This is a genomic window from Egbenema bharatensis FJBBOT/2019, assembly GCF_048077055.1.
Taxonomy (GTDB): domain Bacteria; phylum Cyanobacteriota; class Cyanobacteriia; order Elainellales; family Elainellaceae; genus Egbenema; species Egbenema bharatensis.
Window position 1 is genome coordinate 5955228 of sequence record NZ_CP182236.1, and the last position, 57671, is coordinate 6012898.

Sequence of the window (57671 nt, forward strand, 5' to 3'; positions counted from 1 at the left end):
AGTTCCACCGCTTGTATGCCAGACCTTTGCAGGCAACCTGTGTCATGAACTGCTTCATCAATGGTTCTGAAACTTGGTGTAATTGAGTACAGGACAGCTCAGGTAAATCGGGTAGCTCAATAGAATAGTTGGAGAAATAAGGCTAGAAAAGCCTGTCGTGGGTCATATAGACACAAAAGAGGATTGTCAGCGTGCTGTATCTAGCGGAAGTCATACGGAAAGCCAGGGTTATTGGTGGTGGGAAGGCAGAGTTTCGATTGCTGGCCTGTGAGCGATCGGAACTGAATTGGACAGCAGTGCCAAGTGAAGAAATCGTTCCCGCTCCTGATGATGTAGGGTATGGGGCTGGAGTCATTGTCCTCGTAGAGCTTTCTGCGGCTAAACAGGTACAGCGTCATGCTGAGGCGGGTCGTCAACTGGTGAGCATTCTCCAGAAATTTACTCGATCGCAGGAAAAAGCCAAAACTCAGGAAGAAGAAATTGAGCAGTGGAAGCAATCTCTGACCTATCAGAGCCAGGAGTTGAACCGACGGGAGATGGAAATTGAAGCCCGTCAGGAAGAACTTCAGGAGATGGAGTCCGAGTTTGAGCGGTTAGAAAAAGAACGCCAGGAAATTGAAGCGGCGCATGGCGAGATCAAGCAACTCCGGGAAGAATACGAGCGCAAAAGTCAGGAGCTAGAAGGCGCATGGGCCCAGTTACGAGGTGCCGAAAATCAGTTGGAGGAACGCCAGTCTGAACTTCAGGGTTCTTCTAGCCTGAATGAAGGACAAGCCCAGCAGCTTCAAGAACTCCTGAGCCGCATTTCTGGAGCCGTGACACCCACCGGCTCAATCCAAGAGCAACTTCACCTTTCGTTTGATCTGATCGCCCAACAGCAGGGGACATTAAACCATCACTGGCAAACCCTGGAACAGCATCGGGGGGCTGCGACCCAACTGCAATCTGAGGTCGATGCTCAGCTTCAAGATCTGCACGATCGCTGGCAGTCCTGGCATCAATCTACAGATGAACTCAGCCAACTCCGGGCCGATTTACAGTCCAAGCAAGATATCCTCACCTTCAAACATAGTCACGCCAAAACATTACTGCTACAGCTCCACAACCAGGATGCACTGTATCAACAAATGGCAGAGCTTTCCGGTCTGTCTGACAAAGTGGATCTCAGTGCTTTAGAAAACTTGCCCCTTGAAGCACTGCAAACCACCGTCAGTGAACTGGAAAGAGAGCTGGAAAAGCTCTCCCGTTTCGTCAGCATTCAAGAGGAGGAGTTAACCCTTCAGCAAGAGGCGATCGAGGAGCTACGTCAGCAAATTCAGCAAGCCAGTGAGTACGATCGCCTGCGCCTGGAAACTGAATTAGCCGATGAACAAGACCGTTACCAGATGTTGAACGAAACCTTAGTCGGGCAACGGCGGAACTTGCTAGAGCGGCAAACTGGTCTCCAACAACACCAGCGGGTTCTGGCACGGAGACAGGGCTATCCTACTTGTGACAACGAGAGCAGCGTTGATTTATCCCCGGTGTTGACGCAAATGGAGCAACTTCGTCAGCAGCAGGCTCAGGAATTGCAGGCACTAGAGCAGCAGATTCAGGATTTAGAGGAATCGATTCAACCCCTTCAGGTTAAAGTCGAGCAGGAAACCCTGCGATTAGATGCCCAGCGCGATGAACTCCGTCAGCTAGATCAGCAAGTGCGATCGCAATCCGCTGCGGCCGCTGAACTCTGGGGCCGGGTTAATACCTATCAAGATTTGCTTCAACCGGTGCAGGATGGTCTGAACACCCTGAAGGAAAAAGCAGAGACGATCGCCAGTGTCATGACTCAGTTCCAGGAAGCCAGCGACTACCAAATGCAGGCAGTCAACGAACTGCGCGATACCGTACAGCAACTGGTTCCGTCTCAGGTGCATGAGTTGGCGGCTTCGTAGGAAAAGGTTCGAGTGGCAAAAACGAAGGAATGCAAATTGAATAACTTGAAATTCTGGTGAGGTGGGCAGCGTTTCGACTGAGTGCTCAAGCTGAGATCTTGCCTGCCCAGCTAAAGAAGCAGAACGGTGCACCGATTATTGAATCCCCGCTCCTGAGGGCTGAATGCTGTTTGCGGGCGTGAGAGAATTCCGTAGGGCTGAGGGCTGTTTCCGGCTCATGGGCGAGGTCTGTGGTGCTCAATTCTCAGTGCCAAAAAAAGAGGGAGCCAAGGCACCCCTCATGAATCGATCCAAGTCTATTCAAAAACGCGAAATATATAGAGCGTTTTGAGTATTTAGTAGGCCAGACCCATGCTGCGGGTCGTTTCCGCACCGAGGTACACCCGAATGCTAAGGAAGTCTGTTGGGCAAGCCGTCTCGCACCGCTTACACCCAACACAGTCTTCCGTGCGGGGAGAAGAGGCGATCTGACCTGCTTTACAGCCATCCCAGGGAACCATCTCCAGAACATCTAGAGGACAAGCTCGAACACACTGGGTGCATCCGATGCAGGTGTCGTAGATTTTGACTGCATGAGACATTGATATAACGGCTCCAAACGATATGATGTTAACGATCAAACCTTCAGGAATTGTTAAATCACAACCCCTACAGCCGACCGAGTTTTGACGTTACTCCAGTCGAAATCCAGTGTACAGCAGTGGTTTAACCCAGCCTTGAAAAACTTCAAAGAATGTAATATCCCCAAGGGGCAACCCAGCAGATTTTGGGTGAAAGCAAAAGTATCGAAGGGAACTCATCTTTTGCGAAAATATGGGTTAATCTTGATTCTGCTTGATCTTTGCTTAGATAAGGCAATCCATCAAGGGTTGCCATGACATCAGCACACTCCTTCAGGTGAATGTAAATTTCTTTTGTTTAGTGTGGAGAAATATTAACAATGGGTTGGTTAAGTAGACTTTTCCCCGGAAGCAAAAAGCCTGACAAGAAACCTGCTGTAGCTCAGGCAAAGACTCCAAAAGGAGAAACCATTCCCCCGTTTAGAGTGGGCTTGAATGGTGAATATGACGATAGCGGTCTGGCAAAGCGGGTTGCGCTGGCGTTTGATGAGGATTCGCAACTGGACGATATCAATACCTTGTGGGTGGCTCAGTTGAGCAGCAAGGTCGTTCTGAAAGGAAAGGTTCCGACGAAAGCCTCTCTCGATCGCGCAGTCAGCATTGCGCGAGGTGTGGAGGGCGCGACGGAAGTTGATTCCAGTCAGGTTGAAGTTGGTTAACGTCTTCAATTGGTAAGGTGGGCAGTGCCCACCCTACTTTCTCTTCCCTATGCCTTGGATGGGCGAATTGCAGTTCGCCCCTACCCTCCTCACTTCTCACTCCTCACTCCCGCAATGAGACGAGTGCTGTCCCAGTGCTACAAAGAATTAGCTCAGTTTCGGCGCGATCGACTGACGGTGGCTCTGGCTTTTATCCTGCCGTTTTTGACGTTGCTGATTTTTGGTTATGCGATTCGTTTAGAAGCTCAAAATATTCCGATTACCATTCAGGATTTTGACAATACGCCCTTAAGTCGGAGCTACATTGAGCGGCTTTATGCGACAAACCAGTTTGCAGCGACTCCCCGAGTTAATGATGTGGCAGAGGCGATCGATCGGGGTGTTGCAACGGCTGGCGTGATTATTCCCCCCAATTTTTCGCAGCAGGTGCAGTCGGGTCGAGGCAGTACGGTTCAGGTGTTGATTGATGGAACGGATGTCAACAATGCGCGGGTGATTCGGAATAGCATTCAGGCAACCACTCGCTTTTTTGTGCAGGACTCCGGGCTTCAGACCACTCCACCCAGCATTAGACCTGTGACGCGAATCTGGTTCAACCCAGGACGGCAGGAATCGCTCTACATTGTGCCGGGAACCTGTGCTGTGATTTTGTGGATTTATCCTTCGCTGCTGGCGGCTCTGGCAATGGTGCGAGAGAAGGAGCAGGGGACGATCGTGCAGGTTTATGCCTCTAGCCTGAGTGCTTCAGAGTTGCTGTTTGGGAAAGTTTTAGCCTATCTCCTGGTGGGACTGTGCGAGGCGATCGCCGTGATTGGAGCCAGCATGATTTTGTTTGGACTGTGGTTCGCTGGAGATCCGACCCCGTTTCTGTTGGCAACACCTCTGTTTATTACAGTGGCCACCTTGTTTGGGCTAACCATTGGCACACGAGCGACGAGCCAGAATGCAGCAGTTCAGGCCGTAGCCACGATCGGATTTCTGACGGCTTTTTTGCTGTCTGGATTTATCTACCCCTTGAGCAACATTCCCTTTCCCCTATCGATCGTCTCTAACGTGGTTCCGGCTCGTTATTACATTCCCATTATTCGGGATGCCTTTGTGCGAGGAACGGGATGGGTTGGGGTTTGGAGCCACGTGCTAATTCTGATGTTGCTTGGATTTGTGCTGTTTCAGGCGGCCCGGCGAAATCTCAGCAAAATGCAGCTTGGAGACTGATCTAGATATACTCAGGAGTAGTTTGCCTGAGGGCCAGGGCGATGGATGTCTTAGCGGTCTTGAGTTTGGCGATCGCCCCAGGGGTGTTTTGGCTATGGTTTTTCTATCGACGGGACAAACTAGAACCGGAACCAGCCCATCTCATCGCCAGAACTTTTTTTCTGGGGATTCTCGTTGCCTTGCCGATCGTAATTGCTCAAAGCTTTTTCCTGTTTCTGCCCGCTTTTATCCTCTATGCCATTATTGCTCCCATTACCGAAGAGTACGGTAAGTTTGCCGTTGTACGCTACGGCATTTACAACAACGCTGAATTTAATGAGCCGATGGATGGCATTGTCTATGGAGCCGCTTCAGCCCTGGGATTTGCCACGATCGAGAATATTGGCTATTTGTTGGGCAGTTACTTTGCGCCAGAGGAAGCATTGGGGGAAGGGGCTTCAGCCGGGGATGCCGTGTTGTTTCTTTTTATTATGCGATCGCTGCTTTCAGTGCCGGGCCATGCCATCTGGGCCAGCTTTTGGGGCTATGCCCTGGGACGGGCAAAGTTTACCTTTCCTCCATTTCGCGGCAACCGCATGATTCGTGACGGACTGACCCTGGCAATGGTATCCCACGGGTTATTTAACGGCTTGCTGTTGCTTCATCCGGTTCTGGCGTTAGGGGCATTGATCGTGATTGGCGTGGGATGGCGAATGACCTTTCGGCGGATCTCTGCGGCCAGGGCAGCTTCATCCCAGGATCCTGAGTCGTAGGCACTCTTAGGGAATGCAATAACAACCTGGAATTCTTGTGGGGTGGGCATCTTGCCCGCCCAGTCAAAGCAGCAGAACGGTGAACAGGTTATTTATCCAGAGAACGGTGAACAGGTTATTTATCCAGGATTCTGAGTCATAAGTATCAACATCAAGCAATCCTCAAGCAATCTCATCCAATACATCCTTACCCATCCGCGCGTATTTGACCCGCAGGCTGATCCCTAAGGTGAGCTGTTTGAACAGCCAGTACAGGACGGTAAGTCCAATAAACGTGACCATAATCACGGCAATCGGACGGGTGCTGGTCAGATCATTGAGTGTACGAATAACAATCATGTCAGGCTCAGTCACCAGATCCCAGCTATTGAAGCGATGAAACCGTCCTAAATAAATGCCGATCGCGCAGAGTCCGTGGGTTAGCAATTCTGTCCAGAGGGTTAGGTGTTTGTAGCCAATCCGCTTCAGGTAAAAGGCTTGATTGATTAAGCTGACGACATAGGCTTCAAACCCCAGCAAAATGGCGAACATATGCAAGGGAAAGAAAAATAGCGCAATCACCCAGGTGGCAACGAAGCGAGTCCCCCGGATTAAATGAATAATATCGGTTAAAAGGTAGGGGGCATTAGGCAGAAAGGCAAAAAAGACTGCAAATCCAGCCCACCAGAGGAGCGATCGAGATTTGGTTTCGCGGCGATATAGCCAAAAGCTGAGTGCTAAGGGAATAAAAGCGAGAAATAAATTCCAGAGAATCCAGCCGCTATAGACATTTGTAAACGCTGCACGAATGCTCCAATAAATGCCTTCCATACGCACCTGATTAATCTAATTTTGATTCAGTATTCTTCCCAGGGTAGCCTTTTGTCTTGCCAGGACTGGAGAAATTCAGGCGATCTGCCCTATGGCTCACGAAAAATTTGAATAACGTTAAAGTTTGGTTAAAGCCTACGTTAGATTTCCGATACCCGTCCTGCCGATTTGCCCATTGCGGCCAATGCTATCCTCAAGGTATGCAGTTTGTTTCGGCTGCTCCTATCAGCCTTCAGCGATCGACCTATCATGACTTCTTCTCTCAAATCCTCGCAATGGCTTACAACGGGTATGTTGCGGCGAGTGCACCATATTGCACTGCACGTTCAGAATATGGATGCATCCCGCCAGTTCTATGGGCAGCTTTTGGGGCTGCGGGAATTACGTGGTGAGGAAGTGCCTGAAACCTTACGCCAGCAGTTTGAGGTAGGTGAAGTAGCGAATTTTGTCACGCCCGATGGCACCATTATTGATCTGTTCTGGAAGCCGAACCTACTGCCCCCGGATGCCGATCCCGATCGAGAATTTACTCGGGCTGGGCATTTAGCGTTTGACATTGCGCCAGATTTATTCGATCAGGCAGTGGAGATTCTGCAACAAAACCAGATTTCGATCGCCCACGGGCCAGTGCGTCGGCCCACGGGCAGGGGTGTATATTTCTATGACCCAGACGGATTTTTGGTAGAAATTCGCTGCGATCCTGAGTAATTCATCTGGAATCCCCCTACTCCGTATTCCATCAAGAACAGGCGATCGGCTAAGATGACAGGGCAAATGTGAACAGTAGTCAGGCTGGGAAAGCTCGGTGAAAGTCCGACGCTGTGCCGCAACTGTGAAAAAGAAGGGGAGTTTACCTTTTCTTGAGCCAGAACGCCAGCTTGCTGCTTCTTCACTCTATTTCCTGCGACGCACGGGAAAGGAGTTCGTGAACTGCATGACGATTTCTCAAGACCGCCCTTCCCAAAATCAGGTTGCCCATTCCCTGGATGCTCATTCCCTGATTGAAGTTTCCACTACCCAGCTCGATCGCGCCACTGCACCGACTTCCCTGCCTCCGCTTCCCCTCCAGCGTCCCCTATTGCTGATTGGTCATGGCAGTCGGGATGCTGATGGACGGCAAGGATTACTCGATTTTGCGGCAGCTTACCAGGCGTTGGATACTTCCCGTCCTGTGATTCCCTGCTTTTTGGAACTCACAGAACCCACAATTCAGCAAGGCGTGGATCAATGCGTGGAGCAGGGCTATACCGATTTGTCAGCTCTGCCGATTCTGCTGTTTGCTGCTCGTCACAATAAATTTGATGTAACGAATGAACTCGATCGCGCCAAAAAACGTCATCCACACATTACGTTTCACTACGGACGGCATTTTGGCATTACCCCTGGAATTTTAGACCTGTGGCACACTCGTTTAGCAGAGCTGGATCAGCCCCAGTGGAATCCCCACGGCATTTCCCGCGAAGAGACGGTTTTGCTATTCGTCGGTCGTGGCTCCAGCGATCCCGATGCCAATGGTGATGTATTTAAGCTGGCGCGGATGGTTTGGGAAGGCAGCGGCTATCAAACGGTGGAGACTTGCTTTATCGGCATTACCCATCCTCGACTGGAAGAAGGCTTCCGCCGGGCCCGTCTGTACCAGCCCAAGCGAATCATTGTCTTGCCCTATTTTCTATTTACCGGGGCATTGGTGAAAAAAATCTTCAACATCACAGCCCAGCAGCAAGAGCAACACCCTGATATTTCAATGATTTGCTTGCCTGAAATGGGACTGCATCCCCACCTTTTCCAGATTATGCGCGATCGAGAGATTGAAACCCATCTGGGGCAGGTGCAGATGAACTGTGAAATGTGTAAGTTCCGTCTGGCAGCGATCGGGACTGGCGATTCCCATCATGGTCATTCCCACAGCCATGATCACAATCATGATCACAATCACGATCATTCTCATAATCACGCGCACGCTCATGATCACAGCCCTGATCACAATCACAGCGCGATCGATCCCTATGCTGAACCAGAAAAGTACCACCAGCGGATCTGGCAGGTTCCCTAAGGTTCCAATCCCTCAAATCCAGACAAAACTCTTGTGGGGTAGGTATCTTGCCTGCCCATGTAACTGAATCCAGGCAAAACTCTTGTGGGGTGGGCATTTTGCCTGCCCATTCAGCCAGCTTGAGTTGGGGGTATCAAACTTACAGTCACATGACCGATCGCTCACTGGCAGGTAAGATACCTGCGCTACAACAATCAGTCCACCCCTAGAGGCCGATCGTCTCTACATTAGATAAACCCGACTCATCTACCCAGGCAATTTGCTTGATGCGGCGAGACTGGGCAGACTGACGAACGGCTTCTGGATCATTGAGATGACTTAGCTCCACCTCAACCCGAACCAAATGGGCCGAATCCCGAATTTTCTGGGCATGGGCAAAGGCAGCAGCATAGGCTTCCGGCTGGGTGGGAACCACTAACCAATCCGTTTCCGGCGTTTCCAGGGGAAGTTGTCCGGTGGTTAGCAAAACCTGATGCAGTTCTTCAATGTTGAAGGTAAAGCCCACGCCCGGACAGTCCTGCCCCTGAGGATGATAGAGGCTCAACAGTTGGTTGTATCGTCCTCCCTGCCCCAAAATTCGCTGTCCTGACGGCCCAATCACATCAAACACAATGCCAGTGTAATAATCGATCGTCTGAATCAGGCTGAGATCCAGGGTAATGGTCGGTAGTCCATAGGGAGTCGTAGCGTCCTGCTGAAAACTATCTTGCAAAAGCTCCATTAGCCCCTTGAGCCGATTTACGATCGCCCGTTGCTCTGAGTCTAAGTCCAGGCTGGAAACTCGTTGTAACGCATCGGCAGGTTGTCCCCGCAGGTCAAGCAAGAACAAAGCCCGATCGCGCAGGTCGGGAGAGAGGGAGAGGGTTTCTAGCTTCAGACGATCGAGGTGGGCAATGGCTTCTCGAACCTGCTTACGAAGATGATCTGGAAAAGGTTGCAGGAGCGATCGAGTTAACCCAGCTTCCCCCAGGATTAGGGAACATTGATCCAGCCCCAGGTTGCGGAGACAGGCAGAAACAATCAAAAGAATTTCCGCATCGGCAGCCACCCCATCGGCTCCCAATAACTCTATCCCTGCCTGATAGAACTCCTGCTGACGATTATGAGTCCCCTTAGCAGCCCGACGAAACACATTGGCATTGTAGTAAAACCGTTGGGGATAGCTGGCTCCAGCCATGCGGGTGACTGAAGCTCTGGCGATCGAGGCTGTGAGTTCTGGACGCAACCCTAAGGTATCCCCTTCTGAGTCCTGGATTTGAATGACGGTTGCTTGTTCGATCGCGCCACCCGCCATCAGCGTATCCAACCGCTCCAAAGTTGAGGTAATAATGCGGTGATACCCCCAGCTATGAAAAACTTGCTGGATCCGATCTTCAATCCAGCGTTTCTGAACCACATCCAGCGGAAACAGGTCACGTGCGCCAACAGGCGGTTGGTATATCATTACAGTTTTTACTTTTTCTTCCCACCAAACAGCCCAAACAGTCCACCCCCTCCGTTGGTATCAGGCTTGCCGCCCTTCGAGTTGGTTTGCCGCTTCGGGTCAGCTTTTGCCTTGGGATCAGCTTTTCTCGGATCAGGTTTTGCGCCCTTTCCGGCTGGTTGGCTGGCTGCGTTGCGTCTGTTGGGTGCTTCTAATCGTTGTTTACCTTCCAAGGCTACCGCATCTTGAGGGTTTAACTCTAATGCCTTGTTAAAGTGAATTTTTGCCATTGTTGCCTGGTTGGTTTTCAGGTAGATCATACCCAGCCGACTGTGGCATTCACTATTGGTAGGCTCCATTCTCAGGGCATCCCGCAATTCTTGAATGGCTCTGGGAAAATTCTTTTTCGTTTCAAATTCTTGCGATCGACGAAGATAGGCGGCGATCAGGGCATCACGAGTGGGGGGGGCAGGCGGAGTTTTAGGAGGGGGGGCAGGAGCCGCTGTTGAGGTAGAAGGCGCAGAATTGGCAGCAGAGTTCGATGCTCCGATCGATTCACCTCGACTTTCCTTCCGCATCAAATACACCAGATTAAGCTCGCTGATTTGTCCAATAAAATCCAGTGTTTCGTTGAGATGTTGATACTGATTTTCAGCCAGCGATCGTACCGCAGCCCGATAGGAAGTATCCAGATCGCTAGCCGCTGCCAGTCGTCGAGATAAATCGCCATTCAATACCACTGTATCTTGCTGTTTCAGGGCTTGCTGTCCTTTCAAACGTAGTACGACGCAATATTCAGTATAATTTTTTTCCTGGGAAAGCTTTTCGTAGGCAGGGTTAACTAGCTTGGAGAGATATTCAGAGGCCCGCCGCCGATCGGCTGCGTCTTCAGTGACACAACTGTCTGGATGCAACCGTCGAGCGATCGTCAAATACCGCTTACGAATTTCCTTTGGCTCTGCATCCACTGGAATTCCCAAAATGGCATGATAGTCCGTGAAATCCAGGCTAAATAATCCCTGCTCAATCTTTAACATTCTGCTTATTCCACGACTCAACTATACATAAGAGTGCCCCTGAACTGATTTCACCTAACCCAAGATCAACGTTTTCCAGGACAGGTTTCAGGCTGGGTTTACAGTGATTACCCTAAGTCTAAACAATCCTCTGGCGATCGTTTGTCAAGCATGAGTGATTTTGTGTAAGAGGAGGATGAAAGGGGTACTCCTCACTCCTCACTCCTCACTCCAAACTGCGGCAAGGGTTGAACACTCAACAGCTCTTGGCTTAAAGCTTCGTGCAGGTGGCCATTGGTGGCCAGGATGCGTCCAGAGTGGATCTGAAACGGGCTGGTGTCATAGGCGGTAACACGGCCACCCGCTTCTTCAATCAAGACAACTCCTGCGGCCAGATCCCACGGTGACAGGCCTCGCTCCCAAAATCCATCCAGCCGACCACAGGCAACGTAGGCCAGATCGATCGCCGCCGCACCGCCTCGCCGCACACCTTGCGTTTTGTGGGTTAAATGGCAGAACTCTGCATAGTTATTGTCAATGGTTTCGTGGCGATCGTAGGCAAATCCTGTCACCAAGAGGCTTTGGGATAGATTAGCGGTCTGGGAGACTTGAATCGGCTGGCGATTACGGGTGGCTCCTAGCCCTTTTGCGGCTCTGAACAAGTCCTGATGAAATGGGTCAAAGACCACTCCCACTGCGGGAATACCATTGATCAGAAGTCCGACGGAAACGGCGAAAAACGGATATTGATGGGCATAGTTTGTGGTGCCATCCAGGGGATCGATCGCCCACAAAAATTCAGCAGACTGTTCACCAAATTGTCCTGATTCTTCGGCTAAAATCGCATGATCAGGAAAATGGCGACGAATCACTGCCAAGACTTCTGCTTCCGAGGCTTGATCAGCGGCAGTGACCAAATCACCTGGGCGACCCTTTTCGCCAATTTCCGTCAGTTTTCCCCAGTAGGCTTGCAAAACCGCGCCCCCAGCCAGGGCAGCCTCAGATGCGATCTCCAGAAAGCGTTGCAGTTGATCAGATGTTGCGCTCATGAATTGAGTGGATTGAGTTTGGGCGTTTTTCCTCTGATAGCCTAACAGCACGGTGCGCTTCGCTCAATTGTCTGGTTCCCTTCCCCTGAATGGGGCCCGATCGCCAAAAAAGTCTGGTTTCTGCTCGGCAAACCGCCTATTCTTGAAGAGATTTATTGCCCGTTTTGCGAATTGCGATCGGTTCCTGTAATGCCATCTCCTCTCCAGGGCTTCATTGCTCAAAGCCAGCGCATTGTTTCAAACTTCAAGCCTTACCTCCGGTGGGTGATTTTCGGTGGAACCATTTTTTTCCTGGTCAGTACCCTGCGGCAACACTGGTCAGAGGTGACTCAGCTTCGCATTGATGGAACAGGCTGGAGCATTTTAGCGGCAGCAACGGGGATTACCTTAATCGCGCACATCTGGTCAGGCTGGGTCTGGAGTTGGATTTTGCAAGAACTGAATCAACCCGCTGCATCCGTCTGGGGGATTTTAGTCTATTTGAAAACCAATATTGCCAAATACCTGCCCGGCAATGTCTGGCACTTGTACGGCCGCATTACCGCCTCAACTCAGGCTGGCATTCCGGTAGAAGCGGCTGCCCTGAGCGTTGTTCTGGAACCGCTGTTGATGGCAACGGCTGCCCTGTTCATAACGATCGTCAGCCTGGAATCGGACTATCGGCTGGTGCAACTTCTGGGACTGGGACTGATCCTGGCTGCAATTCATCCCAGATTGCTCAATCCACTCCTGCAAAAGCTGGGTCGGCTCAAGGCGAAGTCTATTTTTTCTAAAAATCCTAAAAATCCTAAAAATCCTAAAAATTCTGCAAATCCTGCAAATTCCGCATCCCCTGAGGCTGCTCCCGCTTCCCCTGAGCCAGTCGATCCGATCGATCGCCCCCTGCCGCCTGCCACCTGCCTGAAGCGCTATCCGGTTCGTCCCCTGCTGGGTGAAATGATCTTCGTCTTACTGCGAGGCGTGGGATTTTTGTTCTCAGTTTCCGTTCTGACCTCGGTTAGTTTGGAGCAAATTCCTCTGTTGATCAGCGCATTTAGCTTTGCCTGGTTGCTGGGATTAGTGGTTCCGGGTGCGCCAGGTGGGATTGGTGTGTTTGAGGCTACCGCCATTGCGCTGCTCGATTCTCAATTTCCCCCGGCGATCGTCTTTGGCAGTGTTGCGATTTATCGACTCATCAGCACGATCGCTGAAGCGGTAGGAGCGGGATTGGCTGTAATGGTTGAACGCAGTCAGCAATGCAGTAAGCATAGATAGAAGAAACTTGGAATGGGGAAAATAGGGAAACAATCGATAAAATCTTTACATAAGTCGGAGAAAGATGGAGGAAATCTAAGGAAGTCTCAGTGGGGCAAGGAGATGGGTTCGGAGTTGGTTAAAATGTTTGAGTCCAGCGATAAAAGTGTGACTGGCTTAACAGTTTTGCTTATTGCTCGATCGCGCTCTGTTCGTCCAGGCTCGCTCAAGTTCACCACTGACTGAATGATTGAATCCAACTTGTTGCAAGATTATCTTTCTTCTCCAGACACCATGCAAAAAACCTACGATCTCCACGTTGTAGAGACTCGTCCCCTCAGCAGTCCAGCAACGATTCACCACGAACTGCCCATTACCGAAACAGCAGCCACCCTGGTTTCTGATACCCGCGATCGGATTCGCAATATTCTGCAAAATGAAGACCGACGACGATTAGTGATTGTCGGGCCCTGCTCCGTTCACGATGTCGATGCAGCCCTGGAGTACGGCGAAAAGCTGGTTCCCCTGCGGCAGGAGTTGGAAGAAGATCTGGAAATCGTGATGCGGGTGTACTTTGAAAAGCCCCGGACGACGATCGGCTGGAAGGGACTGATCAACGATCCTCACCTGGACGGCAGTTATGACATTAATTATGGATTGCGATTAGCGCGGAAACTCCTGCTGGATTTAGCACATTTAGGATTGCCCGCAGCTACCGAATTGCTCGACCCAATCATTCCCCAGTACACGGCGGATATCATTGCCTGGACAGCGATCGGGGCCCGCACTACGGAAAGTCAAACTCACCGGGAAATGGCTTCTGGGCTATCCATGCCGATCGGCTTTAAGAACAATACCGACGGTAGCCTTCAGGCGGCCGCTAATGCCATGCTATCCGCTAGCCAACCTCACCGCTTCCTGGGCATCAACCACGAAGGACTGGCCAGTATTGTCACCACCACGGGCAATCCCGATGGGCATATCGTTCTACGGGGCGGCAAGCGTGGCCCGAACTATGATGCGGATCACGTAGAACAAGCAGCCCGTGAACTCACAACGCTAGGGTTAAATCCTCGCGTTATGGTGGATTGCAGCCACGATAATTCCAACAAAGACTATACTCGTCAGGCGATCGTCCTGGAAAATGTGGCAGAACAGTTGGCCGCCGGATCAAAACACATTCTGGGGGTGATGCTCGAAAGCCATCTGGTGGGCGGCAAACAGCCAATTCCCAAGGATTTGAGCCAGCTTACCTACGGACAAAGCATTACCGATGGCTGTGTAGATTTTGAAACGACGAAGACCCTATTGCGGGATCTGGCAAAGTCTGTGACTCGGAAACAGCCGATCGGCAAGTCCTGAACCGGGTTCCACCCCTTAACCTAAAACTTCCTGGAATAACTGCTTCACCTTTTCCCAGGCATCGGCAGCAGCTTCAGCATTATAGCTACTCCGCTGATCGCAGAAAAAACCATGCTCGGCCCCCTCATAGCGGAAAATCTGGTGAGGGACATGATGCTGGGTGAGTGCTGCTTCGATCTGCTCAATGTGATCGGGGGGAATGCTGGCATCCTCCATGCCGAAGAAGGCGTAAAGCGTGCCCTGGATTTCCGAGGTGTAGGTTAGGGTGGGTGCGTTGCCGCCCGGACTCCAGGTGGGAATGCCTGCGCCATAGAAAGAGGCAGTGGCTTTAATATCAGGCAGAGTCGCCGCTAAATAAACCACATGCCCCCCAAAGCAAAAGCCGATCGCCCCCACGCCATTGGACTTGACATTCGATCGGGTCTTGAGAAACGTCAGGGTGGCACGAATATCCGATCGCAACTCATCCACCTTGGTTTGCTCTTTGTATTCTCGCCCCAACTTAACGTCCTTTGGAGTATATCCGGCTTCAAACCCAGGAGCGATGCGCTGGTAAATGGCTGGAGCGATCACTACATAACCCTCTTTAGCCAGGCGTTCCGTCACATCGCGGATGTGGGCATTCACCCCAAAAATTTCTTGAACCACGATAATGGCAGAATAGGTTCCCTCAGCCGCAGGTTCAGCGAGATAAGCATCGATTTCTAGATCGCTACTGGGAACTTTGACATGGGCAGTGCGGATCTCTGTCATGGCATCAGTCACCGATGTGTCAACCTACGCCAGTAGTCTACTGCAATTTGGCGATCGAGGATGCATTCACCGAATCTCTTGGCGGAGGCATTAACCTTTACGGCAGAATAAAGGTATCGCCCTGATGATCACAATCCCCTATAATTCTGGCCGCTATGATTCTGCGCTCTCCGATTCTGGAAAACCTGTCTCGCAGGGTGTAGAGCTAGTAGCCATTGATGGGGAGTGTCAGTAAGGCTCTGGTTCGTGGCTAGATCGATCTAGATCGAGATAGATCGAGATCGATTCAATTCAAAGATTCAGTTAAACGCTCGACCAGGGCAATTTGGAGATTTCCTATGGTTCGGTTTCACATTCAGCCCGACAGCGATATTCCTGCCTCTGAGCAGCTTTATAATCAGATTCGCTTTGCCATTGCATCTCGCCAATATCCGCCCGGTCATCGGCTTCCCAGTACCCGCCAACTGGCCATGGAAACCGGACTCCATCGCAACACCATCAGCAAGGTTTATCGCAAGCTGGAAGAGGACGGGATTGTGGATGCCCATGCGGGGTCTGGGATCTACGTGCGGGCCCAGGGGGATGAAGGGGGAAATTCCAAGGTTCGATCGCCCCTGATCGAAAAGTATCCCCAGGCCCATCGGTTAGTCCAAAAAGGACTGGATGATTTGCTCAGTCAGGGCTGTTCGTTGACCCAGGCCAGAGAACTATTTCTAGCTGAAATTGATTGGCGGTTGCGGTGCAGTGCGCGGGTATTGGTGACGGCTCCCCGGCAGGACATTGGCGCAGGGGAACTGATGGCCCAGGAACTGGAAAAAGCCCTCAAGATCCCGGTGCAGCTTGTGCCACTGGAAGAATTAGCCCAAGTCCTGGAGCAAACTCGCTCTGGAACCGTTGTCACCAGCCGCTACTTTATTGGAGATGCGGAAGCGATCGCCTCGCCTAAATCCGTGCGGGTAATTCCGGTGGATATCTATGACTACGCCCAGGAAATTCAGAAACTGCTCAAACTTCAGAAAGATAGTCGCTTGGGGTTAGTGAGCCTCAGTGCCGGAATTTTGCGGGCGGCTGAGGTGATTGTCCATAGCCTGCGGGGGGAAGATCTGCTGATTATGACCACCCAACCTCAAGATACATTCAAGCTGAATGCAATGGTTCGCAGTGCCCAAACGATCTTCAGCTTCGATCGGGCGAGTTGTGCCGATGTCAAGGCAGCCGTCCTGGAAGCCAGGGATGATTTGATTCGTCCCCCCCAGTTGATTTGCTGTGAAAACTACATTGGTGAAAAGTCGATCGCCTTGCTGAAACGGGAATTAGGCTTAGAGTAGGAGCCACAGGGGTTTGAGCGATCGAGGGCACTCTGGTGTCACAGAAAGTTGATAAACCTCCCAAGGAACGGAGAGGAAGGTTTTAGAATAGCTAATATTGTTACAGTTTCAGAAATCAATGGCACGAGTCTGAAGGCAGAAAGGCTGGAGGGCTTTGAATGCCGCTTAGATGGAGCTGCAACGAACTACCAATCGTTTTTGTAAATTGCAATAAGCTGCATCCACTATGAACAACCCAACGCCCAGCGTCGATCGAATTATCATCTTTGACACTACCCTTCGAGATGGGGAACAGTCCCCTGGTGCAACGCTGAATGTTGAAGAAAAGCTGACGATCGCTCGACAACTGGCCCGACTGGGGGTGGATGTGATTGAAGCTGGATTTCCCTTCGCCAGCCCTGGAGATTTTGAAGCCGTTCAAAAAATTGCCCAGCAGGTGGGTACGCCAGATGGGCCAACGATTTGTGGGTTAGCCAGAGCCACTCGTCAGGACATTGAAGCCGCTGCAAAAGCCCTGAAGCCCGCTGCGAAACCCCGGATTCATACCTTCATTGCCACTTCTGATATCCACTTAGCCTACAAGCTGAAGAAAACCCGTCCAGAGGTGCTGGCGATCGCTGAAGAGATGGTGGCCTATGCCAAATCATTTGTAGACGATGTGGAATTTTCCCCGGAGGATGCCGGACGATCTGAGCCAGAATTTCTCTACCAGGTGCTGGAGCGGGCGATCGCAGCGGGAGCCACAACGATTAATATCCCCGATACCGTCGGCTATCTGACTCCCAGCGAGTTTGGTGCCTTGATCAAGGGCATTAAGGAGAATGTGCCGAATATTGATCAGGCAGTCATCTCCGTTCATGGGCATAACGATCTGGGACTGGCAGTGGCCAACTTCCTGGAGGCGGTCAAAAATGGGGCGCGGCAGTTGGAATGTACGATCAACGGCATCGGCGAACGGGCCGGCAATGCGGCTCTAGAAGAATTGGTGATGGCCCTGCACGTCCGTCGTCAGTTCTATAATCCCTTCCTGGGTCGTCCGCCGGAATCGGAAGCTCCCCTGACCAATATTGATACCCACCAGATTTACAAGACTTCCCGGTTAGTCTCAAACTTGACGGGAATGCTGGTGCAGCCCAACAAGGCGATCGTGGGAGCCAATGCTTTCGCCCATGAGTCTGGAATTCACCAGGATGGAGTCCTGAAGCACAAGCTGACCTACGAGATTATGGATGCTCAGTCGATCGGCTTGACGGATAATCAGATTGTGTTGGGTAAGCACTCTGGACGCAATGCCTTTCGATCGCGCCTGCGGGAATTGGGTTATGAGTTGGGCGATCAGGAATTGAACCGGGCCTTCCTCCGCTTTAAGGAACTGGCCGACAAGAAGAAAGAAGTGACGGACTGGGATCTGGAGGCGATCGTCAACGATGAAGCGCAACAGGTTCCCGAACTGTTTAAGCTGGAGCACGTCCAGGTTTCCTGCGGCGATCATTCCCGACCCACAGCCACCGTTACCCTGCGGACTCCGGGTGGGGAAGAACTGACGGATGCTGCGATCGGCACTGGGCCCGTGGATGCGGTTTATAAAGCGATTAACCGCGTGGTTGATATTCCGAACCAACTGATTGAATTTTCGGTGCAGTCCGTGACGGCAGGGATTGATGCGATCGGGGAAGTGACGATTCGATTGAAGTATGAAGATCGGATTTTCTCCGGTCATGGGGCGAATACCGATATCATTGTGGCTTCTGCCCAGGCTTACGTGAATGCCTTGAATCGCTTGTTTGCCGCCATTCAGCGAGGAAAAGCCATTCATCCTCAGCACGCTGAAGTGCAGTCCGTTTAGGGATCAGTGAATTTGCATTGGCGGCAACACGGGCGTTTGTTCGCGCAGCATGTGCATCGCCCAACCCCCCTAAATTCCCCTTAGAAAGGGGGACTTCCGATCCGGCTCCTTTTTGAGCTACCGTGTGCACAGATCTTGGCTGAGAGGCTCAAACCCTGATAGATCCCCCTAAATCCCCCTTGAAAAGGGGGACTTCTAATCCGGTTCCCTCCTTTTTAAGGAGGGTTAGGGAGGATCAAACCCAGCCCTAGCTAGAGCAGATGACTTGTGTGTACACCGTAGCCTTTTTAAGGCGGGCTGGGGGGATCAAAACAGGGGCGATCGACTAGAATCTGCATAACGTTTGACTGGGCTGACTGGGCAGTCAAGATGCCCACCCCCCAAAGATTTCAGATGATTCAATTTGCATTTCTCAGGACATAGCGGTTTAGGACAAGAGCCAATGGCAAAATCAATCTCGCCCTCATCTTCACCTCCGCCCGCCGCTCCTGCACGGTCTGCGCCTACCACTTTCCCCCTCCGTAAAACCCTATTAACCTATGGGCTGCTGATTGCGATCGCCTTTGTGATGCTGCTCCCCCTGGTGTGGCTCACCAGTACGGCATTTAAAGCTCCTACCGAGAATATTTTTCAGTTTCCGCCCCAATTTTTACCAGAGTCGCCCACGATTGAGAACTTTGTGCGGGTCTGGCAGACGGAACCCTTCGGGCAATATTTGTTCAACAGTTTATTGGTGGCGGGGCTAACCGTCGGGTTGAATTTACTGTTTTGTGCTTTGGCAGCTTATCCTCTGGCGCGACTAAAGTTTCGGGGACGAGAAGTAATTTTTAGCCTGATTGTTTCGACGATTCTGATTCCGTTTCAGATTGTGATGATTCCGCTCTACATCCTGACGGTGCAGTTGGGACTACGGAATACCTACCTGGGATTAATTTTTCCAGCGATCGCCTCAGCGTTTGGCATTTTCCTTTTGCGGCAGGCATTTCAGGGAGTCCCAAAGGAATTAGAAGAAGCGGCCCGGATGGATGGTTGCTCTGAGTTGGGTATCTGGTGGTTTGTGATGCTGCCTGCCATTCGTCCAGCATTGACGACCCTGGCCATTTTTGTCTTTATTGGCTCCTGGAGTGATTTTCTCTGGCCGTTAATCGTTTTGGATCAGCCAGAATACTATACGCTGCCCCTGGGAGTAGCTCGACTTTTAGGAACAACTTTTGGACAGGATTGGCGATTAATTGCAGCCGGATCAGTGATTTCAATTGCCCCAGTTTTGCTCTTTTTCGTGTTAATGCAACGCTATGTTGTTCCGACCGAAACGGGCAGTGGTGTTAAGGGATAAAACCCGATCGTTAGTATTCTTCATCACTTATTACAAGCTTTTCACAACGCAGATTAACAAACCTCTATATAATGCTCTGGTATGAAGGGATGCACGCTCCTGTTCCCCCTCTCCCAGAGCATTCGTCTGGATTCTCAAAGCAACTTTCAAGGTCAGGTCGTGTCGTTTTTATTGCAAGGGCGCAGTATTTCTACCACTTTTTTTGAGCTTCTCGCATTACACGATGAAGTCAGTCAGGAATTTGGGCAATCTAATAGAAATAGGGCAAATAATTATTTTTCAGAATTGACAAAATTAAGCTGAAAGCTCGAAACACTTTCACAACTTAAATTCGATCGCATTTGCAAATTGGATCAAAGCATGGCAATGCTGGCAGTTGATCCAGGATTCGTTGATCTCTTCAACCTCACCCTCACGAATTACTTAAATTACTCCCATATACTTTTGATGCACAACAAGGACTCGTGTAAATTATCTCCATCGGTAGGCAATGGCGTTGTCCAAAATCTTGAAACCTCTATTCCCGCTATGAACGCTCAATCTGCCAATCAACCCGATCGCTACTTGATGATTCTCAGAGATATTGAGCATCGCTTGTTCGGCTGTACAAAAGTGTCAGACTGCTGCAATGCCGTATTGGAGCGGTTGGGACAGGCAACCCAAATCATTTATAGCTGCGTTTTTGCGGTGCCCAGTCCCCTGGTGCAGTCCGACCAAGTGGAAAATGTTCCAGCTTCCAAGGATGACTCCAATGATTCAACCCCAGGTGACATCTGTTGGCTTGCTGAATGGTATGGAGAGCCATCTCAAGATACGACGAATTTTCAGGGGATGAGCACCTCAGTTGAGCTAGCAACATGGCGGGATGAAATGACTACAAGCTGGCATCATTTCACTCAGCCTGAAAGTGAAGATGACCTGGCATTTCAGATGGTTGAAGCATCGCTGCGCTCAATGTCATCGGGTATTCTTCTGTTTCCACTCTGGGTCAACCATCAAGTCTATGGAGTCCTGGGAATTAAGCAATCCGAAGGCAAGGAGGCAATCCCCGCTCCTGAATTAGCCCTGTTTCAGGGAACCGCAGCGGCCCTGTCCCTCAAGCTAGACGCACTCCAGGCTCATGCCGCCACAAACGCGCTCACCCAGCAAATTCAGCAGCTTCACCATCAGCTAGAAACAGCAACCCAGCAGCATACCCTCCAATCCCGCCAAACTTTAAACTTTGAAGCATTACTGCGCCGAATTACCGATCGGGTGCGGGACAGTTTGGATGAAAATCAAATTCTGCAAACGGCGGTACAGGAGTTGGCGATCGTGCTGGAAACCCACAGTTGTGATACCGGACTCTATAACCTGGAGCAGGGAACCTCCACGATCGTTTATGAATACATTTGCACGACTGAAATTTCTTCTGCCAAGGGAACCGTCTTACAGTTTTCTGACTATATAGAGGTGTATTCCCACCTGCTGAATGGACAGAATGTGCAATTTTGCTGGGCTTCTTCACCCTCTAGCTGGGATAGTCCTCCTGAAACCACATCTCGCAATATCCAGGAGCGCGTTGCGATTCTCTGCTGTCCACTCATTGATGATCAGGGGGTGATTGGCGATATTTGGCTATATAAGATTGCCGATCATGGGTTTGATGCAGAATCGGTGCGTCTGGTGGAACAGGTGGCGAACCAATGTGCGATCGCCATTCGTCAGGCGCGGTTATATGAAGCGGCCCAGGCTCAGGTTCGTGAATTGGAACATCTAAACTACCTGAAAGATGACTTCCTCAATACGGTATCCCATGAACTGCGATCGCCCATGGCCAACATTGAGATGTCTATTCAAATGTTGCAACTGCTGTTGTTTAACGGCCCTATCACTGAATCCATTGATGAATTCAAGCCAAGTTTGCCGGATGATAGTGCCCCATTCCCCGCTCGTTCCCATGTGAACATACCGCGATCCCGCCAGCGCAATTGTTCTGACTGCGATTCCTTTTCCCTCTCGCTCCGTTCAGATTCGGTGCAGCAGGTCGTGCGCTATTTTCGGATGTTGCAAGATGAATGCAGCAAGGAAATTAATTTAATTAATGATTTATTAGATCTATCTCGTCTGGAAGCGGGGACAGAGCCGTTGATGCTGACCACGATCGACCTGAGCACCTGGATTCCTCACGTTGTCGAACCTTTCCTGGAGCGGGCCCGCACCCAGGTTCAACACCTGAATGTTGAAGTTGCCCCTGATCTTCCGCCCATCACCACCGATCTCTCTAGCCTGGAACGAGTGCTTTCTGAACTGTTGCACAACGCCTGCAAATATACTCCCCCCAACGCCACCATTACGGTTTCAGCTCACTGTATCTCCCCTGCCTCCGCCGACCCAACCCACTGCGATCGTCCCTCCCTGCTGATCCTTCAAGTCAGTAACTCTGGCACCGAACTGTTGCCCAGCGAGCTACCCCGAATTTTTGATAAGTTTTACCGAATTCCCAGTAACGATCCCTGGAAGCATGGAGGGACAGGATTAGGATTAGCCCTGGTTAAACGCCTGGTGGGACATCTGGGGGCAACGATTCGAGTAGATAGCAGCAATAATCAGGTTACATTCACCATCGAGTTTCCGCTTTGAAGGTAAAATTCTCCTGGGAAGTCCCCTGAGTTCACCCTGCCACTTCTCGGTAGAATAGGAGCTATGAAAACGCTGCTGATTGGGCTAATTCGGTTTTATCGTCTCCTGATTTCACCCCTATTTCCTCCCGTCTGTCGGTTTCAGCCGACCTGTTCCCAGTATGCTGTTGAAGCGATCGATCGGTTTGGTGCCTGGCGGGGTAGTGGGTTAGCGATTCGGCGAGTGTTGCGGTGTCATCCCTTGCATCCTGGAGGATACGATCCAGTTCCTCCTCCGCTTGAAAATAACCACACGAAGGATTAATTTAAATAGGCGTATTCGTATTAAGTTTTGTAGACAGTTTGGGGCAGTAGGGTGGTCAACTTAGACTCAAATCAGTTAGAGCGATTGAAGGCCATTGGCGCGTACCTGTACGAAGTGCGTCAAGAGCAAGCCCGGACGCTGGAAGAAATTGCGGCAAAAACTTATATCCCTCTGCGGATACTTAAAGCTCTGGAGGCAGGTCAGGAGAATATTTTGCCTGAACCTGTCTTTGTTCAAGGCTTTATTCGTCGATATGCGGATGTGCTGGGGTTGGATGGCACCGGAATATCTCAGGAGTTCCCGGTTCAAAGCATGATCGACCCAGAGATTTCGACCAACGGAAGTTTAGAAGACGCGGTTTTACCCCCTCCTGTTCAGTCCGATGTGCCCCTATCAGAGGGGTTTTCGCTACGTCGCTCTTCGTCTCCTTCCTTCCTTCCCTATCTTGCCGCCGGAGCCCTGGCAGTCGTAGCATTAGGGGGATTGCTGTACGGGTTAAGTCAGCGGAACTCTTCCCCTCAATCGCAAACCACTGCTGAACAACCTCCATCTCCCGCTCCTGAAACCCAGCCCAATCCTGCACCGATCGCCGAAAGTCCTGCACCCAGTCCATCTCCCACCACCCCAGCCGCTTCACCTACTCCCAGTCCTACTGCCCCTGTCACTGTATCCATCAACCTGACGGATGCTTCATGGTTGGAGGTCAGCGTCGATGGAAATATCGAGTTTGAGGGAACATTGAACCGGGGAGAGCAACGAAGCTGGACGGCCCAGCAGGCAATCACAATTTATTCGGGGAATCCCGGAGCCGTGATGGTGACTCACAATCAACAGCAAGCCACTGCCATGGGGCAACCGGGCATTCCTGAGGAAAGGACGTATACGGCCTCTGCTGCGCCTACCCCCTCGACTCCCTAAAAATAACTGATGTAAAAATCAATTCGATTGAGTGCCCAGGGATCGGCAATAAAATGGCATCCCAATTTTGCCAGAAATCTGTTGTAAGGGCGCACAGCAGTGCGCCCCTAGCAGGAGTACGTTCCGGTGCGTTATTTTGTGCGCCCCTAGCAGGGGTACGTTCCGGTGCGTTATTTTTCTGCATACCCCCTATTGCTCTGGGGAAATTCCACAGGGCGTTTTACAATCGATGAACGTTTTTGCTGACTTTAAATTCAAGTCATTGATCAACCTTTAGGAGATTCGCATGGCAAAACATACCCAAGCCCATATGTCCCGAACGATCGAAAAAAACATTCCTCCCGCATTGAAAGAAAGAACTCGATCGCAAATGGAATATTACATGGGTGCAAAGCTGATAGAAATTGGTGTAAACCCCAAGTCAGCTATCTACCGCTGGGCCGTAGAAGCCAAGGGAAATAATGAAGTTTGGACCTATAGTGCATTTTGGGGAGACTCAAAGGAGAAGGTGCTGGCAGAGGAAGGAGGAGTGGGGAGTGAGGAGTGGGGAGGGGGAAGTGAGGAGTGAGGAGTGAGGAGTGAGGAGTGAGGAGTGAGGAGTGGGGAGTCGGGAGTCGGGAGTGAGGAGTCAGAAGGGAGGAGTGGGGAGTCGGGAGTCGGGAGTCGGGAGTCGGGAGTCGGGAGTCGGGAGTCGGGAGTCGGGAGTCGGGAGTCGGGAGTCGGAGCTTCCCAGTTATGTCAATTGATCGCTTTCCGTAGCGCAGGCATCTTGCCTGCCAGTTAACTACCTATCATGCGATCGCTTTCCTGGGGGGTGTTGGGTTTTCTCCATTGGAAACGCTCCGCGAACCCGTTGTACTGCTCCGCAGAAGCAAGCTACAACCCAACCCACAGAAAAAGATTTATCAGTCAACCAGTCCCCATCCTTTCTCAATCCAGAATTTGAGCAATAAAAAAGCAGCCTTTGCGGGGCTGCTTCTTCTCATACATGAGGTGCATGAGGAGCTGTCATCTACTAGAGTAGAGGGAAATTTTGCCCCTATAGGTAGGGTTACAGATTTTGATACAGCGAATTGGGTAGGAAGGAGTGGGCTAATCTGACGGACTTTGAGGCTCAGTGAGAGCAGACAAAATCCCCAAAGTAGACAGACTCATTAAATCTAAGTTAAAGTTGTAGTGAGTTTGCTTTAGCTCTTGGATAATAGAAATAGTACAAAGAAGACTTAATTAATTGAATTTCCCAATCTTTGCAGCCGATTTCTCACGATCTCCTGATTCATACAGCAGCTTGTAGGATAGATGGATTTACTCAAGCAGCCGTTTAGCTCACCAGGGAGATACTCGGCGATCGCGGTTTCAGCCGCGACCCAAGTAAAATGGACGAGAGATAAAGAAATAAAAGATACAAACATTTAGAAACCCGTTAGAAACCCGTTGGATTTTAGTCAGGTGGGACATGGTAGAAACACAAGCACGAACTCTAGGACGGAAGCCCATTCAATCATTAGAAGATGCTTTAGAGTATTGTCAGACGTTGGGAATGCGGCTGAGTAAGCAGCGTCGGTTCATTCTGGAGCTACTCTGGCAGGCCCAAGAACATTTGTCAGCTCGAGAAATTTACGATCGCCTCAATCAGCAAGGTAAGGCGATCGGTCACACATCGGTGTATCAAAACCTGGAAGCCCTGTCCGCTCAGGGGGTGATTGAGTGTGTAGAGCGATCGGACGGTCGGCTATATGGCAATATCAGTGATCCTCACAGCCATGTGAACTGTTTGGATACCAACAAAATTGTTGATGTTCATGTCGAGTTACCCGAAGAAATCATTCGTATGGTTGAAGAACAGACCGGGATCACCATCACCAGCTATTCGATCGATTTCTTTGGTTATCGTCAAACTGGGGCTGCTGAAGCTGCCGGAGCCATTTAGGGTCATAAATTAAATAACCTGTGCAACGATTTACTTCGTGACTGGGCGGGCAAGACTTCGGCTTGAGCTCAGTCGAAACGCTACCCACCTCACAAGAATTCCAGATTATTAAATTTGCATTCCTTAGGTTTCTGTCCTGCCCCTGACAATTGATTGGCTTGCATGGCTCACCTGTCGTTCACAGGTGAGCTATTTTTATGGCGCGTTCGGCCCATGCCAGGTCGAGGCGTTTCAAGTTTGCCTCTATACCAGGGATAGAGATTGCTTAACGAGCCTTAACTCAGATTTTTGGTTCACAAATGAAATTTATCAGTAAGCTTGACGTGCAACAATGCAGCTTGCCCCTCAAACTCCAAATATAGGGTTTAGGATGTGAGCAAGGTTTATAACTAGCGTCTTACCCTCAACAAGCACGTTCAGTGGGCTATGGTACAAAATCCGATTGATCCGCCAAGAATGACAAACTACCCCCCTAGCTTTCCAGTTGCCCGAAAGCGAGCGCGCTCGAATTCTCAGCCAATTCAACCTCTTAAATTACCGGCAATTCCCAACCCCATTCCTGTTCAGCCGCGATCGGATCAATTCCGCCCGTCGGATCAATCCCGTCCCTCGGATCAATCTCGTGTTGGAGAAGTGCCGACGAGTCATCCTTCTACGGTGAATCAAGCTACTCCGGAGCAGGATGTCGTTCCACCCCAAAGCCCATTGGTTCAGGGTACTGCTTCCACCCAGGACAGCGATCGGTTCGTCGATCCCTGGCTGCCCCCTGTTCCGTCGGGACAACCTCCAGTCCATCCGGGCAAACAACCCACTGCCCCAGCGAAATCAAAACCCGCTCCAGTAAAACCACGGCCCAATCCCCTACTACCGCTGCAACGGTTTACTCAGGCGACCCGCTCCAGGGGAATGGCCCTGGTGACAGGAGTTTCGATCGCCTCGGTGGATATGTACCGTACTGTTGCGCCGAAAGTGAGGGAGTCTTCCCGACGGTTTAAACCCAATTCCCAAACCCAGCAATGGATGCTCATCTGGTTTTCGGTATTGGGAACCTTCAGCGGCATTACCGCATTGGCGTTTGTTTGGCTGGCCAGTCCACCCCCTTCGGCCAATTGTCGGAAAGTGTCATTAGATTCTCCAGGGGTGCAACGGCTGTATTGTGCCCAGAGTCTCGTGCGATCGGGAGAGTTATCCGATCTGGTAGCCGGAATTGAACTGATGGAAAATTGGTCGCCCGATCAGCCCTTTTACCGGGATGCCCAACAGTCGATCGCTGATTGGTCTGCCTTAATTTTAGTGATTGCCCGGGGACGGATGGCTCAAAGTGATCTGGCAGGGGCGATCGAGGCGATCAATCAAATCCCAGAATCCAGCCCAGCTTATTCCCAGGGACAGGAAGCGATTGCAGCCTGGCAGCAGGAATGGCAAACCGGAGAGGCGATCGTTGCAGTAGCCCAAGAAGCGATTCAAGCTCAAAATTGGCGGCAGGCTTCCCATCAAGTGGTGGAGTTGGGCTATCTCAGCCACGAATATTGGCGGCTCCAGCAGGCCGATGTTTTGTTTAAGCAAGTGGTACGAGAAAAAACGGCGCGGGAGTCTTTAACCCATGCTCAAAAGCTTGCTAAGGAAAATAGTCCCGACAAACTGGCTGAAGCGATCGCCCTATTGCGCAACGTTGCACCGGGTACCTATGCGACGGCTGAAGCGGAAGCGTCCCTGAAACAATGGAGCCAAACCCTGATTGGGGTAGGACTGGAACAATGGCAGGAGGGGGATCGGGACGGGGCCTTTGCCACGGCTCAAGCCATCCCACTTAATCCAGACTTGCCCACCGAAGGGAAGGACTTGATTCAAATCAGCCAGGCTGCTCAATTGGCGGAAACGAGCCTGAGCCGAACTGAACCTGTACCCTCGATCGCTCAGGTTTGGCAACTGATGGAAGCTGTTGCCGCCACTCAAAACATTACTGCCAGCAGTCCCTTTTACCAGGATGCGCAGGCGGCCATGCAAACCTGGCAGACTGATTTGCAAGACCTGAACCACCTGTTGATCGCCAATACGATCGCGGATTGGGGCGATCGCAGTGCCCTGGAGTTGGCCATTACCAGAGCCGAGGCGGTAACCGCCGATAGTCCTCGATGGCTACAAGCTCAAGCATTGATTGCTGATTGGCAACTGGCCATTCAGGGGCTGGAAGATCAGCCGTTTTTAGCCCGGGCAGAACAATGGACGCGATCGGGAAAAATTCCTGACCTGCAAGCTGCAATTGCTCAGTTGAAGGTGATTCCCAGCGATCGTCCCGCCTGGAAAAAAGCCCAGCAGTTAATAGTGGCATGGACGGCTCAAATTCAGACCATTGAAGATCAGCCATTCTGGGACAAAGCACAAAAATTGGCCAAGCAGGGCAAGTTACCCGAAGCGATTGAGGCAGCGGCTAAAATTCAGCCCAATCGGGCTCTATATGAATCCGCTCAGGCTGCCATTTCCACCTGGAAAGGAGAAATCCGAGCAGCAGAAATTGCGGAAGATCAGCCGATTCTCGATCGAGCTTACGGTCTGGCCGGACAGCAACGGTTGACCATGGCGATCGATGCTGCCTCTCAAATTGCCCCAGGTCGAGCCTTGTATTCTGAAGCTCAGGCTGCCATTTCCGCCTGGAGCGAGGAACGGGATTTTCTCTGGAAAGTTTGGGCAGATGAGCCAATTCCCGCATCGGATGCAGAGACGGATGCACAGTACGGCGATCGCACCGATGGAGAAAGCGATTAAAATAAGGACTTTCGTACCCTTTTTGGTGTGATGGTGAGAGAGCGATTCAAACGAAATGGGCAATCGGGGGAGCTTCTCGCATCCCGTCGTTTCAGCATGACGACCCCCATCCACCAGTTACGGCGGTGGATCGGGCAACCCCTACCTCCTCAAGCTACCAATCCCCAAACGCCCCACCCCTTGGCCGTGTCGGGGAAAACCGATCGCCAGGAACAACTCGATCGGCGGGAGCAAAGTTCATCGTCCGAAGTTGCCTCGCCCCCAGAACCGTCTTCTCCCCCTCCATCTCCCCCACCCCCCAAGCGTCGCCGCAGCGGTTGGCAATGGACGATCGTTTGCTTTGCAGCTCTGGGACTGATTAGTGGCATGGGTTCAGCCGCCCTCCTCTGGTTAGTGAGCCTGCCCCCTCCGCCTGATTGCGAAGATCCATCTCGCCTGACGCTAGACATGGAGCGTCTGTACTGTGCCCAAAAGGCGATCGATGCGGGAGGACTCCCTGAACTCATTGCTGGATTGGAACTGTTGAAACAGCAGGACACGGAAGATAGCCTTCAGGCGGAAATTCAGAAGCTGTCGGAAGAATGGTCAAAGCAAGTGTTAACCATTGCCCGGTCTAAAGCCAACAACAGCGATCTTCAAGGGGCCCTTGATGCCATTCAGCACATTCCTGACACCACACCCACCTATGAAGATGCCCAGCGGCTGGTCGCCTATTGGCAGGAACAGTGGGCTGACGGGGAAGCCATTTATGCCAGAGCACAGGAAGCCTTCAAAGAGCAAAACTGGACGCTCGCATCCCAGCAAATTGCCATTATGGCCGAGTTGGCGAATCCGTACTGGCACAATCGCCGGGCCAATGAACTTGCCCAGCAGCTTGGAGTCGAGCGACGGGCGCGGCAAATTTTAATTCAGGCGCAAAGAACGGCTGGGGAGGGAGGTTTATCCGCCCTGGGACGGGCCATTACCCAGGCGCAGGAAATTGCTGAGGGAACCTATGCCTGGGAAGAAGCTCGCCCCCTCTTTGCCCAGTGGAGCCGATCGCTGTTGGAAGATAGCATTCAAAAATGGCAGGCAGGGAATCCGGCGGGTGCCATGAATACGTTGGGACTGGCCAATGTCAAGACCTCAGCTCCAGAACTGCAAGACCTGGTGCGGTTTGGTGATGCCTATCGTCTGGCTAACCAGAGCTTCCCTGGTGCTACTCCAGCAGCGGATTGGTTTCCTGAACTCCGTCAGCTCAGGCAACTGCGAGAGGCGGTGGTTGGGATGGGGCAAGTCCCAGCAGATAGTCCGTTCTATGAATCTGCCCAGGCAATGCAAGCTGATTTACAGGCCCAGTGGGATGATTTGATTCAGCTTTATTACGCCAGCTTAACCGCAAATTTAGGCCAGCATGCCTCCTATCATCTAGCGATCGATCAGGCCCAGCAAATTACCCCCGATCGCCCCCGACGGCTCCAAGCCCAAACTCTGATTGCTTACTGGCGCGATCAAATTGAACAAATCGAAGATCAGCCCTACCTGGATGGGGCCCTCTGGATGGCTCGTTCAGGACGCAAAGAAGATCTACAACGGGCGATCGCTGAAGCCAGCCTGATTCAGCAGGGTAGAGCCCTCCGGTTAACCGCCCAGGGACATATCGCCACCTGGCGACGGCAAATTGAAAGCATTGAAGACAAACCCTTGCTCGATCGCGCTTTCCTACTGGCGGATGAAGGCCAACTGTCAGAGGCCATTCGTACAGCCCAGGAGATTGCGTCGGGACGGGCTTTGTACAACGAGGCCCAGACCGCCATTGCCGAGTGGCAAGCTCAGCTCGTTCGGACTGCCCAACTGGCAGAAGATCGCCCGATTCTGAGTCGAGCCAGATCCCTGGCAGATGGCGGAAATTTAGGGGAAGCCATTCGGATCGCCTCACAGATTTCGCCCGGTCGGGCCCTGTACCGGGAAGCCCAGGCAGCCATTGCGGAGTGGCAGGCTCAACTGACTCCCCCTCGCCGCGATCGCTCCTCCGAAACAGATCTGCCCGATGAACCCAGTCTTCCCAATGAACTGAACAACTCCCCGCCCTCACCCGGTACCCTCGATCCACGCTTCCCGATTCCCAACGGTACGACTTCTCCCTCACCTGGCACTCCATCCTCCCCCTATGCTGCTCCATCTTCCCTGCCGATCGAACCTGTCCTGCCCGATCGCATTGAAACCGTGCCCCCCTATTCCCCCTCTGGAGAATCACCAGCCCCTTCCCTGGAATTTCAATCTCCTCTTCCCATCGAAGAACGTTTTCCTGCCGCTGCTCCAGAATCCGCGCCATCCCCATCGGTTCCTTCTGGCTCTCCCTATGAGGGCTACTATGATGAGCGGTTTTTCGAGTCCAATTAGGCATCTGAAGGGGTCATTTAATGTACCGTTTTCGGTAGTCTGAATGTATTGTTAAAACTAGTCGTTGGCAAACCAGATCAATGGACGGTTCCTGCTGACGACCCTCATGCATGGCATCCTCCCTGGTTCTCTGTTCTTGCACCATCCTCCGTCATGACCGCCCAGACTGCCCCACCCCCCGATCGCCGGATTTTTCGCCTGATGCTGATTGATGAAGACCCTGTGTTTCGTTCGGGGTTGCGAATCTGGTTAGGGCAGTTCCCGGATATCAGGATTGTGGCGGAAGTGGGGGATGGCAGTGCTGCTTTACAAACGCTGACTACTTATGCCGTCGTCGAAACAGATACAAGCCCTCAACCCGCCTCAGATGCAGAATCTCCGACCCCTCTCACCGTAGAGCTAGATCTGGTGATTCTGGATATTGGGTTGGGCCGTGATGACAGCAACCGCCTTCAGGGACTGGAACTTTGTCAGCAAATCAAATCCCTTTATCCCGCCTTGCCCGTTCTTTTTCTCAGTTCTGCCCGCGAACCCGTCCTGTTGTCCGCTGCCCAGCAAGCCGGAGCGGATGGATATTGCCCCAAGGATGCGGAGGTCGATGCATTAATTCAGGTGATTCGGCAGGTGATATCCGGGCGGCCGTGCTGGATGAGTGGTATTGGGGATTTGGGGGTGGCAAGCAGGGAGGGTTTACCGGGTTCGGGACGGGAGCCTGATGCCTCGCGCTTCACTCCTACGGGTACGCCAACCCGCCGCGATCGCTCCGCCCCTTCTCCCAGTCGCCTGTCTGTACTGCGGCGAAATCTGCGGCGATCGGGTTTACAGCAAATTGATGCGGCCTTGCAGGAGGTGGAAAGCCAGTTACGCGATCCCGATCTGTCCGATTTGAACCGGGCCCTTTTGTCCGGACGACAGCGGGAACTGCGAACGGCTCGGTGGGTGGTAAGACGAATTTTAGCAACACCAACTCTGGATGAGCAGGCAGCCCAATTGCGGCAATCACTGGAACGGAGACAGGCTGGTGTGGCAGATCAGTCCCTGGAAGACAGACTGTTTGCAATCCAAAGTTCTGGGAGGGAACGGGGAACGGAGCAATCAGGTTTTCCGCCACCCCCCTCCCCCACGCCATCAACCCGTCCTGACGAAAGCTCTGCCCTCGCGCCTGCTACTCCCCAAATGCTGGATACGATGAGTGCTCGAGATGTGCGATCGATGCTGTTTGATACGGTATCCGCCAAACTGCAGGGGGGGCTGGAGAACGGCATGGATGTAGCTCTGGAAATCGACATTTTGCGGCTGGATAAAAAACGGGATTTACTTTATCTGATTCTGCGGAAGGTGGAAGATTCTCTGGAGGAATTGCTCTACTCTCAACTTGACTTTGAACAACTAGAGCCAAGACGGTTACTGATCCTCCAGGATCTCTGGCAAGCCACCGTGATTGATTTCTTTGGCAGATACTTTGTGGTGCAATTAGATGGGTACACCGTGGATGTGGTCGATTCCCTCTTGCAGGATGCGCCGATCATCCAAACCGCCATCCTGGACAAAATTCCAGGAGTCATTGAGTTATTCAAGCATTTGCTGTTTCAAACGCCGCTGATTGTGGATAGTGTGCCGTACCCAGCCGGGAATCCAGAAGCCCTGAACCGAGCTGAAATCCTGCTCGAACATCTGCTGATTCAAGTTGCCAATGCTACCCTGCAACCGTTGCTGAACCGCTTTGCCAACATAGAAACCATCAAGCAAAATTTCTACGATCGCCGCTTACTATCCAGCCGAGAAATTGAACGGTTTCGCAATGATCTATCCTGGCGATATCGTCTGGAGCGGTACGTCCGAGAACCCACGGATATTTTTGAAAGCAAGCATACTCTGTTTATCCTGACGGGACGCAGCATTCGCAAAACAACCGTATACGCCTCTCGAACCGAGGAACTAGAGCAGCTTTCCGGCATTCCTTATGTCGTCACCTTGGCTCTGGAAACCCGAGATGCTGTTTCACCGCGCCTGCGATCGGTGGTGTCTTTCATGGGGAATGGAGTGATTTATGTTTTGACGGAAGTGATTGGTCGCGGGATCGGCCTCGTTGGACGAGGCATTATCAAAGGAATTGGCAATGTTTGGCAGGATGGGCGGTTCAATCGGAGATAAGAGTGCCCCATTGCCTCCGCCTATCTCCGAAAATTTTGATACCGATACAGTGCATAGGCATCAAACAAAATACCGACGAGGGTGCTGGCGGCACTGATGACCATGACTCCACCCACAGGGCTGCCACTGCCAAATACGGCAAGGAAGCGGGTGAATTGCTCAATTCCTTCTAGTCCAATCACTTCCAGGTGCGGAATATGACCTAACCCCAGTAAGGTGACTAGAATTAGCCCCATAAAAACGATCGGGGTTAAGAAGCTAAAAATTCCCGTTATGATTAACGATCGCAGTAGGCTAGGCAGAATACTCATGAAAGACGAATACTCCAACATTCCAACGGGTGGTCAAAGGATGCAACGTTGTACGGTGGATTGGCAAAGTTGACCGATTGCCTGGCTCTCCTGATTATGCTGCTGCAAGGCTGGTATCCAGTACCCCTGGCAAAGTATAGGAATTTGCCTGATGGTACTCTGTTGCTCCTGCCATCTCCTAAGATAAAGGGCGATCGCCTTTTGTCCTGTGGATTTTCAGAAATCTTAAATGTTTATTAAAAAGCTTATTGAAGTCTGATGAAGCGTGTGGTGTATTACGCTGGAAGTCTTGGCTCCTCTACATCAATGGGAACAGTAGCTTGAAGCAGAGTGCAAATCCTTCTAGTTTAGGTCGGTGGAGTCGGCGATTACTGGCTGCTATCCTGCTGGGCGGCCAAGTTTTGGTTCACTTATTGATGGGGAGAATCCATCGCCGCAATACGCAGGAGCAAATGCAGGTGGTTGGCCCAGGATCGCTGATGATTGTTCTGATCACAGCGGCCTTCATCGGGATGGTGTTTACCATTCAGGTTTCCCGCGAGTTTATCCGTTTGGGAGCAGGCTCGGCCATTGGCGGAGTATTGGCGATCGCCCTTTCCAGAGAGTTGGCTCCGCTGATTTCTGCCATTATTCTGGCGGGTCGGGTTGGCTCTGGGTTCGCGGCTGAAATTGGCACGATGCAGGTGACAGAACAAATTGATGCCCTGTATATGCTGAAAACAGACCCGATCGACTATCTGGTGATTCCCAGAGTCATTGCCTGTTCTGTCATGCTGCCGATCTTAAGTATCCTGTCCTTCCTGACGGGGATGACGGGGGGAGTATTGGTCGCAGGAGCCTTGTTTGGCATTTCCCGCCGGATTTTTCTGGATTCTGCCCGCAACTTTCTGGTTCCCTGGGATATTACCAGTGGTTTAATTAAATGCATTGTCTTTGGGGCGTTGATTGCCATTATTGGCTCCAGTTGGGGGTTGACCACCACGGGCGGCGCAAAAGGAGTCGGACAATCCACGACCACTGCCGTTGTAACCGCTCTCCTGGCGATTTTTATCTCCAATTTCTTTATGTCCTGGCTCATGTTTCGGGTGCTGGGATAAAGAGGATTAGGGGGAGAAAGGAAAGCCCTTAAAATAGAGGTATTCTAAAGATTGACTTCTGTGAAGTTTTGTAAGAGGGTAGCCTAAATGACCCAGAGTCCTACAACCTCCGGCAATGTACCATCAACTGGAACCATCCAACTAGCTCCCAGCTATGCCCTGCCGATCGCCTTAGTCGGGATTGCAATTCCTCTGGTGTGGGTGCAGCCGTGGGTCGCTGGGATCGTGGCGGTGTTTGGTTTGTTTCTGCTGTTTCAGACCGTTACCCTGCGTCTGTTGTTCACGGAAACCGCACTGGACGTTTTTCGGGGAGAAACCTTGATTCGACGGTTCCCCTATCAAGATTGGCAAAACTGGCAAATTTTCTGGTCAAAGGTTCCCATCCTGTTCTACTTCAAGGAAGTTAAAAGTATTCATTTTCTGCCCATTTTGTTCGATCCTAAAATGCTGCGATCGTGCCTGGAACAGCGTTGCCCCAGGGCGTAAAACAATGCCCCATTAGCCACTCCCGTTCGGCTGACGCTCACGGCGGAAGCCCACTCCCCACTCCCGATCAGCCATTAGCCCAAGGTTTTCCATGCACTCAGATGACTCCCCCACTCCAGAATCGAATCCTTCTGCCCGGCCGAATGACCGGACGCAAGCCGATACAACATCGATTTCTGGTGATCAGGCGATCGGAGCCAACTCCTCTACCCTTTTCGATAACTCTAGTAGGAATACCCGCAACGACATGAATGATTTGGAACAGCGAGTAGCGGAACTGCGCCAGGAAGAGAAAGCCCTGCGCCAGGAGATTACCGCTTTGCAAGCGTCTTACAACACGATGCTGCAACGTCAGATTGCGGAGGCTCAGACGGCGATCGGGCAGTTGATGAAGGAAAGCTTGAGTGAGCTAGAACAACGGCGGCAAACGCTGCAACTGACGGTGGAGCAATTGGAACGACGGCAAGAGCGGATTCGGAATGAAATGCGGACTACTTTTGCCGGATCGTCTCAAGATTTAGCGATTCGAGTCCAGGGATTTAAGGATTATCTGGTGGGTAGCCTTCAGGATCTGGCCTCTGCGGCTGAACAACTGCAACTGGTGCCTGCAACTCCTGAACCCCAGCGATCGAGGCAGCCTCAGCCTGCGGTTGCCGATTTGGTTAAGGAGGAGGAGCCAGAGTCGATCGCCCCTTCGTTTACTGAGCAACGCTTCCAGGATCAGACCAAACGGATTCGCAAACTGCTGGATCAGTACCGCACCAGTCCCGATTACTATGGCCCCCCTGGCGATTGCGCCGCACCTTTGAACCAATTCACGCTGAACGAGTTTCCAACTGGTTTTTTACCCAAAGCGGTCGCGGAGCTTTGCGTACTATGGGTTCTCGCCTGCAAAATATCCTGATTGCCTCGGCGGTGATCTCGATCCTGCGGGATCTCCACGGCGATCGCCTCCGTACCCTGGTACTGGGCAACTCACCAGAACGATTGGGGGAATGGCGACGCGGCTTGCAGGATTGTCTGGGCATTTCGCGGGCAGACTTTGGTTCTGAAGAGGGGATTGTCCTATTTGAAGACCCGGAACCCCTGTCTCAACGCGCCGATCGTCTTTTGAAGCAAAAGCAGTTACCCCTGATTATTGTGGATGAGGCGGAAGTGGTGATCGATATTGCCCTGCTTCAGTTTCCCCTGTGGTTGGCCTATGCGCCAGATCCGATGAATCCGCCAATGGTGTATTGAGGATCGGGGATTGAGTAAGCTGTGCAATGGTTTACTTTGCTGACTGGGCGGGCAAGATGCCCACCCCACAAGAGTTTCAGGTTGTTAGATCTGTATTCCTGAACTTGAACGATCGTGGCTGATGAGGGCAGGGAGAAATCATCGCTCCGACTTAGATTGGTGCAACATCACGATCGCCAGTACTCGCACCAATCCGGTGATTGACCCCATGACCAACACAATCAGAATTGCGATCGCCAGAATGATGGCTGTGGGGGATTCACCGTGTTCGATGATCGGTTGGGGGTCGATCGGGGTGATGGAGGGAATCGAGGTAGCGGTCTGAATCGTTTGGTTGGTTTGAGTTTGCAGGTTGGGTTGCATCTGGTTAACTTGAACTCGACATTTTCATCATCCGATCGCCCATCTGGGAAACGGTGTCAGAAAGGGAGCATTCGGTGGGTCAACCTGGTGACTGACCCAAAACTGAGCCACAATTGAACCTGAGAAAGACGACTGTATCGGCATTCAACTGTCTCAGGTGAGGCGAACATGGCAGCAACCGTTAAAGCATCGCAGACAGGGCTAGTCACCATCGATCAAGCCAGACGCAAAAAAGACTGGGCAAAAGCAGAACCCGCCTGGTACGGGCTTGCTACGACTACGAAATCAACTCTGAAACGCTTCTGGCGGGGTATGGCCATCCAGCAAGACACTTTTGCGGCGATTTGTGAAGCTGTGGGGATTGAGGATTGGCAGTCGATCGCTGATTTTTCCTCCACCACTGCTGAGTCCGATACGCAGATAGAGGCTGGATTTTTGCCCTCCACCTATGCCCAATCGACCTGGGTAGAGCGGTCTGAGGTAACGGCTACGCTATTGGACAAGTTGCGATCGCCCTGTCGGTTGCTGGTGTTGAATGGGATGACGGGCATTGGCAAAACGGCTCTGGCAGAACGGTTGCTGGTTGAAATGCAGGAAACGGAGGAACCGTCCGCAGTCCGATCGCCCCAGAAACGGTTTTGTCGGTTGAATCTGGAGGATGGCAGCATTGCGGCTGATTTCTCCTTCAGTGGGGCGGCGTTGTTGCGATCGTTGGGGGAGGAACCGACTCTGGAGGATCAGAAAGACCCGAAGAATTTGCTGCACCATATTCTTCAGAAATTGCGAACTCAACCCTATCAAGTCCAGATTGATTCGCTGGAACGGTTGCTGGAAGGGAATGATCAGGAGGGCTGGAGTGAGTTTTGTGACCCACTGTGGCTGGATTTATGGCAACAGCTTTTGGCAGGGGGGGAGTGTCAGAGTCAGGTAATTGTGACGACCCAGGATGTCCCCGGACAGTTGGAGGCGATCGGCTCTCGTTATCCCAGGTTATGGCATTGTGAACCAATTCGGGGATTGACTGAACCGGAACAGATGGAATTATTCCGCAAAACCGGATTGGTGGCGATCGATTGTGATGCGTCCGATGTAATCCCGTCCCTCGATGCAGTGGCGATCGATGGCGATGTGCCCAATGTAACCCCGTTCCCCGATTCGGTGGCGATCGATGGTGATGCGTCCAATGCAACCCCATTCCCCAATGTGGTAGGGGCGCATTGCGATGCGCCCAGTGCAACCCCGTCCCTGGATGACCCCAATCCCGGATTGGATGGTCAGAATTCTGCATTGGGCGTACAGCAGTACGTTTCTACGGGTGGGCATTCTGCATTGGGCGTACAGCAGTACGCCCCTACGGGTGGGCGATCGATTTTTGCCGGTCGGGATGGTGATTATCTTCGACGGATTGGCAAACTTTATGCTGGACATCCTCTGGTGTTGCGGGTGATTGCGGAAGACATCAAACGGACGGGTGGCAATATTGAACGCTACTGGCGGCAGGGTGGGTTTGCGGAACAGGAGGCCCACCGTCCGGCTAAATTCTCGCGGCGACGGTTGCAACTGGAGGTGAAACAGCGGGTGAGTGAGGCTTTGGCGCGATTACCGGAGGATGCGCTTCAGTTGCTCTGCTGTGCTTCGGTCTATCGTCGTCCGGTGCCTGCTTCCTTCTGGTTTGCCCTGCGACCGGAACGGAACGAAGCCCAACAGCAAGCGACTCTCAACCTGCTGCAAGCCCGCAGTTTTGCGGAAGAAGATTGGGAAGCGGAGTCCTGGTATGGTGCCGATGCGGATATTCCCCTGCGGCAACACAACCTGATTCGCAGTGTGACCTACGAGAGGCTGAAGGCAGACCCAGTGACCTGGCAAATGGCAGAACGACAGGCAGCGGAGAGGTGGTTGACTGCCTATGAGCCTGATCCGGATGCGCCTGGTCTAGAAAAACTGCGGGGTTATTTAGAAGCCTTGCATCATTACTGTGAGTTGGAAGATTGGGATAAAGCCAGCCAAATTTACACCTACCAAATTCCGTCAACGAATCAGGCACTACACTGGCAACTACTAATCTGGGGATATTACAAAGAATTGGTGGCAGTCAGCAGCAAGCTGGCAGACAAAATCACTTCTCAAACCAAGAGACTTTGCTTGAACCAAATCGGGAATGCCTACTACAGTCTGGGAAATGTCAAACAATCTATCGAATATTATCAGCAGGCGTTAAACTTTACTCGACAAACTGGCGATCGACAGGGAGAGGGCAATGCACTGGGAAATCTGGGAAATGCTTACCGCAGCCTGGGCAACTATCGGCAGGCGATAGACTTCCATCAGCAACACTTGACCATTACCCGTGAGATTGGTGATCGAGGGGGAGAGGGCAATGCACTGGGCGGTCTAGGAAATGCTTACGACAGTCTGGGCAACTATCCGCAGGCGATCGACTATTATCAGCAGTGGTTGACCATTGCCCGTGAGATTGGCGATCGACAGGGAGAGGGCAAGGCGCTGGGCGGTCTAGGAAATGCTTACGACAGTCTGGGCAATTATCCGCAGGCGATCGACTTCCATCAGCAAAACTTAACCATTGCCCGTGAGATTGGCGATCGACAGGGAGAGGGTAGAGCACTGGGCAACCTGGGAATTGCTTACTACAGACTGGGCAATTATCCGCAGGCGATCGATTACTATCAGCAACACTTGACTATTGCCCAGGAGATTGCCGATCGACTGGGAGAGGGGACTGCACTAGTCAACTGGGGATATACATTAATCAAGCTGGAACAGTATTCTGATTCCCTGGAGCAGTTGCAATCCTCCCTGGAAATTTTTAGAGAGATTGGCGATCGAACAAATGAATCCGAAGCTCTTTTGCGATTAGCAGAACTCCATCAAAAAACTGGAAAACTCGATCGCGCTCTGGAGTATTGCGATCGGGCATTGCAGATGGCGATGGAGTTGGGGATTCCGTTGGTTAAGGAGTGTGAGGAGTTGAAACAACAGTTAGAGGAGGATGGGAACGATCGGTGATGATGGGATGGTCAAATTCAGGAACACGCCATTGCGATCGCCCTGGAACAGTGGGCGGATGAGTACGCCAGATTACTGAGGAACGGCAAAATTTAGATTGGGATGCAGTAGAGCGAACTGATTTTGAAGAGGCGATCGACAAGTGCTACCATGTGATTTTGCATTACGAACGCATTGCTGAGGATGAATTAAAGTTTGAGGTGATGCACAATACGATCGTGGGAAATACGGGAGTTGAGAACGATAAAATTACCATGATTGAGATGGATTCAGATTTGCCCGTTACCGTTGGCGCGATCGGGGTTTTAGAGTGAGGGCGCACAGCAGTGCGCCCCTACGGGTTGTTGGAGAGGAATTGATTTTTTCTTCCTCCTACCTGACCAGTACCGTCATGTATTTCCCGGTGGCAAAGGGAGCGGGAATGATTGGGGTGAACTGAACGCGATCGGTGGCAATGCGGCGGACGTAAAACTCATTCATGGTGAAAATTACCTGATCCCGCGTACCGATAATCCAAACCTGTACCCGATCGTCTTGGGCGACGGGCAGCAGTTCATTGAACTCTGAAGACATATTGAGTTTCCTCGCTGATGTTTTTTGGGAAGAAAGGCTTAAGGTGTGGGGGAAGAGGGTTTCAGGGAAACGCCCCCCAAGCGTCGTCATGCATCAGCGAGGCTGCCGATCGCAGACACAATGATCTACAATCAAACAGCCTTGCCCTCTGCGGATTCAGAGTGCCAGGTTAGCTGGTTAGGGTCGTTGGTCGCTTCCCTAATCAGCGTTACACCTCACCTTAAGCAGGTTTGAGTGGACTGGCTCGTTCGGGTGAAAAAACCAGTATCGCAACAGCATAAAGGATACGCGCCCACAATACAAGCGTATCCAGATACTTTTTGGCCAAATCATGAAAATCTTGACGCGATCGCAGCTCAATCCATTGCAGACCCACAAGTTACAGACCCACGGATTGAGCAACCATCTCTCTCGACTACTTTGCAGCAGAAATCTACTTACCCTATTCGCCCCCCAACTCCTGACTCCCCACTCCCCACTCCCGACTCCTCTCATCTGAAGACTAAACTGAGAAATAGAGCGTCGGAGGTGACACGATCGTGAACTCTTATGATTCTCCAAATCCAGAAACCGCAGTCGGTAAGGTTTTGCTCATCGGCGTGACCGGCGGAACGGGCAGTCATGCGGTGAAAGGATTGCTCGAACAAAATGTGAATGATTTGCGGGCGATAACCCGTAAGGTTGACCTGGAGCGGACTTCCCTCTCCCGACTCCACCATAGCGGAGTAGAACTCGTTGAAGCCGATCTCGATGATCAGGACTCCCTGCCAGCCGCCTTTGCCGGAGTTGCAGCCGTCTACTGCCATGCCACTGCACCTGATGCGGCCAAGCCTGATCCAAGGGAAATTGCCAGAGCCGAACGAGTTGCTCAGGCGGCAAAACAAGCCAACGTGAACCATTTTGTTTACAATTCGGCAGGCGGAGTCGATCGCAATTCGGGCATTCCCCACATTGAGCAAAAACATCAGGTAGAGCAGGTGTTCAAGCAGGCCAATTTACCCACCACCATGCTACGAGCCTGCCTGTTCATGGAGGAGTTTTGGAAGCAGTACACGCGACCGTCAGTCCTCAAAGGAACTTTTTCCTTTGCCGTACAACCCGATCGACCGCTACATCTGATTACAACCAAAGATATGGGACGAGTGGCCGCCCATGTCATGAAGCATCGTTCCCAGTATGTCGGGCAAGCCATTGAACTGGCGGGCGATGTGTTGACTCCCCAACAAATGGCAGAGGCATTTTCCAGGGTTCAGGACAGCCCTGTTGTGTACAAATCCATTCCACCCTGGATTTTCTTACTTTTATTTCGCAAACCCCTGTTTGATCTAATTCAGTGGTATCGCCAGCAGGGCTATCAGGCAAATGTTCCCGCGTTGCGTCAAGAATTTCCGGGTCTTCTGAGCACCTTTGAGGAATTCCTGGAAGCAACAAATTGGGCAAATCCAGAACTGACATACCAGGATTTATAGACCGTTTAAAAGCAAAAATAAAAGCCTCAGTCATGAACTGAGGCTAACGATTAGGATGAACTAAACCTGAAATACAAATCGGACTTAATCAAGATTAGCTGACAGCAAAAGCAGTTAAAACCGTAAGAGCGACGAGAAGAACAGCGATCGCACCTTGAAGCGCATAGCGTTGTTGCTGTTCAGGGGAAGGATATTCGGCAAAATAAACTGCGGGTTCCGTGGCGTAGTTGTTGAGCAAACCTTCTTCGTTGCGAGTATACATAGTGACCTCTTCTTTAGTTGCGTTTTGTTTCTTTATGTAAATAAATGTAACAGTATATTTACAATAAGTCAACAAATCCAGGTGTTTGTGGTATACGGCTTCGTTCTAACTCTGATAAGCAGGGCTTAACCACCCACTCTCAGGGCTTTCAGGTAGTATAATTGTACTAACGTCGATCGCTGATTGGTAAAGGCTGATGTTGCTCAATCTGCCCCAAAATCCTGCCCCTGCCATTGCTTCACCGCCAGAAATTGCTGCCTACGAAGCCATCTGGATGAAGGTTTCCACCTGTACCAGAGTGGCGAATTTGTTCCGACAATTTAACTACGATCGCCCTGCCCAGGTGGCCTGGAAGCTGGGAATTCCAGAACAGGACATCACCAGCGTTCAGCTTACGATCGCAGCTCTGTTACCCTTCGATCGGTTTCAGTCCGTGTTTTACTCAGATGCGTCCTACCCACAACGGCTGCAAGATGCCAGGCATCCCATTCCCGCTTTCTACTACCAGGGCAACCTGGACTGGCTCTCAACTCGCTCCGTTGCTGTGGTAGGAACCCGTAAACCCACGGCTCTGGGAATCCGGCGGGCCCAAAAGTTAGCTCGCTTTCTGGTTGCCCATCGCTTCACGGTAATGTCAGGGCTGGCCCAGGGCATCGATACCGCAGCCCATACCGCCACCCTGGAAGCCGGAGGACAGACGATCGCCGTGATTGGCACCCCCTTGCATCTGCCCTATCCGCGAGAGAACCTGCCGCTTCAGCGAGAGATTGCCCAAACTCAGCTCCTGATCAGTCAGGTGCCCTTTTACCTTTACTCCCAGCAGGACTACCGCAAGAATCGCTTTTTCTTCCTGGAGCGCAACAAAACCCTGGCGGCATTGAGTGAAGCGACGGTGATTGTGGAAGCCTCGGAAACCAGTGGCACCCTGAGTCAGGCTGAGGCAGCCCTCCAGCAAGGCCGCAAACTGTTTATCCTCAACTCCTGCTTTGAGCGGGGGATGGAATGGCCCAATCGCCTCTTATCCAGGGGGGCAATTCGAGTGGTGGATGGCTCGGAGATTTTGGCGCATTTGGGTTAGGAATCGAAATTGAATAACTTGAAATTCTTGTGGGGTGGGCATCTTGCCCGCCCAGTCAACAAAGCAGAATGATTGTGCAAGTTATTCAATCCACGATCCTAAGGGAGCATCTCCCCAGGATCAACGCTCAAGGGCTCCGACGGGATCAACGGGATCAACGGGAGTATAGTGCTACGCACTGAGATTAGGAAGGTAAAAGCCCCGCAGCGCGGGGCTTTTACCTCTAAATTTGTCCTAACTACTGTGACTACAGCTATAAAATGAAGTATTGAGTAGAAACGTTTGGGCTGCTGGTAGGGAGGTGGCACGTGAAAACCTCAGTCAATCCATCATTCATGCCGGAGCGATCGCTGGACAGAACCAATCGCAGAGAGCAGTCCTGGGGATTCTGGTTTCTGGTGCCGCTCCATCCCTACCGTCGTCGTCGGACGCTACGGCGAGAAGTTGTTCCCAATACGGTCTGGACGTTTGAGCAGTTGCAGGGCATTCTCTATACGATCGTGCCGATTCGGATGACGGTTGTGAAATTAGACTCCGGGGGTTTACTGGTTTATGCCCCCATTGCCCCCACGCGGGAATGTATCCGACTGGTTCAAGAACTGGAAGCGGTGCATGGAACCGTGCGCTACATTCTGCTGCCAACGGCCTCTGGGCTGGAGCATAAAGTTTTTGTCCCTGCCTTTGCCCGCTGTTTTCCCGATGCGCAAATTTATGTAGCTCCCCATCAATGGAGTTTTCCCCTGAATCTGCCGCTTCCCTGGCTAGGATTTCCATCACAGCGCACCCACATTCTTCCCGCCAACAGTGCTGAGGCTCCCTTCGCCGATGACTTTGATTACGCAATTCTTGATATTGATCTGGGCAGGGGTTCCTTTGGGGAAGTGGCATTATTCCATCGCCGATCGCACAGCTTATTAGTCACAGATACCGTACTCTCGGTTCCCCAGGAGCCACCAGAAATTCTTCAGTTCGATCCCTACCCCTTACTCTTCCATGCGCGGGATAGTGCGAAGCAGGCGATCGAGGACAGTGAGGCGAACCGTCGCAAGGGATGGCAGCGCATTGCCCTGTTTGCCATTTATTTTCGACCCAGTGTTCTCAAGACCAGCAGCTTGATTCAGTCCCTGCGAGATGGGCTGAACGCACCCAATCATTCCAAAAAAGCCTACTTTGGGTGGTTTCCGTTCCAATGGCAGCCGGGCTGGGAGCGATCGTTTCATGCCCTGCGTGGGGAGGGTCGTCCGTTTGTGGCTCCGATTCTCCAGACCCTGATCCTGGATCACAACCCACGAGCGGTACTGGACTGGGCCAATCGCGTCGCCCATTGGAACTTTGAGCGGATCATTCCCTGCCATTTTGATGCACCGATCGCCACTACTCCCCAGGCGTTTCGCAAGGCCTTTTCCGTGTTCGAGTTATCATTTCTGAATCAGGAAACCTTCGGCAGTACCAGCAAACCGCTCCCCGTAGCAGATGTGGCCTTTATCAGAACATTGGAGGAAAACCTCGATCGCTGGGGGATTACGACTCCACCGGAGCAGATGTAGCAGATTGAGATGTAGCAAATTGAAAAGAATTTACCCAAAAAATATCCCTTTAGGAGTAGTGAAGGGCGTGAGGCCGCACTGTATTCTTTGGGGCAGAAAAGAAAATGAGGGGCAGTGTAGGAATGGCACTGGAAGCGACCCAGGCTCAGGTTTTAACGCTAGAGAATTCTCAAATTAAACTGACGGTTCGTCCTGATTTAGGGGGACGGATTGACCAATTGCAGGACTGTCAAACCGGGCATTCCTGGCTCTGGCATCCCTCCCACTATGATCCTGATGCGACGCGATCGCTGTCCATTGGTGCGTCCTTTGATGAGGCATGGACGGGAGGATGGGATGAGGTGTTTCCCAATGATGCCGCCGGACGGTTCCAGGGACGGGATTTGGTCGATCACGGCGAGTTGTGGTCGCAACGGTGGGAGGTTCTGCAATGCTTGCCCTTTCGCATCACGTTAGGCTACCAGTGCCAGACGGTTCCAGTCCGGGTGGAAAAGCTGATTCAGCTTGATCCAGGTCGCCCGGAGGTCAAACTGGTGTACTGGTTTGAGAATCAGTCGGAGGAGCCGATTCCGTTCCTGTTTAAGCACCATGCTGCGATCGCCATCGAACCGGGAGATGAGATTCTCCTGCCCGATTGTTGGGTGGAACCTGCGTTTATGGAATTCAGTCAACTGATCGGTCAACCGGGGAAAACTCGCTTTCCTGAGGCGATCGGTGCTAAGGGTGAAACCGTCGATCTGCGCACCATGCCCCCGCCCTCATCCCAGCTTCAAGAGTTTTACTACAGTTCTGATCTGGCCAGTGGCTACTGTGGCATTCGGCACCAGGGCACCCAATCTGCTCTGCTGTTGACGTTTGATACCGATACGTTTCCCTACGTCTGGATGTTTCAAAGCTATGGTGGCTGGCGGGATCATTATGTGGTTGTGGTTGAACCCTGTACAACGATGCCTGCTGATCTGGAGGAGGCCTGTCGTCAACAAACGATCGCGGTTTTGCAGCCGCAGGAGCGACAATGCCGCCAGCTTACCCTGCAATTACGTCGTTAAAGTGAAACACCTGTGGCAATTGTCAATGCCATTTTACTGTAGTCCATGATTATCTCAGCACCAGCCCAGGTTTTCAGAAAAACGTGGATTCATCACTGGAAAAAGAGTCCTGAGGAAAAGGGACTTCTGGAGGAAAATGAGGTTCAGACGGTACATATGGCTCTAGAGGAGGTTGGGGGTCAGACGGTACATATGGCTCTGGTGGCTCTGGAGGAGGTTGGGGGTCAGGTGGCTCTGGAGGAGGTTGGGGGTCAGTTGTCGTATCGGGATTTGAAAGAGCATCAGGGGTTGGCTCAGTAGTGGGAGGGGGGCTAGGAGGAAGGTCAGGTGTAGTAGGTAGTTGATTGATACCTGGATCCACTGGAGGAGGTGATGAATTGTTTGGTGAGTCAGGGACTGTAGAACTATCAGGGGTAGGTGATAAAGCTTCGGATTCTACAGGCTCAGGCTCTTCTGGTGGTTCCGGGGAGAATGGTGGGTTGCTACTGGGCGGGCTTTCCAAATTATCACCAGGAGAATCTGGGAAGACAGGAACCCGTCTACCAGGTCGGAAAATGGGAGGAATGAAGGTACGGACACCAGTAGGAGGCTCAGTGGGAAAGTCCAATGGTTTTTGGGATGAGATTTGCTGCGATCGCTGTTGCACTCTCGCTTCCGCTTCTTGCAGCAGATTGTCGGCCGTTGTTTGAAGTTGTCGAGCTGAGGCAAGCCTTTGGGAATTTGTCCCAATCGACTGTTCATAGGCAATAATCTGAGTCATTTTTGCCAGAATAATGTCGTGAGCTTCCCGCACCCAATACAGCGTGCTAATCTGTTGCAGTTCTGTCATTGCCCCCTGTAGATCATTAACCTCCAAAACTCGACGGATGCGCTGTAAATGATCGCTATTTTTTACCCAGTCATCGCTCCATTGCCGTCGTTTGCGTTCTGCTTCTGGGTAAACAGTGCTGTTGGAAGGAATTGCATCCACCAACGTAAAGGCACTATCTTGCTCACCCAGATCATATTTCTCATCCGCTTGATCCAGCAAAAGAGCGGACAATTGGGTGAGAAGCGTTTGTGCATCCGAGTAGATTGCACTGTCAACAGGAACCTGGCTGAGCAATGTAATTGCCTCGGGAAGCTGCTGGTTTTGCACCAACTGTTGTGCCTGTTTAACCTGGCAAAACCCCAGTAGGGCTTGGGCTCTGGTGTAGACAGCGGATTCCTTCGTAACAGAGGCAGACTGACGAACGCACTCTTCGTAATTGCCCTGGCTTTGCAACAGAGTAGCCAATTGAAGTGTGGTCAGAGCATCTCGGTTGAAATACCACTGCAATGCCGGATACCCTGCGGCCACAACAGCGGCGATCGCTGCAACTTGAATAACCAATCGTCTGGATAGGTGAAACCTGGGTGGTTTGGGTTTAGCCGCAAGCGGTTGAGTAGTAGTAGTGGATTGGGTATCAGTGACTTGGGACGAGATGGATGGGGCAGGGGAAAATTCGGACGACTGAGACGTGGAGGATTGTGGTGCGGTTGGTTGAGAAATGGATGCTTCTGGCGATGGCTTGCCCTTCACCGCTAGTTCAGTTTTGGCTTGTGCACCAATCCTTGCCTCAAGATCATTAATATCCTCATCTTTTAACTCCAAAACCTGTTGCAGGTAGCGCAAGTCATTCCGTGCCGATTGCTTGAGCGGAGAGTTTTGAAGAATTGCCTCAATAAATTTCTGTTCGTACTGACGCAGATTTTGCTGATATTGTCGCGAAGGTTGCAGGACTTCTGACTCGATCGCCAGTGCCTCCTCTGGAGACAGTCCCAGTTGCGTCTGTTTTGCAGTCAGCGCCACCCGGGCAATATCGGAGATTTCACCCCGACTGGCTACTTGCACTACGGCTTTACCATATTGCTGTTGAGGATCCAGTATCAGGGTGTGGGCAATGCGAATTTTGAAACCTTCCTTCACTGCATAAATTTCCGGCTTCATTGCAGGAGCGATTTCCTGCACCTTCTGTTTAGCATACTCGTGCAGTTCATCAACTGAGATCTGCCCATCTTTATCCTGATCAGCGGCTCCACTTTCCAGTCCTTCAACCAAATAGCGTGTATAGATTGAAAGGTCGGTGTTGGCCTGTTCAAAGGAATATTGGGTAGAAGTCGAAGAGGTTAGGATGACTCTTCCTTCTCCGCCTAGTTGTGCTTTCAAATCAATAGAGCCATCATCCTTTGCCGATAACCCTTCTGCAAAGGCTCCACTGAAACAGCAGTCAAGAATAATCACCTGATGGCGCGATCGACTGCGGTTCATGCTGTCGTGGATAAAGCTAGCGGCAACTGCCGTAGAGCGAATTAATTCACCCTGCCGAGTTTTGCGGGTTTTGCAGTTTGCTAAATACAGTTTGCCAGTATCATCCTTAATGCCATGTCCTGAAAAGAATAGCAACACTAAATCATTCTTTTGGCGATTAAAGAACAGTTGTTCAATTGCTTCCTCCATTCGCTGGCGATTGGGATTACACAAGCGAACAATATTTTCTTCACTAAACCCCCCGATATCTGAGTGTTTTAGAATTCGGTAAATTGCTTCTACATCTTTAACTGCACTGGGAAGAGTATTGAGACCAGGTTCATACTCACTTACCCCAATGAGTAAGGCGAGCTTAGACATACTCCCCTCCTATGTTGCTACAAAACGTTGTGCAGCTTGGATAGCGATTTCTAGTTCTTCACGGCTACTCGCAGTTACTTTTAGCTTTTTGCCGTTTGCCTCCACCTCCAGTTCAATGGGCTTGCCTCTCAAACGATCGCTCAAAAAGTGAAACATGCCCTTAATGTTTTCATGACTAATTTCAGCCGTCAGCAAACCTATCAAAACGCCGCCGATCGCCTTATTCCCCTGAGGTGGATTGGGGTCAAGCACACGGCTTACAGTTTCAACTTCATCGATTGTTCTCAGTTCATTGATCAAAGTTTGAGCCTGTTCATCTCGCTCTTCTGGATCTAGAGCGTTATCAATGAATTGAATGGTTAATTTAATTGGAGATGCGCTGATTACCATAAAAACCTCTTATAAATCTTGTAAATCTGCTAGGGTCTACTAGAACACTTGGGAAATTATCGTTTCCCTCCCATCCTCAATCTTCGTATCGCCGAATTAAGACAATGGGAAGAAAGCCGTATTCCCGATGTTGTTCGTATGAGTTGAAGGGGTGGCAGAAAGGATAGCAGCCTGGTGTAGATACGAAGATCGGAAAGTAATTGTAAAGGGGGCATTGCCCACCGTAGGCGAAAAACTTGCTCTACTGCGCTGCCAAAGCAAACTACAGTCCTACATTATGGATTTACGGAAGACAAACAGATTTCCAGTTTTTCCCCGTCCGACTCTTAAATCCTCATCCAGGTAAGACGTTCTCCACCAGGCTTCATTTTGCAGAAACTCCAGGACAGGAATTTTCAATTCCGGTAGTTGCCATTGTGGTTGTCCAAAAGCTTGTCTCGCCTGTATCGCAAACGCATTGAACTTGACGGTAGCTTCCTGTTCCCGTTCCTCCTCCCAACCCCATTGACCGTCTGCACGGAGCCGCCATCTTCCCAGGAAGGGAATCTCCAACTCTGCTCCATTTTCCGCATTCAGCGTCTTTGGCGCATGGAAGGTTAACGTTTGCCAAACTGAATGAATGGTAACGCCTGTAGCACCGAATCCAGGAGAGAAGGGTGCCAGTCTGCGGGTTACAACGGTGCCCCGTGAAGCGTAGATCAGTTCCCAGGCTCCTAGCAGTTGTGGCATTGCAGCGGAATGGAGGGGATGAGGGGTGGGATTACCCTGCTCTAATTGCATGATGAGTTGATCGATCGCTCCTGCCGCTGAAGGCAAGAGGGCATTTTGCCGTCCAAGGGCTGCAATTTGGCGGAATAATTGGGTTTTGAGGGTTGAGCGAGTTTCTTGATCCATGAGAGTCATCAAGGCTGCAATGTCCGAGGCACCGTCTGTCGTCAGACGGGATTGAGCCAATCTTACAATCTTGCTTTGAGAATTTGCTCTGAGAATTTGCTCTGAGAATTTGCTCTAAGAATTTGCTCTGAGAATTTCGCGCTTACGGCCTATCCAAAACCCTTAACGGAGTTTGCAGACGGGTCTTACAACCGCGCTTCAATGCTCCAGATAGCTTGAATGACGATCTCCGGACGAGTTTTGGGAATGGCGTGTCCTGTTTCAGGCAATTCGATAGTTTGTAAATAATTATCAAGTCATCTTTGCATAAGGGGTTCAAAGACTCAACTTTTTAAAGTGAGAATTGCTGTGCAGGGTTGTTGGTTCAGTTCAGGGATAGAGATGAACGTTATACTGTTTACTTCAGCCTATGCAAACAATGCTCAAGTGTCTCCTTCTCCAATATTTCTCCAGTAATCAAAGTTAGTGCTGAGCATCGACTCGGACAACATTTCAGTAAACAAAAATGAGTATGACGATCGCGGGCTACAACTTACTCGAAGTTCTGGATGAAGGAGCCACCACCTGTATTTACCGGGCAAAATCAGCATCAGAAAATCAGCTCGAAGCAACATCAGTGATTATCAAAACACTGAAGGCGGAATATCCATCCGTTGAGCAACTCGCCCGACTCAAACACGAATATCAAATACTCCAAAATCTAAATATTGAAGAAATTGTTAAGCCGATCGCCTTAGAAAGTCATGGGAATGGCCTTGCCCTGATTCTGTCAGATTTTGAGGGAGAATCGCTGGCAAAAGCGATCGCCACGGGGCGATTTCAAGTAAATAATTTTTTACAAATTGCGATTCATTTGGCAGCCATTCTGGCGCAGTTGCATCAGCAGAATATTATTCACAAAGATATTAAACCCCATAACATTCTGGTTAATCAAAAAACGGGTGAAGTTCGGTTAATTGATTTCGGAATTTCTACCTATTTATCGAGGGAAAATGCAGCGGTCAGTCCGGCGACTAGGCTTGAAGGAACGCTTGCCTATATTTCGCCGGAACAAACCGGCAGAATGAACCGTTCGATCGACTATCGCACTGACTTCTATTCCCTGGGTGTCACGTTTTATGAAATGTTGACGGGACAGTTGCCGTTTCAGGCGACGGATACCCTGGAGCTGATTCACTGCCACATTGCCAAACCCCCTGACTCGCCGCATCAGGTTTATGCAGAGATTCCAGAAGTCGTGTCTGATGTAGTGATGAAATTGCTGGCGAAGACGGCAGAAGAGCGGTATCAGAGTGCGCTGGGACTGAAGGCTGACCTGGAACAGTGCCAGACGATGCTGCAAACCACGGGGACGATCGCCCCGTTCCCGCTCGGAGCATTGGATTTATCGGGTCAATTTTCGATTCCTGAAAAGCTGTATGGGCGCGATCGGGAAGTGGATTTGTTGCTGAATACCTTTGCCCAGGTCAGGGCGGGTCAGACGGAAGCCATGCTGGTGAAGGGGTACTCTGGCATTGGCAAATCGTCTTTGGTCAACGAAATTCGTAGGCCGATCGTGGGTGCGAAGGGCTACTTCATTGCCGGTAAATTTGATCAGCTTCAGCGCAATGTGCCGTACTCTGCGATGATCATTGCCTTTCAATCCCTGGTGAAACAGTTTTTAACGGAAAGCGAAACCCAACTGGCCCACTGGCGTACCCAATTGTTAGCGGCTCTGGGTAAGAATGCTCAGGTGATTATTGATGTGGTTCCCGATGTGGAGCGGATTGTGGGCAAACAACCCGCTGCGCTGGAATTGGCTCCTGCGGAAGCACAGAACCGATTTAATCTAGTTTTTCAACGGTTTATTCGCGTTTTTTGTTCACCCACGCACCCGCTGGTGTTGTTTCTGGATGATTTGCAATGGGCGGATTCTGCGTCGCTCAAGCTGCTGGAGGTGATCCTGACCGATGCAGAAGCGGGCTATTTATTTCTGATTGGAGCCTATCGAGATAACGAAGTCAGCCCCAGCCATCCCCTGATCGTGACGCTGGATGCCCTGCGATCTAAAGCGGTGACACTTCATGAAATTACCCTGGCTCCCCTGGCACTGGCAGACGTTCGTCAGCTCATTGCTGATACCCTCCATAGCGACGCAGCCGCCGTCCACTCCCTGGCGGAACTGGTCGTCCGCAAAACTTCAGGCAATCCCTTTTTCGTCAATCAATTTCTCAAAACCCTGCATCAAGAGCATCTGTTAACCTTTACAGCGCCAACGGCGGGAGGTAAGCCGTCCTGGCAGTGGCACCTCGCCCAGATTGAAGCACTGGATATTACCGATAATGTGGTGGACTTGCTGATTCAGAAGTTGCGAAAACTGCCCGACCTGACTCAGCAGGTGCTACCGTTAGCAGCTTGTGTGGGTAACGCCTTTGACCTGAAAACCCTATCCACCATTGCTCGACGATCGCCAGTCGATACGTATCAAAATCTGTTGCCAGCCATTGAAGCTGGTTTAGTCTTATCGATCGCTGACTTCGCTTTTGTACAGGACTTATTACGCAATCTATTACAAGATCCAGTACAAGATCCAGTACAAGATCCAGTACAAGATCCAGTACAAGATCCAGTACAAGATCCAGTACAAGATCCAGTACAAGACCTGACAATTCCCCATCGGCTGAATCTGGAATTTAAGTTTCTCCACGACCGGGTACAGCAGGCAGCCTACGCGCTGATGGACGATCGCTCCAAACAAGCGACTCACCTCCAAATCGGTCGGTTACTCTGGCAAAACACATCTCCAGGCACGTTACCCGATCGAATTTTTGAAATTGTTGATCACTTCAACGCTGGAATTGGTCAAGTGACCGATACAGCAGAACGCATTGAAATTGCCAAACTGAATTTGATCGCTGGACAGAAGGCAAAAATCGCCACAGCGGCGGCGGCAGCAATTCAGTATTTACAAGCGGGACTGGAACTGTTATGCGATCGCAGTTGGGAAACTGAGTACGAATTGACCCTGGCACTGCATACCGAAGCGGCAGAAGCAGCATTCTTGAATGGTGACTTTGCGGAAATGCAGAGATTGGCTGAAATGGTTCAGAACGGTGCCAAAACTCTACTGGACAGCATCAAAGTGTACGAAGTCCAGATTCAGGCTGACATGGGGCAGAATAAGCTGCGGGATGCATTAAATACGGGACTGCAAGTTTTGAGGCAGCTAGGAATTGCCTTTCCCGCATCGCCTGTCCCCTCTGATATTGGGCAAGCTCTGGGGGAAACCGCAGCAATTTTAAGCGGCATCCGGACGGAGGACTTAATTACGCTGCCGGAAATGACCGATCCCCATCAACTGGCAGCGATTCGAATTCTGTCCAGCATCTTCTCGGCTTGCTACTCAGGAATGCCCTCTCTGGTGCCTTTGACGGTCTGCCAACAGGTGAATTTATCGGTGCAGTATGGTAATGCTTCTGTGTCTCCCTTTGCCTATGCGGTTTACAGTCTGCTGCTGTGCGGGGCGGTTGGAGAGATTGAGCGGGGTTATGAGTTGGGTCAATTGGCGTTGCGGCTGGTGACCCAGTTAAATGCCAGGGAGATCGAAGCGAAGACGTGCCACCTGGTCTACGCGGCGGTTCTACATTGGAAGGAACCTGTCAGAAATACCTTAGATCCTTTCCTGTCCATTTTCTCCAGCGGCATCGAAACGGGGGATTTAGAATATGCTGGCTATGCTGTGATGGTGTGGAGCCATTACTCGTTTTTTGCAGGTCAGCCCCTCAGCCAGCTCGATCGCTCGATCGCCACTTACGCAGATGCCATTGAGCGAATCAGCCAGGAAACCGCCCTCAACAATACAAAAATCTGCTGGCAAGCCGTCCTCAACTGGATGGGAAGCGATTCAGATCCATGCCAGCTAAAGGGGGAAGCCTACAACGAAGACCCTATGCTGCCGCTCTACCGCCAAACGAATAACCAACTGGCAACGCATTACCTGTACCTGCATAAACTGGTTCTTTGTTATGGGTTTGAAAACTACCCAGAAGCGTTGTCCAGTATTCCTGAAATTGAACATTCTTTTGGTGCATCAACGGGCCAGCTAACGGTTGTGATCTTTTATTTCTATGATTCCTTAGTGCGATTGGCTCTGTACCCCCAGGCTTCCCCGTCCGATCGCCAGGCTATTCTCGATCGGGTGCAGGCAAATCAGGAAAAAATGCAGCAATGGGCCCACCATGCCCCGATGAATCATCTGCACAAATTCTACTTAGTCGAAGCAGAACGCCATCGCGTTTTAGGTGAGATGGTCAAAGCAATGGAACGGTACGATCACGCCATTGCCCTGGCCAAAGAAAATGAATACCTGAATGAAGAAGCATTGGCCTGTGAACTGGCGGCCAAATTTTATCTGGACTGGGGCAGAGAGGCGATCGCCCAACTTTACTTTCAGAAAGCGCACTATGTCTATCAGGTATGGGGAGCTGGGGCGAAAGTTGAGCAGTTAGAGGCAAAATATCCGCAATTTCTGACCAGAACTTCTGCAAAGAGCAGCCCCAAAACGGCAAACTCTCACCAAACAACCCGCCATCCTGAAGCCGATTACAGCCTGGATTTCGCTACGATCATGAAAGCGGCCCAGGCTCTTTCCGGTGAAATTGTTTTCAGCAAATTGTTGACGAAGTTGATGCAGATCCTACTGGAAAATGCCGGGGCAGAAACGGGAGTATTAATTCTAGAAAAAGACGCAAAACTCTTCATTGAAGCGACAGGGTATGCTCATCAGAATGAAGTTGCGGTTCAGCAAGGGATTCCCGTAGAGATGGGACAATCCTTGCCGCTCTCTATGATTAATTATGTTCGCCAAACCCAGGAGGATGTTGTCCTCAACGATGCAGCTCACAACGGAATGTTCACGACAGATGATTACATTCTGGAGCAGCAACCGAAATCTATTCTCTGTACGCCGATCGTTCACCAGGGTCAGCTCATCGGTATTCTTTACCTGGAAAACAACTTAATAACGGGTGCCTTTACCGCTGAGCGCGTGGAAGTATTACAGCTTTTGTCTTCCCAGGCAGCCATTTCGATTGAAAATGCTCGGCTTTACCAGGAGCTAGCCGTTGCAAACGCGGACTTGCAACAATCCCATGAACAGTTAGCGGATTACAGTAAAACGCTGGAAGCCAAAGTGGCCGAGCGGACAGCCCAACTGCGGCAGGAGGTGCGCGATCGCCAACGGGCAGAGGAAGCGGCCCAGGCTGCGAACCGGGCTAAGAGTGAGTTTTTGGCCAACATGAGCCATGAACTGCGGACACCCCTGAACGGTATTTTGGGCTATACCCAGATCTGTCAAAAAGACCGGAATTTGTCTGAGCAGCAAAAGAACCGGATTACGATCATTCATCAATGCGGTGAACATCTGCTGACGCTGATTAACGATGTTTTAGATCTCTCTAAAGTTGAAGCCCGCAAGATGGAGCTGTATCCGAGGGCGTTTCATTTTGGGGAATTCCTCCGGAGCATTGTCGAAATTTGTAGAATTAAAGCAGAGCAGAAAGGGATTGAGCTAGTGTATCAACCGCTGTCTTCTCTACCTCAGGTGATTCAGGCGGATGACAAACGCTTGCGGCAGGTCTTGCTGAACCTGCTGGGGAATGCCATCAAGTTTACCGAAACAGGCACGATCGTGTTTCAGGTGGGGGAGCAGGAGCAGAAAATTCGCTTTCAAGTGGCAGACCCCGGTATCGGCATTGCCTCAGAACATCTGGATGAGATCTTTAAGCCGTTTCATCAGGTGGGCGAAAATCACCGCAAGACGGAAGGGACGGGGTTAGGATTGGCCATTAGTCGGCAACTGGTTGAAATGATGGGGGGAACGCTTCAGGTCAGGAGTACTCTGGAGGCAGGCAGCACCTTCTGGTTTGATTTAGATCTGCTGATCCCGGAGACAACGGCGGATACAGCCGATACCTTAACGCGCTCCGTAACGGGCGTTCAAGGGCATCGACGGAAAATTTTAGTCGTGGACGACAAGCCCACCAATCGCTCGGTTCTGGTCAACTTCCTGGAGCCGATCGGATTTGAGGTCTTGGAGGCGGTGGATGGGCAGGACGGACTGCACAAGGCGCGTGAGTTTCAGCCCGATGTGATTCTGCTGGATCTGGTAATGCCTAATCTGGATGGTTTTGAGGCCACCCGTCGGCTCCGCTCCATGCCAGATTTACAGGACATCATCATTATTGCCATCTCAGCCAGCGTCTTCGAGTTTGATCAGCAACAGAGTATTGAGGTGGGCTGCAATGATTTTCTGCCTAAACCGATTCGAGAAGAGCATCTTCTCCAAAAGTTGCAGGCTCACCTAAACCTGGAATGGATTTACGAAAACAAGCGCGACGGGGGGGGCTCGCGGCAGAGGAGGACAAGTCAGCCAGGAACCTGGATTTTCCCATTCCCCCCACAGCAGAGATCGCCATTTTTCTGGATTTAGCCATGCGAGGAGATGTCCGGGGCATCGCCAAACGAGCAACCCAACTGGAGGAGGCGGATCCGCAGTGGAGTCCTTTTGCCACCCACCTGCGGCAACTTGCCAGGGAATTTAAAGGACGGCAGATATTGGAATTTTTGGAGCAATTTTAGGAGGTGGGCATGAGTACAGATGTAGCTGAACAAGGTGTGATTTTAATCGTGGACGACACGCCGACGAATTTAGAGGTGTTGCTCGATTTGCTGGAGTCTGCGGGTTTCAAAGTGGTGGTTGCTGAAGATGGGGAAAGAGCGATCGCCCTGGCGGAATATGCCCCACCGGATTTGATTTTGCTCGATGTCCTTATGCCTGGAATCGATGGATTTGAAACCTGTCGTCGCCTGAAAGCACACCCAGATACCCAGGAGATTCCGATTATCTTTCTGACGGCCGTGAGTGATAATGTTGACAAGGTAAAAGGATTACATCTCGGAGCCGTTGATTACATTACCAAACCTCTGAATCACGAAGAGGTTTTAGCACGGGTCAATACGCACGTGCGGCTACAAAATTTGACAAAGAGCTTGACGGAACAGAATGAGCGACTGGAACAGGAAATTCAACACCGCCAGCGGGTAGAGGCTGAACGCGAGCAAGCTTTTAGAGCATTACAGCGCAGTGAAGCGCGATTTAGACGGTTGATTGAGTCGAATGTGATCGGCGTTATTTTTAGCTTGATGGATGGCCAGATCACCGATGCCAATGATGCCTTCCTGCAAATGATGGGATACGATCGCGCTGATTTGGAGTCGGGGAACTTAAATTGGCAGTCCATGACACCCCCAGAATACGCTCATCTTCAACAAGTCGCCCTGACCGAACTGCACGAGACTGGCGTGTTTACCACCTTTGAGAAAGAATATTTCCATCAGGATGGACACCGGATTCCAGTCATGGTTGGCGGAGCAGTACTGGATGATGCGCAACAGACGATCGTGGGTTTTGTCCTTGACCTGACTCAGCATAAGCAAGCAGAAGATAAAATTCGGGAACAGGCGGCACTACTCAACATCACAACCGATGCGATTTTGGTGCGAGATTTAGATCATAAAATTCAGTATTGGAGTAAGGGGGCAGAGCAGGTTTACGGATGGCAGGCTGAAGAGGTAATCAATCAGGATGCGAATCGGCTGTTGTATCGTCTGGACTCAATTAAACAACTGGAAGCGATCGAAGTCAGTCTGATGGAGAAAGGAGCATGGCAGGGGGAATTGCAGCAGGTCAATAAACAGGGTAAGGAAATTATTGTAGCCAGCCGTTGGACATTGATGCGGGATGCTCAAGGACAACCAAAATCTATCCTGACGGTGAATACAGACATTACCGAAAAGAAACAGCTCGAAAGCCAGTTTTTGCGATCGCAGCGGCTGGAAAGTTTGGGAACGCTGGCCGGAGGAATTGCTCATGATCTCAACAATATCCTCACCCCCGTTCTGGGTACCGCTCAACTCCTCCAGTTAAAGTTTCCTAATGCTGATGAACAAAGCCGAAACTTGCTGAAAATTGTTGAAGCGAATACCAAGCGTGGGGCTGAACTGGTCAAGCAAGTCCTGCAATTTACCCGTGGTGTGGAGGGCAAACAGGCGATCGTCCAGGTGAAAGATCTGATCCACGAAGTGAAGCAGATTGCTGCAAAGACCTTTCCTAAATCGATTACGCTGCTCACCGATGTGGAACCGGAGCTTTGTCTGGTGTCTGCTGATGCCACACATCTGCACCAATTATTGATGAATCTGGTCGTGAACGCGCGTGATGCAATGCCCGAGGGGGGGACGCTGACGATTTCTGCCAAAAATCGATTGGTGGATGAATACTACGCCCGCACCCATCTGGATGCTGCCATCGGTTCCTACATTGAAATGAGTGTGAAAGATACCGGAACAGGCATGTCAGCCGAAGTGATGGATCGGATCTTTGAACCCTTTTTTACCACAAAAGAGCTGGGCAAGGGAACCGGATTAGGACTTTCTACTGTCCGGGGCATAGTTAAAAGTCATGGCGGATTTATCGATGTGGTAAGTCAGGTGGGTGAAGGGTCTGAGTTTAAAGTGTTTTTACCGGCTGTAGAAGCACCCATGTTCCCGCGAATAGAATCCCCTCATCTCCCTAATGGGAATACAGAATGGATTCTGCTGGTAGACGATGAAACCCAAATTTTGACAATTACTAAAGCTTCTCTGGAAGCTTATAACTATCAGGTGCTGACTGCTAACAGTGGCATGGAAGCGATCGCCCTCTGTACTCAATACCAGCACAAGATTGCTGTAGCGATC

46 protein-coding genes, 1 pseudogene and 1 riboswitch (1 of these 48 only partly in view) are annotated in these 57671 nt (G+C 51.2%); of the genes and pseudogenes, 33 read left to right on the forward strand and 14 right to left on the reverse strand.

Annotated features, from left to right (window positions below; translation table 11 throughout):
- The first annotated feature begins 191 nt into the window (after nucleotides 1-191).
- Complete coding sequence (gene hmpF / locus ACM1PF_RS27835; RefSeq protein WP_416669355.1) at nucleotides 192-1931, forward strand: pilus motility taxis protein HmpF; 1740 nt, start codon at nucleotides 192-194, stop codon at nucleotides 1929-1931.
- Nucleotides 1932-2266: 335 nt separating this feature from the next.
- Here the strand turns inward: hmpF and psaC are convergent, their stop codons facing one another.
- Both psaC and ACM1PF_RS27845 read right to left on the reverse strand, forming a co-directional pair.
- Nucleotides 2267-2512: a photosystem I iron-sulfur center protein PsaC gene (gene psaC, locus ACM1PF_RS27840; RefSeq protein ID WP_007355303.1), complete on the reverse strand. Its 246-nt coding sequence runs from the start codon at nucleotides 2510-2512 to the stop codon at nucleotides 2267-2269.
- 145 nt (nucleotides 2513-2657) lie between these two features.
- Entirely contained in the window at nucleotides 2658-2807 is a 150-nt protein-coding gene (locus ACM1PF_RS27845) for a hypothetical protein (protein ID WP_416669356.1), read from the reverse strand.
- Between the two features lie 64 nt (nucleotides 2808-2871).
- On the opposite strand from ACM1PF_RS27845, the gene ACM1PF_RS27850 reads away from it, so the two are divergent.
- The 3 genes from ACM1PF_RS27850 (at nucleotide 2872) to ACM1PF_RS27860 (ending at nucleotide 5177) form a co-directional block, all read left to right on the forward strand.
- Nucleotides 2872-3210 carry a BON domain-containing protein gene (locus ACM1PF_RS27850; protein WP_416669357.1) on the forward strand — a complete coding sequence of 113 codons (339 nt, stop codon included), beginning with the start codon at nucleotides 2872-2874 and terminating at the stop codon, nucleotides 3208-3210.
- A gap of 114 nt (nucleotides 3211-3324) precedes the next feature.
- Complete coding sequence (locus ACM1PF_RS27855; protein ID WP_416676823.1) at nucleotides 3325-4425, forward strand: ABC transporter permease; 1101 nt, start codon at nucleotides 3325-3327, stop codon at nucleotides 4423-4425.
- A gap of 41 nt (nucleotides 4426-4466) precedes the next feature.
- Nucleotides 4467-5177: a PrsW family intramembrane metalloprotease gene (locus ACM1PF_RS27860; protein ID WP_416669359.1), complete on the forward strand. Its 711-nt coding sequence runs from the start codon at nucleotides 4467-4469 to the stop codon at nucleotides 5175-5177.
- A gap of 162 nt (nucleotides 5178-5339) precedes the next feature.
- On the opposite strand, the gene ACM1PF_RS27865 is transcribed toward ACM1PF_RS27860, so the two are convergent.
- The gene (locus ACM1PF_RS27865) at nucleotides 5340-5987 is read right to left on the reverse strand and encodes a DUF1361 domain-containing protein (protein ID WP_416669361.1); all 648 of its coding nucleotides are present in this window, start codon (nucleotides 5985-5987) and stop codon (nucleotides 5340-5342) included.
- A 249-nt stretch (nucleotides 5988-6236) separates the two neighbouring features.
- On the opposite strand from ACM1PF_RS27865, the gene ACM1PF_RS27870 reads away from it, so the two are divergent.
- The gene (locus ACM1PF_RS27870; RefSeq protein ID WP_416669362.1) at nucleotides 6237-6695 is read left to right on the forward strand and encodes a VOC family protein; all 459 of its coding nucleotides are present in this window, start codon (nucleotides 6237-6239) and stop codon (nucleotides 6693-6695) included.
- Between the two features lie 47 nt (nucleotides 6696-6742).
- A riboswitch (cobalamin riboswitch) is annotated at nucleotides 6743-6884 on the forward strand.
- Nucleotides 6885-6921: 37 nt separating this feature from the next.
- Nucleotides 6922-8040, forward strand: a complete 1119-nt coding sequence (locus tag ACM1PF_RS27875) for a sirohydrochlorin chelatase (protein WP_416669364.1) — start codon at nucleotides 6922-6924, stop codon at nucleotides 8038-8040.
- 205 nt (nucleotides 8041-8245) lie between these two features.
- Here the strand turns inward: ACM1PF_RS27875 and ACM1PF_RS27880 are convergent, their stop codons facing one another.
- From ACM1PF_RS27880 to ACM1PF_RS27890, 3 genes are all read right to left on the reverse strand, one after another.
- The gene (locus ACM1PF_RS27880) at nucleotides 8246-9484 is read right to left on the reverse strand and encodes an ATP phosphoribosyltransferase regulatory subunit (RefSeq protein ID WP_416669365.1); all 1239 of its coding nucleotides are present in this window, start codon (nucleotides 9482-9484) and stop codon (nucleotides 8246-8248) included.
- A gap of 8 nt (nucleotides 9485-9492) precedes the next feature.
- Nucleotides 9493-10500: a J domain-containing protein gene (locus ACM1PF_RS27885; protein WP_416669366.1), complete on the reverse strand. Its 1008-nt coding sequence runs from the start codon at nucleotides 10498-10500 to the stop codon at nucleotides 9493-9495.
- 191 nt (nucleotides 10501-10691) lie between these two features.
- Nucleotides 10692-11528, reverse strand: coding sequence for an inositol monophosphatase family protein (locus tag ACM1PF_RS27890; protein WP_416669368.1), 837 nt, complete (start codon nucleotides 11526-11528; stop codon nucleotides 10692-10694).
- A 189-nt stretch (nucleotides 11529-11717) separates the two neighbouring features.
- Between ACM1PF_RS27890 and ACM1PF_RS27895 the strand changes: the two genes are divergently transcribed.
- Nucleotides 11718-12782 (forward strand): lysylphosphatidylglycerol synthase domain-containing protein, encoded by a 1065-nt coding sequence (locus ACM1PF_RS27895; RefSeq protein ID WP_416669370.1) that lies wholly within the window; start codon nucleotides 11718-11720, stop codon nucleotides 12780-12782.
- 273 nt (nucleotides 12783-13055) lie between these two features.
- Nucleotides 13056-14123 (forward strand): 3-deoxy-7-phosphoheptulonate synthase, encoded by a 1068-nt coding sequence (locus tag ACM1PF_RS27900; protein ID WP_416676824.1) that lies wholly within the window; start codon nucleotides 13056-13058, stop codon nucleotides 14121-14123.
- A 15-nt stretch (nucleotides 14124-14138) separates the two neighbouring features.
- Here the strand turns inward: ACM1PF_RS27900 and ACM1PF_RS27905 are convergent, their stop codons facing one another.
- Nucleotides 14139-14876: a dienelactone hydrolase family protein gene (locus tag ACM1PF_RS27905; RefSeq protein ID WP_416669371.1), complete on the reverse strand. Its 738-nt coding sequence runs from the start codon at nucleotides 14874-14876 to the stop codon at nucleotides 14139-14141.
- Nucleotides 14877-15214: 338 nt separating this feature from the next.
- On the opposite strand from ACM1PF_RS27905, the gene ACM1PF_RS27910 reads away from it, so the two are divergent.
- The 12 genes from ACM1PF_RS27910 to ACM1PF_RS27965 all read left to right on the forward strand — a co-directional run bounded on the left by ACM1PF_RS27910 (nucleotide 15215) and on the right by ACM1PF_RS27965 (nucleotide 32461).
- Nucleotides 15215-16204: a GntR family transcriptional regulator gene (locus tag ACM1PF_RS27910; RefSeq protein ID WP_416669373.1), complete on the forward strand. Its 990-nt coding sequence runs from the start codon at nucleotides 15215-15217 to the stop codon at nucleotides 16202-16204.
- 226 nt (nucleotides 16205-16430) lie between these two features.
- Nucleotides 16431-18050, forward strand: a complete 1620-nt coding sequence (locus ACM1PF_RS27915; RefSeq protein WP_416669375.1) for a 2-isopropylmalate synthase — start codon at nucleotides 16431-16433, stop codon at nucleotides 18048-18050.
- A 568-nt stretch (nucleotides 18051-18618) separates the two neighbouring features.
- Nucleotides 18619-19386: a carbohydrate ABC transporter permease gene (locus ACM1PF_RS27920; RefSeq protein WP_416676826.1), complete on the forward strand. Its 768-nt coding sequence runs from the start codon at nucleotides 18619-18621 to the stop codon at nucleotides 19384-19386.
- Nucleotides 19387-19914: 528 nt separating this feature from the next.
- Nucleotides 19915-22008, forward strand: a complete 2094-nt coding sequence (locus ACM1PF_RS27925) for a sensor histidine kinase (RefSeq protein WP_416669377.1) — start codon at nucleotides 19915-19917, stop codon at nucleotides 22006-22008.
- 63 nt (nucleotides 22009-22071) lie between these two features.
- A complete protein-coding gene (gene yidD, locus ACM1PF_RS27930) occupies nucleotides 22072-22311 on the forward strand; it encodes a membrane protein insertion efficiency factor YidD (protein ID WP_416669379.1) in 240 nt (79 codons plus the stop codon).
- Nucleotides 22312-22362: 51 nt separating this feature from the next.
- The gene (locus ACM1PF_RS27935) at nucleotides 22363-23229 is read left to right on the forward strand and encodes a helix-turn-helix domain-containing protein (protein ID WP_416669381.1); all 867 of its coding nucleotides are present in this window, start codon (nucleotides 22363-22365) and stop codon (nucleotides 23227-23229) included.
- 286 nt (nucleotides 23230-23515) lie between these two features.
- Entirely contained in the window at nucleotides 23516-23797 is a 282-nt protein-coding gene (locus ACM1PF_RS27940) for a hypothetical protein (RefSeq protein WP_416669382.1), read from the forward strand.
- A gap of 24 nt (nucleotides 23798-23821) precedes the next feature.
- Nucleotides 23822-24013, forward strand: coding sequence for a hypothetical protein (locus ACM1PF_RS27945; protein WP_416669384.1), 192 nt, complete (start codon nucleotides 23822-23824; stop codon nucleotides 24011-24013).
- Nucleotides 24014-24685: 672 nt separating this feature from the next.
- Nucleotides 24686-25159 carry a Fur family transcriptional regulator gene (locus ACM1PF_RS27950; RefSeq protein ID WP_416669386.1) on the forward strand — a complete coding sequence of 158 codons (474 nt, stop codon included), beginning with the start codon at nucleotides 24686-24688 and terminating at the stop codon, nucleotides 25157-25159.
- Between the two features lie 456 nt (nucleotides 25160-25615).
- Nucleotides 25616-27925 (forward strand): hypothetical protein, encoded by a 2310-nt coding sequence (locus ACM1PF_RS27955; protein ID WP_416669388.1) that lies wholly within the window; start codon nucleotides 25616-25618, stop codon nucleotides 27923-27925.
- Between the two features lie 96 nt (nucleotides 27926-28021).
- Nucleotides 28022-30307 carry a hypothetical protein gene (locus ACM1PF_RS27960; protein ID WP_416669390.1) on the forward strand — a complete coding sequence of 762 codons (2286 nt, stop codon included), beginning with the start codon at nucleotides 28022-28024 and terminating at the stop codon, nucleotides 30305-30307.
- A gap of 48 nt (nucleotides 30308-30355) precedes the next feature.
- A complete protein-coding gene (locus tag ACM1PF_RS27965) occupies nucleotides 30356-32461 on the forward strand; it encodes a DUF3685 domain-containing protein (protein WP_416669392.1) in 2106 nt (701 codons plus the stop codon).
- A 20-nt stretch (nucleotides 32462-32481) separates the two neighbouring features.
- Here ACM1PF_RS27965 and ACM1PF_RS27970 read toward each other — a convergent pair whose 3' ends face one another.
- Entirely contained in the window at nucleotides 32482-32772 is a 291-nt protein-coding gene (locus tag ACM1PF_RS27970; protein ID WP_416669394.1) for a hypothetical protein, read from the reverse strand.
- Nucleotides 32773-33092: 320 nt separating this feature from the next.
- Between ACM1PF_RS27970 and ACM1PF_RS27975 the strand changes: the two genes are divergently transcribed.
- From ACM1PF_RS27975 to ACM1PF_RS27985, 3 genes and pseudogenes are all read left to right on the forward strand, one after another.
- Complete coding sequence (locus tag ACM1PF_RS27975) at nucleotides 33093-33869, forward strand: MlaE family lipid ABC transporter permease subunit (RefSeq protein WP_416669396.1); 777 nt, start codon at nucleotides 33093-33095, stop codon at nucleotides 33867-33869.
- A gap of 87 nt (nucleotides 33870-33956) precedes the next feature.
- Nucleotides 33957-34355: a DUF3119 family protein gene (locus ACM1PF_RS27980; protein ID WP_416669398.1), complete on the forward strand. Its 399-nt coding sequence runs from the start codon at nucleotides 33957-33959 to the stop codon at nucleotides 34353-34355.
- Between the two features lie 91 nt (nucleotides 34356-34446).
- Nucleotides 34447-35594: pseudogene (locus ACM1PF_RS27985) on the forward strand (DUF3086 domain-containing protein).
- Nucleotides 35595-35732: 138 nt separating this feature from the next.
- On the opposite strand, the gene ACM1PF_RS27990 reads toward ACM1PF_RS27985, so the two are convergent.
- A complete protein-coding gene (locus tag ACM1PF_RS27990; protein WP_416669400.1) occupies nucleotides 35733-35957 on the reverse strand; it encodes a hypothetical protein in 225 nt (74 codons plus the stop codon).
- Nucleotides 35958-36125: 168 nt separating this feature from the next.
- Here ACM1PF_RS27990 and ACM1PF_RS27995 point away from each other — a divergent pair, with 168 nt between their 5' ends.
- Both ACM1PF_RS27995 and ACM1PF_RS28000 read left to right on the forward strand, forming a co-directional pair.
- Nucleotides 36126-38981: a tetratricopeptide repeat protein gene (locus ACM1PF_RS27995; protein ID WP_416669401.1), complete on the forward strand. Its 2856-nt coding sequence runs from the start codon at nucleotides 36126-36128 to the stop codon at nucleotides 38979-38981.
- Nucleotides 38982-39133: 152 nt separating this feature from the next.
- Nucleotides 39134-39295 carry a hypothetical protein gene (locus ACM1PF_RS28000; RefSeq protein ID WP_416669403.1) on the forward strand — a complete coding sequence of 54 codons (162 nt, stop codon included), beginning with the start codon at nucleotides 39134-39136 and terminating at the stop codon, nucleotides 39293-39295.
- Between the two features lie 58 nt (nucleotides 39296-39353).
- Here the strand turns inward: ACM1PF_RS28000 and ACM1PF_RS28005 are convergent, their stop codons facing one another.
- Nucleotides 39354-39554: a hypothetical protein gene (locus ACM1PF_RS28005; RefSeq protein WP_416669405.1), complete on the reverse strand. Its 201-nt coding sequence runs from the start codon at nucleotides 39552-39554 to the stop codon at nucleotides 39354-39356.
- Between the two features lie 331 nt (nucleotides 39555-39885).
- Between ACM1PF_RS28005 and ACM1PF_RS28010 the strand changes: the two genes are divergently transcribed.
- Together ACM1PF_RS28010 and ACM1PF_RS28015 are read left to right on the forward strand one after the other, a co-directional pair.
- On the forward strand, nucleotides 39886-40053 hold the full coding sequence (locus tag ACM1PF_RS28010; RefSeq protein ID WP_416669406.1) for a hypothetical protein: 168 nt from the start codon (nucleotides 39886-39888) through the stop codon (nucleotides 40051-40053).
- 40 nt (nucleotides 40054-40093) lie between these two features.
- Nucleotides 40094-41023 carry an NmrA/HSCARG family protein gene (locus ACM1PF_RS28015; RefSeq protein ID WP_416669407.1) on the forward strand — a complete coding sequence of 310 codons (930 nt, stop codon included), beginning with the start codon at nucleotides 40094-40096 and terminating at the stop codon, nucleotides 41021-41023.
- 94 nt (nucleotides 41024-41117) lie between these two features.
- On the opposite strand, the gene psb34 is transcribed toward ACM1PF_RS28015, so the two are convergent.
- Nucleotides 41118-41285: a photosystem II assembly protein Psb34 gene (gene psb34 / locus ACM1PF_RS28020; RefSeq protein ID WP_416669408.1), complete on the reverse strand. Its 168-nt coding sequence runs from the start codon at nucleotides 41283-41285 to the stop codon at nucleotides 41118-41120.
- A 196-nt stretch (nucleotides 41286-41481) separates the two neighbouring features.
- Here psb34 and ACM1PF_RS28025 point away from each other — a divergent pair, with 196 nt between their 5' ends.
- The 3 genes from ACM1PF_RS28025 to ACM1PF_RS28035 all read left to right on the forward strand — a co-directional run bounded on the left by ACM1PF_RS28025 (nucleotide 41482) and on the right by ACM1PF_RS28035 (nucleotide 44959).
- Complete coding sequence (locus ACM1PF_RS28025; RefSeq protein WP_416669409.1) at nucleotides 41482-42363, forward strand: DNA-processing protein DprA; 882 nt, start codon at nucleotides 41482-41484, stop codon at nucleotides 42361-42363.
- Nucleotides 42364-42698: 335 nt separating this feature from the next.
- The gene (locus ACM1PF_RS28030; protein ID WP_416676827.1) at nucleotides 42699-43910 is read left to right on the forward strand and encodes a DUF4336 domain-containing protein; all 1212 of its coding nucleotides are present in this window, start codon (nucleotides 42699-42701) and stop codon (nucleotides 43908-43910) included.
- 104 nt (nucleotides 43911-44014) lie between these two features.
- Nucleotides 44015-44959, forward strand: a complete 945-nt coding sequence (locus tag ACM1PF_RS28035) for a DUF4432 family protein (protein WP_416669411.1) — start codon at nucleotides 44015-44017, stop codon at nucleotides 44957-44959.
- A 73-nt stretch (nucleotides 44960-45032) separates the two neighbouring features.
- Here the strand turns inward: ACM1PF_RS28035 and ACM1PF_RS28040 are convergent, their stop codons facing one another.
- The 3 genes from ACM1PF_RS28040 to ACM1PF_RS28050 form a co-directional block, all read right to left on the reverse strand.
- Nucleotides 45033-47609 carry a caspase family protein gene (locus ACM1PF_RS28040; RefSeq protein WP_416669413.1) on the reverse strand — a complete coding sequence of 859 codons (2577 nt, stop codon included), beginning with the start codon at nucleotides 47607-47609 and terminating at the stop codon, nucleotides 45033-45035.
- Between the two features lie 9 nt (nucleotides 47610-47618).
- Nucleotides 47619-47999 (reverse strand): hypothetical protein, encoded by a 381-nt coding sequence (locus ACM1PF_RS28045; protein WP_416669415.1) that lies wholly within the window; start codon nucleotides 47997-47999, stop codon nucleotides 47619-47621.
- Nucleotides 48000-48269: 270 nt separating this feature from the next.
- Nucleotides 48270-48953, reverse strand: coding sequence for a PAP/fibrillin family protein (locus ACM1PF_RS28050; RefSeq protein WP_416669417.1), 684 nt, complete (start codon nucleotides 48951-48953; stop codon nucleotides 48270-48272).
- Between the two features lie 445 nt (nucleotides 48954-49398).
- Between ACM1PF_RS28050 and ACM1PF_RS28055 the strand changes: the two genes are divergently transcribed.
- The 3 genes in view from ACM1PF_RS28055 to ACM1PF_RS28065 are tightly spaced (at most 9 nt apart) and all read left to right on the forward strand, a layout consistent with a single transcriptional unit that may run on beyond the window.
- A complete protein-coding gene (locus ACM1PF_RS28055) occupies nucleotides 49399-55362 on the forward strand; it encodes a hybrid sensor histidine kinase/response regulator (RefSeq protein ID WP_416669419.1) in 5964 nt (1987 codons plus the stop codon).
- Nucleotides 55363-55364: 2 nt separating this feature from the next.
- Nucleotides 55365-55511 carry a hypothetical protein gene (locus ACM1PF_RS28060; protein ID WP_416669421.1) on the forward strand — a complete coding sequence of 49 codons (147 nt, stop codon included), beginning with the start codon at nucleotides 55365-55367 and terminating at the stop codon, nucleotides 55509-55511.
- 9 nt (nucleotides 55512-55520) lie between these two features.
- Nucleotides 55521-57671, forward strand: the 5' portion of a protein-coding gene (locus ACM1PF_RS28065) for a hybrid sensor histidine kinase/response regulator (RefSeq protein ID WP_416669423.1). The gene runs 234 nt beyond the window's last position; the window shows 2151 of its 2385 coding nt (coding positions 1-2151); its start codon is at nucleotides 55521-55523; the stop codon falls past the right edge of the window.

What these genes read in the sequence shown, in the direction of transcription:
- ACM1PF_RS28060 (WP_416669421.1), top strand. Translation starts at nt 55,365, where the DNA reads ATGCGAGGAGATGTCCGGGGCATCGCCAAACGAGCAACCCAACTGGAG.
- ACM1PF_RS27865 (WP_416669361.1), bottom strand. Translation starts at nt 5,987, where the DNA reads ATGGAAGGCATTTATTGGAGCATTCGTGCAGCGTTTACAAATGTCTAT.
- ACM1PF_RS27955 (WP_416669388.1), top strand. Translation starts at nt 25,616, where the DNA reads ATGACAAACTACCCCCCTAGCTTTCCAGTTGCCCGAAAGCGAGCGCGC.
- ACM1PF_RS27990 (WP_416669400.1), bottom strand. Translation starts at nt 35,957, where the DNA reads ATGCAACCCAACCTGCAAACTCAAACCAACCAAACGATTCAGACCGCT.
- ACM1PF_RS27910 (WP_416669373.1), top strand. Translation starts at nt 15,215, where the DNA reads ATGGTTCGGTTTCACATTCAGCCCGACAGCGATATTCCTGCCTCTGAG.
- ACM1PF_RS28055 (WP_416669419.1), top strand. Translation starts at nt 49,399, where the DNA reads ATGAGTATGACGATCGCGGGCTACAACTTACTCGAAGTTCTGGATGAA.
- ACM1PF_RS27970 (WP_416669394.1), bottom strand. Translation starts at nt 32,772, where the DNA reads ATGAGTATTCTGCCTAGCCTACTGCGATCGTTAATCATAACGGGAATT.
- ACM1PF_RS28035 (WP_416669411.1), top strand. Translation starts at nt 44,015, where the DNA reads ATGAGGGGCAGTGTAGGAATGGCACTGGAAGCGACCCAGGCTCAGGTT.
- ACM1PF_RS27895 (WP_416669370.1), top strand. Translation starts at nt 11,718, where the DNA reads ATGCCATCTCCTCTCCAGGGCTTCATTGCTCAAAGCCAGCGCATTGTT.
- ACM1PF_RS28005 (WP_416669405.1), bottom strand. Translation starts at nt 39,554, where the DNA reads ATGTCTTCAGAGTTCAATGAACTGCTGCCCGTCGCCCAAGACGATCGG.
- yidD (WP_416669379.1), top strand. Translation starts at nt 22,072, where the DNA reads ATGAAAACGCTGCTGATTGGGCTAATTCGGTTTTATCGTCTCCTGATT.
- psb34 (WP_416669408.1), bottom strand. Translation starts at nt 41,285, where the DNA reads ATGTATACTCGCAACGAAGAAGGTTTGCTCAACAACTACGCCACGGAA.
- ACM1PF_RS27890 (WP_416669368.1), bottom strand. Translation starts at nt 11,528, where the DNA reads ATGAGCGCAACATCTGATCAACTGCAACGCTTTCTGGAGATCGCATCT.
- ACM1PF_RS27845 (WP_416669356.1), bottom strand. Translation starts at nt 2,807, where the DNA reads ATGGCAACCCTTGATGGATTGCCTTATCTAAGCAAAGATCAAGCAGAA.
- ACM1PF_RS27875 (WP_416669364.1), top strand. Translation starts at nt 6,922, where the DNA reads ATGACGATTTCTCAAGACCGCCCTTCCCAAAATCAGGTTGCCCATTCC.
- ACM1PF_RS27880 (WP_416669365.1), bottom strand. Translation starts at nt 9,484, where the DNA reads ATGATATACCAACCGCCTGTTGGCGCACGTGACCTGTTTCCGCTGGAT.
- ACM1PF_RS27870 (WP_416669362.1), top strand. Translation starts at nt 6,237, where the DNA reads ATGACTTCTTCTCTCAAATCCTCGCAATGGCTTACAACGGGTATGTTG.
- psaC (WP_007355303.1), bottom strand. Translation starts at nt 2,512, where the DNA reads ATGTCTCATGCAGTCAAAATCTACGACACCTGCATCGGATGCACCCAG.
- ACM1PF_RS28010 (WP_416669406.1), top strand. Translation starts at nt 39,886, where the DNA reads ATGAAAATCTTGACGCGATCGCAGCTCAATCCATTGCAGACCCACAAG.
- ACM1PF_RS27950 (WP_416669386.1), top strand. Translation starts at nt 24,686, where the DNA reads ATGGTAGAAACACAAGCACGAACTCTAGGACGGAAGCCCATTCAATCA.
- ACM1PF_RS27905 (WP_416669371.1), bottom strand. Translation starts at nt 14,876, where the DNA reads ATGACAGAGATCCGCACTGCCCATGTCAAAGTTCCCAGTAGCGATCTA.
- ACM1PF_RS27995 (WP_416669401.1), top strand. Translation starts at nt 36,126, where the DNA reads ATGGCAGCAACCGTTAAAGCATCGCAGACAGGGCTAGTCACCATCGAT.
- ACM1PF_RS27920 (WP_416676826.1), top strand. Translation starts at nt 18,619, where the DNA reads ATGCTGCTCCCCCTGGTGTGGCTCACCAGTACGGCATTTAAAGCTCCT.
- ACM1PF_RS27885 (WP_416669366.1), bottom strand. Translation starts at nt 10,500, where the DNA reads ATGTTAAAGATTGAGCAGGGATTATTTAGCCTGGATTTCACGGACTAT.
- ACM1PF_RS27915 (WP_416669375.1), top strand. Translation starts at nt 16,431, where the DNA reads ATGAACAACCCAACGCCCAGCGTCGATCGAATTATCATCTTTGACACT.
- ACM1PF_RS28040 (WP_416669413.1), bottom strand. Translation starts at nt 47,609, where the DNA reads ATGTCTAAGCTCGCCTTACTCATTGGGGTAAGTGAGTATGAACCTGGT.
- ACM1PF_RS27960 (WP_416669390.1), top strand. Translation starts at nt 28,022, where the DNA reads ATGACGACCCCCATCCACCAGTTACGGCGGTGGATCGGGCAACCCCTA.
- ACM1PF_RS27940 (WP_416669382.1), top strand. Translation starts at nt 23,516, where the DNA reads ATGGCAAAACATACCCAAGCCCATATGTCCCGAACGATCGAAAAAAAC.
- ACM1PF_RS27860 (WP_416669359.1), top strand. Translation starts at nt 4,467, where the DNA reads ATGGATGTCTTAGCGGTCTTGAGTTTGGCGATCGCCCCAGGGGTGTTT.
- ACM1PF_RS28045 (WP_416669415.1), bottom strand. Translation starts at nt 47,999, where the DNA reads ATGGTAATCAGCGCATCTCCAATTAAATTAACCATTCAATTCATTGAT.
- ACM1PF_RS27900 (WP_416676824.1), top strand. Translation starts at nt 13,056, where the DNA reads ATGCAAAAAACCTACGATCTCCACGTTGTAGAGACTCGTCCCCTCAGC.
- ACM1PF_RS28025 (WP_416669409.1), top strand. Translation starts at nt 41,482, where the DNA reads ATGTTGCTCAATCTGCCCCAAAATCCTGCCCCTGCCATTGCTTCACCG.
- ACM1PF_RS27855 (WP_416676823.1), top strand. Translation starts at nt 3,325, where the DNA reads ATGAGACGAGTGCTGTCCCAGTGCTACAAAGAATTAGCTCAGTTTCGG.
- ACM1PF_RS27980 (WP_416669398.1), top strand. Translation starts at nt 33,957, where the DNA reads ATGACCCAGAGTCCTACAACCTCCGGCAATGTACCATCAACTGGAACC.
- ACM1PF_RS27925 (WP_416669377.1), top strand. Translation starts at nt 19,915, where the DNA reads ATGAACGCTCAATCTGCCAATCAACCCGATCGCTACTTGATGATTCTC.
- ACM1PF_RS28030 (WP_416676827.1), top strand. Translation starts at nt 42,699, where the DNA reads ATGCCGGAGCGATCGCTGGACAGAACCAATCGCAGAGAGCAGTCCTGG.
- ACM1PF_RS27850 (WP_416669357.1), top strand. Translation starts at nt 2,872, where the DNA reads ATGGGTTGGTTAAGTAGACTTTTCCCCGGAAGCAAAAAGCCTGACAAG.